At 71.8% G+C, this 56,057-nt stretch carries 52 protein-coding genes and 1 tRNA gene (1 of these 53 only partly in view); 32 read left to right on the forward strand and 21 right to left on the reverse strand.

What is annotated here, in order from left to right; all coding sequences use genetic code 11:
- The first annotated feature begins 284 nt into the window (after window positions 1-284).
- Together ACZ4TG_RS11175 and ACZ4TG_RS11180 are read left to right on the forward strand one after the other, a co-directional pair.
- Window positions 285-1,691, forward strand: a complete 1,407-nt coding sequence (locus ACZ4TG_RS11175; protein ID WP_468161580.1) for an NAD-dependent malic enzyme — start codon at window positions 285-287, stop codon at window positions 1,689-1,691.
- Window positions 1,692-2,033: 342 nt separating this feature from the next.
- Window positions 2,034-2,315, forward strand: a complete 282-nt coding sequence (locus ACZ4TG_RS11180; RefSeq protein ID WP_007264399.1) for an HU family DNA-binding protein — start codon at window positions 2,034-2,036, stop codon at window positions 2,313-2,315.
- A 144-nt stretch (window positions 2,316-2,459) separates the two neighbouring features.
- Here ACZ4TG_RS11180 and murA read toward each other — a convergent pair whose 3' ends face one another.
- Window positions 2,460-3,800: a UDP-N-acetylglucosamine 1-carboxyvinyltransferase gene (gene murA / locus ACZ4TG_RS11185; RefSeq protein WP_468161582.1), complete on the reverse strand. Its 1,341-nt coding sequence runs from the start codon at window positions 3,798-3,800 to the stop codon at window positions 2,460-2,462.
- Between the two features lie 263 nt (window positions 3,801-4,063).
- Between murA and ACZ4TG_RS11190 the strand changes: the two genes are divergently transcribed.
- From ACZ4TG_RS11190 to ACZ4TG_RS11235, 10 genes are all read left to right on the forward strand, one after another.
- Window positions 4,064-4,624: a YqgE/AlgH family protein gene (locus tag ACZ4TG_RS11190; protein ID WP_468161584.1), complete on the forward strand. Its 561-nt coding sequence runs from the start codon at window positions 4,064-4,066 to the stop codon at window positions 4,622-4,624.
- A 29-nt stretch (window positions 4,625-4,653) separates the two neighbouring features.
- On the forward strand, window positions 4,654-4,938 hold the full coding sequence (locus ACZ4TG_RS11195) for a DUF3039 domain-containing protein (RefSeq protein WP_053679372.1): 285 nt from the start codon (window positions 4,654-4,656) through the stop codon (window positions 4,936-4,938).
- A 155-nt stretch (window positions 4,939-5,093) separates the two neighbouring features.
- On the forward strand, window positions 5,094-6,734 hold the full coding sequence (locus tag ACZ4TG_RS11200; protein WP_468161587.1) for a beta-N-acetylhexosaminidase: 1,641 nt from the start codon (window positions 5,094-5,096) through the stop codon (window positions 6,732-6,734).
- Between the two features lie 235 nt (window positions 6,735-6,969).
- Complete coding sequence (locus tag ACZ4TG_RS11205; RefSeq protein WP_468161589.1) at window positions 6,970-7,899, forward strand: FAD binding domain-containing protein; 930 nt, start codon at window positions 6,970-6,972, stop codon at window positions 7,897-7,899.
- Window positions 7,896-9,851: a (2Fe-2S)-binding protein gene (locus ACZ4TG_RS11210; RefSeq protein WP_468161590.1), complete on the forward strand. Its 1,956-nt coding sequence runs from the start codon at window positions 7,896-7,898 to the stop codon at window positions 9,849-9,851. The genes ACZ4TG_RS11205 and ACZ4TG_RS11210 overlap by 4 nt, the downstream gene beginning before the upstream one ends.
- Window positions 9,848-12,187 (forward strand): xanthine dehydrogenase family protein molybdopterin-binding subunit, encoded by a 2,340-nt coding sequence (locus ACZ4TG_RS11215; RefSeq protein WP_468161591.1) that lies wholly within the window; start codon window positions 9,848-9,850, stop codon window positions 12,185-12,187. The genes ACZ4TG_RS11210 and ACZ4TG_RS11215 overlap by 4 nt, the downstream gene beginning before the upstream one ends.
- Window positions 12,188-12,390: 203 nt before the next feature.
- The gene (locus ACZ4TG_RS11220) at window positions 12,391-12,831 is read left to right on the forward strand and encodes a hypothetical protein (RefSeq protein WP_468161593.1); all 441 of its coding nucleotides are present in this window, start codon (window positions 12,391-12,393) and stop codon (window positions 12,829-12,831) included.
- The gene (locus ACZ4TG_RS11225; protein ID WP_468161595.1) at window positions 12,831-14,276 is read left to right on the forward strand and encodes a WXG100 family type VII secretion target; all 1,446 of its coding nucleotides are present in this window, start codon (window positions 12,831-12,833) and stop codon (window positions 14,274-14,276) included. The genes ACZ4TG_RS11220 and ACZ4TG_RS11225 overlap by 1 nt, the downstream gene beginning before the upstream one ends.
- A gap of 27 nt (window positions 14,277-14,303) precedes the next feature.
- Window positions 14,304-15,470, forward strand: coding sequence for a type VII secretion-associated serine protease mycosin (mycP, locus tag ACZ4TG_RS11230; RefSeq protein ID WP_468161597.1), 1,167 nt, complete (start codon window positions 14,304-14,306; stop codon window positions 15,468-15,470).
- A 269-nt stretch (window positions 15,471-15,739) separates the two neighbouring features.
- Window positions 15,740-16,795, forward strand: coding sequence for a pentapeptide repeat-containing protein (locus ACZ4TG_RS11235; RefSeq protein ID WP_468161599.1), 1,056 nt, complete (start codon window positions 15,740-15,742; stop codon window positions 16,793-16,795).
- Window positions 16,796-17,388: 593 nt separating this feature from the next.
- On the opposite strand, the gene ACZ4TG_RS11240 is transcribed toward ACZ4TG_RS11235, so the two are convergent.
- Window positions 17,389-17,460: transfer RNA gene (locus tag ACZ4TG_RS11240), tRNA-Cys, on the reverse strand.
- Window positions 17,461-17,632: 172 nt separating this feature from the next.
- Here ACZ4TG_RS11240 and ACZ4TG_RS11245 point away from each other — a divergent pair.
- The 4 genes from ACZ4TG_RS11245 to ACZ4TG_RS11260 all read left to right on the forward strand — a co-directional run bounded on the left by ACZ4TG_RS11245 (window position 17,633) and on the right by ACZ4TG_RS11260 (window position 22,102).
- On the forward strand, window positions 17,633-19,096 hold the full coding sequence (locus ACZ4TG_RS11245) for an MFS transporter (protein WP_468161601.1): 1,464 nt from the start codon (window positions 17,633-17,635) through the stop codon (window positions 19,094-19,096).
- A gap of 387 nt (window positions 19,097-19,483) precedes the next feature.
- A complete protein-coding gene (locus ACZ4TG_RS11250) occupies window positions 19,484-19,684 on the forward strand; it encodes a hypothetical protein (protein WP_468161603.1) in 201 nt (66 codons plus the stop codon).
- Window positions 19,685-19,818: 134 nt separating this feature from the next.
- Window positions 19,819-20,181 (forward strand): type II toxin-antitoxin system death-on-curing family toxin, encoded by a 363-nt coding sequence (locus ACZ4TG_RS11255; protein ID WP_468162098.1) that lies wholly within the window; start codon window positions 19,819-19,821, stop codon window positions 20,179-20,181.
- 136 nt (window positions 20,182-20,317) lie between these two features.
- Window positions 20,318-22,102, forward strand: coding sequence for a DEAD/DEAH box helicase (locus ACZ4TG_RS11260; protein WP_468161605.1), 1,785 nt, complete (start codon window positions 20,318-20,320; stop codon window positions 22,100-22,102).
- Between the two features lie 89 nt (window positions 22,103-22,191).
- On the opposite strand, the gene ACZ4TG_RS11265 is transcribed toward ACZ4TG_RS11260, so the two are convergent.
- Window positions 22,192-23,301 carry a hypothetical protein gene (locus ACZ4TG_RS11265; RefSeq protein ID WP_468161607.1) on the reverse strand — a complete coding sequence of 370 codons (1,110 nt, stop codon included), beginning with the start codon at window positions 23,299-23,301 and terminating at the stop codon, window positions 22,192-22,194.
- 367 nt (window positions 23,302-23,668) lie between these two features.
- Here ACZ4TG_RS11265 and ACZ4TG_RS11270 point away from each other — a divergent pair, with 367 nt between their 5' ends.
- Entirely contained in the window at window positions 23,669-24,310 is a 642-nt protein-coding gene (locus ACZ4TG_RS11270) for an IclR family transcriptional regulator (protein ID WP_007264382.1), read from the forward strand.
- Between the two features lie 156 nt (window positions 24,311-24,466).
- A complete protein-coding gene (locus ACZ4TG_RS11275; RefSeq protein ID WP_468161609.1) occupies window positions 24,467-25,264 on the forward strand; it encodes a S16 family serine protease in 798 nt (265 codons plus the stop codon).
- On the opposite strand, the gene ACZ4TG_RS11280 is transcribed toward ACZ4TG_RS11275, so the two are convergent.
- The 8 genes from ACZ4TG_RS11280 to ACZ4TG_RS11315 form a co-directional block, all read right to left on the reverse strand.
- Window positions 25,194-26,501, reverse strand: a complete 1,308-nt coding sequence (locus tag ACZ4TG_RS11280; RefSeq protein ID WP_468161611.1) for an MFS transporter — start codon at window positions 26,499-26,501, stop codon at window positions 25,194-25,196. The genes ACZ4TG_RS11275 and ACZ4TG_RS11280 overlap by 71 nt on opposite strands.
- Window positions 26,498-26,740: a hypothetical protein gene (locus ACZ4TG_RS11285; protein ID WP_468161613.1), complete on the reverse strand. Its 243-nt coding sequence runs from the start codon at window positions 26,738-26,740 to the stop codon at window positions 26,498-26,500. Before ACZ4TG_RS11285 ends, ACZ4TG_RS11280 begins: the two co-directional genes overlap by 4 nt.
- 58 nt (window positions 26,741-26,798) lie before the next feature.
- Complete coding sequence (locus ACZ4TG_RS11290; RefSeq protein ID WP_468161615.1) at window positions 26,799-27,395, reverse strand: ArsR/SmtB family transcription factor; 597 nt, start codon at window positions 27,393-27,395, stop codon at window positions 26,799-26,801.
- A gap of 96 nt (window positions 27,396-27,491) precedes the next feature.
- The gene (locus ACZ4TG_RS11295; protein WP_468161617.1) at window positions 27,492-28,478 is read right to left on the reverse strand and encodes a glycine betaine ABC transporter substrate-binding protein; all 987 of its coding nucleotides are present in this window, start codon (window positions 28,476-28,478) and stop codon (window positions 27,492-27,494) included.
- Window positions 28,479-29,342 (reverse strand): ABC transporter permease, encoded by an 864-nt coding sequence (locus ACZ4TG_RS11300; protein ID WP_468161619.1) that lies wholly within the window; start codon window positions 29,340-29,342, stop codon window positions 28,479-28,481.
- Window positions 29,339-30,598, reverse strand: a complete 1,260-nt coding sequence (locus ACZ4TG_RS11305) for a betaine/proline/choline family ABC transporter ATP-binding protein (protein WP_468161621.1) — start codon at window positions 30,596-30,598, stop codon at window positions 29,339-29,341. The genes ACZ4TG_RS11300 and ACZ4TG_RS11305 overlap by 4 nt, the downstream gene beginning before the upstream one ends.
- Window positions 30,591-31,238, reverse strand: a complete 648-nt coding sequence (locus ACZ4TG_RS11310; RefSeq protein ID WP_468161622.1) for an ABC transporter permease — start codon at window positions 31,236-31,238, stop codon at window positions 30,591-30,593. The genes ACZ4TG_RS11305 and ACZ4TG_RS11310 overlap by 8 nt, the downstream gene beginning before the upstream one ends.
- Before the next feature lie 32 nt (window positions 31,239-31,270).
- Window positions 31,271-31,741 (reverse strand): Lrp/AsnC family transcriptional regulator, encoded by a 471-nt coding sequence (locus ACZ4TG_RS11315; protein WP_468161624.1) that lies wholly within the window; start codon window positions 31,739-31,741, stop codon window positions 31,271-31,273.
- A 133-nt stretch (window positions 31,742-31,874) separates the two neighbouring features.
- On the opposite strand from ACZ4TG_RS11315, the gene hppD reads away from it, so the two are divergent.
- Window positions 31,875-33,029, forward strand: a complete 1,155-nt coding sequence (gene hppD, locus ACZ4TG_RS11320) for a 4-hydroxyphenylpyruvate dioxygenase (protein ID WP_468161626.1) — start codon at window positions 31,875-31,877, stop codon at window positions 33,027-33,029.
- Window positions 33,030-33,244: 215 nt separating this feature from the next.
- Here the strand turns inward: hppD and ACZ4TG_RS11325 are convergent, their stop codons facing one another.
- From ACZ4TG_RS11325 to ACZ4TG_RS11335, 3 genes are all read right to left on the reverse strand, one after another.
- On the reverse strand, window positions 33,245-34,378 hold the full coding sequence (locus ACZ4TG_RS11325; protein WP_468161628.1) for a sensor histidine kinase: 1,134 nt from the start codon (window positions 34,376-34,378) through the stop codon (window positions 33,245-33,247).
- Window positions 34,375-35,037 carry a response regulator gene (locus tag ACZ4TG_RS11330; RefSeq protein WP_468161630.1) on the reverse strand — a complete coding sequence of 221 codons (663 nt, stop codon included), beginning with the start codon at window positions 35,035-35,037 and terminating at the stop codon, window positions 34,375-34,377. Before ACZ4TG_RS11330 ends, ACZ4TG_RS11325 begins: the two co-directional genes overlap by 4 nt.
- A gap of 162 nt (window positions 35,038-35,199) precedes the next feature.
- A complete protein-coding gene (locus ACZ4TG_RS11335) occupies window positions 35,200-36,852 on the reverse strand; it encodes a tetratricopeptide repeat protein (protein ID WP_468161632.1) in 1,653 nt (550 codons plus the stop codon).
- 96 nt (window positions 36,853-36,948) lie between these two features.
- Here ACZ4TG_RS11335 and ACZ4TG_RS11340 point away from each other — a divergent pair, with 96 nt between their 5' ends.
- A complete protein-coding gene (locus ACZ4TG_RS11340; RefSeq protein WP_468161634.1) occupies window positions 36,949-38,331 on the forward strand; it encodes an FAD-binding oxidoreductase in 1,383 nt (460 codons plus the stop codon).
- Between the two features lie 35 nt (window positions 38,332-38,366).
- On the opposite strand, the gene ACZ4TG_RS11345 is transcribed toward ACZ4TG_RS11340, so the two are convergent.
- The gene (locus ACZ4TG_RS11345) at window positions 38,367-38,846 is read right to left on the reverse strand and encodes an SsgA family sporulation/cell division regulator (protein ID WP_468161636.1); all 480 of its coding nucleotides are present in this window, start codon (window positions 38,844-38,846) and stop codon (window positions 38,367-38,369) included.
- Between the two features lie 281 nt (window positions 38,847-39,127).
- On the opposite strand from ACZ4TG_RS11345, the gene ACZ4TG_RS11350 reads away from it, so the two are divergent.
- Both ACZ4TG_RS11350 and ACZ4TG_RS11355 read left to right on the forward strand, forming a co-directional pair.
- Window positions 39,128-40,477 (forward strand): RDD family protein, encoded by a 1,350-nt coding sequence (locus ACZ4TG_RS11350; protein ID WP_468161637.1) that lies wholly within the window; start codon window positions 39,128-39,130, stop codon window positions 40,475-40,477.
- Window positions 40,478-40,555: 78 nt separating this feature from the next.
- Window positions 40,556-41,281 carry an RDD family protein gene (locus tag ACZ4TG_RS11355; RefSeq protein ID WP_468161639.1) on the forward strand — a complete coding sequence of 242 codons (726 nt, stop codon included), beginning with the start codon at window positions 40,556-40,558 and terminating at the stop codon, window positions 41,279-41,281.
- An 87-nt stretch (window positions 41,282-41,368) separates the two neighbouring features.
- On the opposite strand, the gene ACZ4TG_RS11360 is transcribed toward ACZ4TG_RS11355, so the two are convergent.
- Window positions 41,369-41,662, reverse strand: coding sequence for a hypothetical protein (locus tag ACZ4TG_RS11360; protein ID WP_468161641.1), 294 nt, complete (start codon window positions 41,660-41,662; stop codon window positions 41,369-41,371).
- Between the two features lie 413 nt (window positions 41,663-42,075).
- Here ACZ4TG_RS11360 and ACZ4TG_RS11365 point away from each other — a divergent pair, with 413 nt between their 5' ends.
- Entirely contained in the window at window positions 42,076-44,454 is a 2,379-nt protein-coding gene (locus tag ACZ4TG_RS11365; RefSeq protein ID WP_468161643.1) for an immune inhibitor A domain-containing protein, read from the forward strand.
- 112 nt (window positions 44,455-44,566) lie between these two features.
- Window positions 44,567-44,881, forward strand: a complete 315-nt coding sequence (locus ACZ4TG_RS11370) for a hypothetical protein (RefSeq protein ID WP_468161645.1) — start codon at window positions 44,567-44,569, stop codon at window positions 44,879-44,881.
- Between the two features lie 66 nt (window positions 44,882-44,947).
- Here ACZ4TG_RS11370 and ACZ4TG_RS11375 read toward each other — a convergent pair whose 3' ends face one another.
- The gene (locus ACZ4TG_RS11375; RefSeq protein ID WP_468161647.1) at window positions 44,948-45,541 is read right to left on the reverse strand and encodes a nicotinamidase; all 594 of its coding nucleotides are present in this window, start codon (window positions 45,539-45,541) and stop codon (window positions 44,948-44,950) included.
- Between the two features lie 62 nt (window positions 45,542-45,603).
- Window positions 45,604-46,932 (reverse strand): nicotinate phosphoribosyltransferase, encoded by a 1,329-nt coding sequence (locus tag ACZ4TG_RS11380; RefSeq protein ID WP_468161649.1) that lies wholly within the window; start codon window positions 46,930-46,932, stop codon window positions 45,604-45,606.
- Window positions 46,933-47,013: 81 nt separating this feature from the next.
- On the opposite strand from ACZ4TG_RS11380, the gene clpS reads away from it, so the two are divergent.
- From clpS to ACZ4TG_RS11415, 7 genes are all read left to right on the forward strand, one after another.
- Window positions 47,014-47,328 (forward strand): ATP-dependent Clp protease adapter ClpS, encoded by a 315-nt coding sequence (gene clpS, locus ACZ4TG_RS11385; protein WP_468161651.1) that lies wholly within the window; start codon window positions 47,014-47,016, stop codon window positions 47,326-47,328.
- Window positions 47,328-47,930 carry a DUF2017 domain-containing protein gene (locus tag ACZ4TG_RS11390; RefSeq protein WP_468161653.1) on the forward strand — a complete coding sequence of 201 codons (603 nt, stop codon included), beginning with the start codon at window positions 47,328-47,330 and terminating at the stop codon, window positions 47,928-47,930. Before clpS ends, ACZ4TG_RS11390 begins: the two co-directional genes overlap by 1 nt.
- A gap of 320 nt (window positions 47,931-48,250) precedes the next feature.
- Window positions 48,251-49,711, forward strand: a complete 1,461-nt coding sequence (locus ACZ4TG_RS11395) for an amino acid permease (RefSeq protein WP_468161655.1) — start codon at window positions 48,251-48,253, stop codon at window positions 49,709-49,711.
- A 93-nt stretch (window positions 49,712-49,804) separates the two neighbouring features.
- A complete protein-coding gene (locus tag ACZ4TG_RS11400; RefSeq protein ID WP_468161657.1) occupies window positions 49,805-50,227 on the forward strand; it encodes a M67 family metallopeptidase in 423 nt (140 codons plus the stop codon).
- A 77-nt stretch (window positions 50,228-50,304) separates the two neighbouring features.
- Window positions 50,305-50,412 (forward strand): putative leader peptide, encoded by a 108-nt coding sequence (locus ACZ4TG_RS11405; protein WP_311736929.1) that lies wholly within the window; start codon window positions 50,305-50,307, stop codon window positions 50,410-50,412.
- A gap of 77 nt (window positions 50,413-50,489) precedes the next feature.
- Window positions 50,490-50,777, forward strand: coding sequence for a MoaD/ThiS family protein (locus ACZ4TG_RS11410; RefSeq protein ID WP_468161659.1), 288 nt, complete (start codon window positions 50,490-50,492; stop codon window positions 50,775-50,777).
- On the forward strand, window positions 50,777-51,727 hold the full coding sequence (locus ACZ4TG_RS11415; RefSeq protein WP_468161661.1) for a PLP-dependent cysteine synthase family protein: 951 nt from the start codon (window positions 50,777-50,779) through the stop codon (window positions 51,725-51,727). The genes ACZ4TG_RS11410 and ACZ4TG_RS11415 overlap by 1 nt, the downstream gene beginning before the upstream one ends.
- A gap of 171 nt (window positions 51,728-51,898) precedes the next feature.
- On the opposite strand, the gene ACZ4TG_RS11420 is transcribed toward ACZ4TG_RS11415, so the two are convergent.
- Window positions 51,899-52,318, reverse strand: coding sequence for a hypothetical protein (locus ACZ4TG_RS11420; protein WP_468161663.1), 420 nt, complete (start codon window positions 52,316-52,318; stop codon window positions 51,899-51,901).
- Between the two features lie 204 nt (window positions 52,319-52,522).
- On the opposite strand from ACZ4TG_RS11420, the gene ACZ4TG_RS11425 reads away from it, so the two are divergent.
- The gene (locus ACZ4TG_RS11425; RefSeq protein WP_468161665.1) at window positions 52,523-53,275 is read left to right on the forward strand and encodes an MBL fold metallo-hydrolase; all 753 of its coding nucleotides are present in this window, start codon (window positions 52,523-52,525) and stop codon (window positions 53,273-53,275) included.
- Window positions 53,276-53,350: 75 nt separating this feature from the next.
- On the opposite strand, the gene ACZ4TG_RS11430 is transcribed toward ACZ4TG_RS11425, so the two are convergent.
- Both ACZ4TG_RS11430 and ACZ4TG_RS11435 read right to left on the reverse strand, forming a co-directional pair.
- Entirely contained in the window at window positions 53,351-54,607 is a 1,257-nt protein-coding gene (locus ACZ4TG_RS11430) for a PTS transporter subunit EIIC (RefSeq protein ID WP_468161667.1), read from the reverse strand.
- Between the two features lie 315 nt (window positions 54,608-54,922).
- Window positions 54,923-56,057, reverse strand: partial view of a PTS transporter subunit EIIC gene (locus ACZ4TG_RS11435; RefSeq protein ID WP_468161669.1) — the 3' portion only. It continues 167 nt past the right edge of the window; only the last 1,135 of its 1,302 coding nucleotides appear in the window; its start codon lies off the right edge, out of view — the gene reads right to left on this strand; its stop codon occupies window positions 54,923-54,925.

Raw genomic sequence — 56,057 nt, forward strand, 5'->3', positions numbered from 1 at the left:
CGACCACTTGCCGCGAGGCGAGCATGGCGGGTCGGTGTCGTAGACGTAGGCAAAACAGGTCTGCCCCGGCGCTTCGGCGTCGGGGCAGACCTGTTTTGCGTGGCCGGAAACCCTTCCGAGACCCCATCAAATCTCGTATGGTGGAAATGTCTTTCCGAAATTTGTAGCTGGTTACCTTGTACCGGCTGGTAGGTGGGACGATCAGACAACAGGTCCTGCCGCACCTGCCGTGTAGCGGGGCCCTGTGCGTACAGAAAAACCAGGGACAGAAGAGGAACACGGCCATGGCAACGGCGCCCAGCGTCTCGTACTCGATGACGGTCCGCCTGGAAGTGCCCGCGAGCGGAACCGCGGTCTCCCAGCTCACCACCGCGGTGGAGTCCTCCGGAGGCTCGGTCACCGGCCTCGACGTGACCGCGTCGGGTCACGAGAAGCTCCGCATCGACGTCACCATCGCCGCGACCTCCACCGCGCACGCCGACGAGATCGTCGAGAAGCTGCGCGGCATCGAGGGCGTCAGTCTTGGCAAGGTCTCCGACCGAACCTTCCTGATGCACCTCGGCGGAAAGATCGAGATGGCGTCCAAGCACCCCATCCGCAACCGTGACGACCTCTCGATGATCTACACCCCGGGCGTGGCCCGCGTGTGCATGGCGATCGCCGAGAACCCCGAGGACGCGCGCCGCCTCACCATCAAGCGCAACTCCGTCGCAGTCGTGACGGACGGCTCCGCCGTGCTGGGTCTCGGCAACATCGGCCCGATGGCCGCGCTGCCCGTCATGGAGGGCAAGGCGGCCCTCTTCAAGCGCTTCGCGGGCATCGACGCGTGGCCGATCTGCCTCGACACCCAGGACTCCGACGAGATCGTCGCGATCGTCAAGGCGATCGCCCCGGGCTTCGCCGGCATCAACCTGGAGGACATCTCCGCGCCGCGCTGCTTCGAGATCGAGGCCCGCCTGCGCGAGGCCCTCGACATCCCCGTCTTCCACGACGACCAGCACGGCACCGCCATCGTCGTCCTCGCCGCCCTCACCAACGCACTGCGCGTGGTGGGCAAGGCAGTTGGCGATGTGAAGGTCGTCATGTCGGGCGCCGGCGCGGCCGGTACGGCCATCCTCAAGCTGCTCCTCGCGGCGGGCGTGAAGAACGCCGTCAGCGCCGACATCCACGGCGTCGTGCACGCGGGCCGCCCCGACCTCGTCGACGCGGCGCCGGACTCCCCGCTGCGCTGGATCGCCGACAACACCAACCCCGAGGGCTATACGGGCACCCTCAAGGAGGCCGTGGTCGGCGCCGACGTCTTCATCGGCGTCTCGGCCCCGAACGTGCTGTCCGGCGAGGACGTGGCCGCCATGGCCGAGGGCGCCATCGTGTTCGCGCTCGCGAACCCGGACCCCGAGGTGGACCCGGCCGTGGCCCGTCAGACGGCCGCCGTCGTGGCCACGGGCCGCTCGGACTTCCCGAACCAGATCAACAACGTGCTGGTCTTCCCGGGCGTCTTCCGCGGCCTGCTGGACGCCCAGTCCCGCACCGTGAACACCGACATGATGCTGGCCGCCGCGAGCGCGCTGGCGGACGTCGTCGGCGAGGACGAGCTGAACGCGAACTACATCATCCCGTCCGTCTTCAACGACAAGGTCGCCGGCGCGGTCGCCGGAGCCGTCCGCAAGGCCGCCTCCAGCGCCGTGTAGGGCGCTGTGACCGCCCTCACGGCCCCGTGATTCCGGCGCGTCGCGAGATGCGGGCCCGCCCGGCCGCCTCTAGGGTTGCGGGGATGCCCGCGTGGCCCGCGGTCCGCATCCACCGGAACGGAACCACAGGTGCGGACGGAGCGTCACCGCGGCGTGACTGTGGCGCTTTTCGTGTGACCCTGGCGGGTGCCGGATTGGCTTTCCCGCCGCTGGTGGGGGCAGGATGCGTAACCGGGCGAGAGGGTCTGACGTTCAGACCCGGGTCCGGGGACTGTCCGAGGGCCCTGGCAGCATCGGCTTCGATCTCACGCCTCTAAGGCAAGTTGAACACGGGAGTACAACATGAACCGCAGTGAGCTGGTGGCCGCTCTGTCCGAGCGCGCCGAGGTGACCCGCAAGGACGCCGACGCCGTTCTGGCCGCGCTCGCCGAGACCGTCGGCGAGATCGTCGCCAAGGGCGACGAGAAGGTCACCATCCCCGGCTTCCTGACCTTCGAGCGCACCCACCGTGCCGCTCGCACCGCGCGCAACCCGCAGACCGGCGACCCCATCCAGATCCCGGCCGGCTACAGCGTGAAGGTCTCCGCGGGCTCCAAGCTCAAGGAAGCCGCCAAGGGCAAGTAGTCCGCCCTTGTGCCGAGGGCCGCACAGGCCCCCGGGACGGCAGCAGTACGTTGCAGTGACACAAGCCGAAGGGCGGCCACCCCGCAGTGGGGTGGCCGCCCTTCGGGCTGTCCAGGGGCCCCTGAGGGCCCCTGGGGCGCGTTGCTAGACGAGATCGCCGTTCGGGAGCTCGACCTTGGCGCCGAGCTCCACGAGCTTCTCCATGAAGTTCTCGTAGCCGCGGTTGATCAGGTCGATGCCGTGCACGCGCGAGGTGCCCTCGGCGGCCAGCGCCGCGATGAGGTACGAGAACCCGCCGCGCAGGTCGGGGATGACCAGGTCGGCGCCCTGCAGCTTGGTGGGGCCGGAGACGACCGCCGAGTGCAGGAAGTTGCGCTGGCCGAACCGGCACGCCGAGCCGCCCAGGCACTCCCGGTACAGCTGGATGTGTGCGCCCATCTGGTTGAGCGCGGAGGTGAATCCCAGCCGGGACTCGTAGACCGTCTCGTGGACGATCGACAGGCCCGAGGCCTGCGTCAGCGCGACGACCAGCGGCTGCTGCCAGTCGGTCTGGAAGCCGGGGTGCACGTCCGTCTCCAGCGCGATGGCCTTCAGCGGGCCGCCCGGGTGCCAGAAGCGGATGCCCTCGTCGTCGATCTCGAAGGCACCGCCGACCCGCCGGAAGGTGTTCAGGAAGGTCATCATCGAGCGCTGCTGCGCCCCGCGGACGTAGATGTTGCCGCCGGTCGCCAGGGCCGCGGAAGCCCACGAGGCGGCCTCCAGGCGGTCCGGGAGCGCCTTGTGGTTGTAGCCGGTGAGCTCGTCCACACCGGTAATCCGGATGGTCCGGTCGGTGTCGACGGAGATGATCGCGCCCATCTTCTGCAGTACGCAGATGAGGTCCTCGATCTCGGGCTCCACGGCGGCGTTGCTGAGCTCGGTGACGCCCTCGGCCAGGACGGCCGTCAGCAGCACCTGCTCGGTCGAGCCGACGGACGGGTACGGCAGGCGGATCTTGCAGCCGCGCAGGCGCTGCGGGGCTTCCAGGTACTGGCCGCCTTCGCGCTTCTCGATGGTCGCGCCGAACTGGCGGAGCACGTCGAAGTGGAAGTCGATCGGACGGCCGCCGATGTCGCATCCGCCGAGGCCGGGGATGAAGGCGTGGCCGAGGCGGTGCAGCAGGGGGCCGCAGAAGAGGATCGGGATCCGGGAGGAACCCGCGTGGGCATCGATGTCGGCGACGTTCGCGCTCTCGACGTACGTGGGGTCGAGGACCAGTTCGCCCGGCTCCTCGCCGGGGCGGACGGTCACCCCGTGGAGCTGGAGCAGACCGCGGACGACCCGGACGTCACGGATGTCGGGAACATTGCGCAGCCGGCTGGGCGCGCTGCCGAGCAGAGCGGCCACCATGGCCTTCGGCACGAGGTTCTTCGCGCCGCGGACACGGATCTCGCCCTCGAGCGGGGTACCGCCGTGGACAAGCAGGACATCGTCTGAGCCGGTCATGGATCTCGCGTTCCGGAGAGGGGTGGGCGGGGGGCCAGTGAAAAGGGTAAGGGTCACCACCCCCTTGTTTGTATGGCTGACGCGGCCGTAGGACTGTCATGAATTCGGTACAGCACCCTGAGTGCCCGGGCCATTGCGGAGTGTCGCATTCCGGGCGCTCCGCGGGCGCGCGCTCCTTCCTGCCGCGGTGCGCCCTGAGCTGCGGACGATCCGATCGCGCCGCCCGCTCCCCCCGAAGGGCGAATGTGCGAGATCATGTCGGCATGACCGAGGTGTCCTCCCTCACAGGGCGGTTGCTCGTGGCCACCCCCGCCCTCGCGGACCCGAATTTCGACCGCGCGGTGGTGCTGCTGCTCGACCACGACGAGCAGGGCTCGCTGGGCGTCGTCCTCAACCGGCCCACGCCGGTGGGCGTCGTCGACATCCTGCTGCCCTGGGCTCCGCTGGCCGGCGACCCGGGGGTGGTGTTCCAGGGCGGGCCGGTCGGGCTGGACTCGGCTCTCGGGGTGGCGGTGATCCCGGGCGAGGAGGGGCCGTTGGGCTGGCGCCGGGTGCACGGCGCGATCGGGCTGGTCGACCTGGAGACCCCGCCCGAGCTGCTGGCCGCCGCGCTGGGCGGCCTGCGGATCTTCGCCGGCTACTCCGGATGGGGGCCGGGCCAGCTGGAGATCGAGCTGGGCGACGGGGCCTGGTACGTCGTGGATTCCGAACCGGGTGACATCTCCTTCCCGGACCCCGAACGGCTCTGGAGGGCGGTGCTCCGCCGTCAGCGCAACGAGCTCGCGATGGTCGCCACCTATCCCGACGACCCGTCGCTGAACTGACCCGCGCGCGGGTCGGTACCCTGGCTTTTATGAGCACTCTTGAGCCCGAGCGCGGGACTGGTACGGGGACCCTCGTAGAGCCGACGCCGCAGGTGTCCCACGGCGACGGCGACCACGAGCGCTTCGCCCACTACGTCCAGAAGGACAAGATCATGGAGAGCGCGCTCGGCGGGACCCCCGTCGTCGCGCTCTGCGGCAAGGTCTGGGTCCCGGGACGGGACCCGAAGAAGTACCCCGTCTGCCCCATGTGCAAGGAGATCTACGAATCCATGGGCGCCGGCGGCGACAAGGACAAGGGCGGCAAGGACAAGTAGTCCGGGCCGTCCGTCCCGAACAGGCGGTACGAAGGCCCCCGGTCCGCACATTCGTGCGCTCCGGGGGCCTTCGGCGTACTAGGGTCGACGCGACGAGCACTCCGCGGAACGGGCGTTGCGCAGGGTGCAACGAGCCGTTGCGAAGGGCCTGACGCATGGACCTGATCCCCGCTCCCCGAGCCTTCGTCCCGACCCAGGGCGTACGCCCGTACGAGTTCGGGCCCGCGCCGGCCCTCGACGCCGGCCCGGGCACCGGCGCCACCGCGCGCTGGCTGCGCCGCGAGCTCGGCGCGGCCACCGGCTGGGACCTGCCGGACGCGGCGCCCGGCAGCCCGGGGGACATCCGGCTGCGCCTCGACGGCGCCGTCGCCGAGGAGCTGGGTCCCGAGGGGTACCGGATCACGGTCGGCGCGAACGGCGTGGACCTGGCGGGCGCGGCCGCCGCCGGGCTCTTCTGGGGCGCCCAGACGCTGCGTCAGATGCTCGGCGCCGACGCCTGCCGCAGGGCGCCGCTGCCCGGCCGGACGGGCTGGAGCCTGCCGCAGGGCCGCGTCCTCGACGCCCCCCGCTTCGCCTGGCGCGGCATGATGCTCGACGTGGCCCGGCACTTCATGCCCAAGGACGGGGTGCTGCGGTACATCGACCTGCTCGCCGCGCACAAGCTGAACGTGCTGCACCTGCACCTGACGGACGACCAGGGCTGGCGCGTCGAGATCAAGCGCCACCCCAGGCTCACGGAGGTCGGCGCGTGGCGGCCGCGCAGCCGGCGGGGGCACCGTGCCTCGCCGCTGTGGGACGAGACCCCGCACGGCGGCTTCTACACCCAGGACGACATCCGCGAGATCGTCGCCTACGCCGCCGAACGGCACGTGCGGGTGGTGCCCGAGATCGACGTGCCGGGCCATTCGCAGGCCGCGATCGCCGCGTACCCCGAGCTCGGCAACACCGATGTGGTGGACACGTCGGCGCTGGGGGTGTGGGACGACTGGGGCGTCAACGAGAACGTGCTGGCGCCCACCGAGGCCGTACTGCGCTTCTACGAGGGCGTCTTCGAGGAGCTGCTGGAGCTGTTCCCGGCGGAGGTCTCGCCGTTCGTGCACGTGGGCGGCGACGAGTGCCCCAAGACGCAGTGGCGCCGCTCCGGGGCCGCGCAGGCGCGGATCCGGGAGCTGGGCGTGGCGGGCGAGGACGGCCTCCAGTCCTGGTTCATCCGGCACTTCGACAGCTGGCTCGCGGCGCGCGGGCGGCGGCTGATCGGCTGGGACGAGATCCTGGAGGGCGGTCTGGCCCCCGGTGCGGCGGTGTCCTCGTGGCGCGGGTACGCGGGCGGGATCGCCGCCGCGGAGGCGGGCCACGACGTGGTGATGTGCCCCGAGCAGCAGGTGTACCTGGACCACCGTCAGGCGCCGGGCCCCGACGAGCCGGTGCCGATCGGGTACGTGCGCACGCTCGCGGACGTGTACCGCTTCGAGCCGGTGCCGCCGAAGCTGTCGGCCGAGGCCGCCGGTCACGTGCTGGGCGCCCAGGCCAACGTGTGGACCGAGGTGATGGAGGACCAGGGCCGCGTGGACTACCAGGTGTTCCCCCGGCTGGCGGCCTTCGCCGAGGTGGTGTGGTCGTCGCTGCCGGAGCCCGCGGAGCGGGACTGGGCGGGCTTCGAGGCGCGGATGACGGGGCACTACGCGCGGCTGGACGCCCTGGGGGTCGACTACCGGCGGCCGGGCGGGCCGTTGCCGTGGCAGAAGCGGCCCGGGGTGCTCGGACGTCCGGTCGACGGCAAGCCCCCGATCGTGTGACTCAGGCAACCGGTGAATCCTTTGGAGTCCTTTGGAACTCTTTCCCGATTTAGTCCGATTCGGGCAGAAGCGGGCGTTGAGTGACCGTCGGACCGGTCAGGGGGGCGCCTGGCGGACCCTCGCGCCGGACGGTGCGGAAGATGTGCCAGAGTTGCCACGTCCCGGCGGTGAGCACGTACCGTACGGCGGACAGGCGTGAGCGCCGGGACCGGGACATCGGGAAGGGGCAGCTGGGTTGACCACGCACGCACCGCACGCACCGCATTCATCTCAGGGGCCTCAGGGTCCGCAGGCGGCGCAGTCCGTGACGCTGCCGGCCTCGCTCGACGAGGCCGTGGCGGCGCTCACCGCCATGCCCGCGGCCGTGCCCGTGGCCGGCGGCACCGACCTCATGGCGGCCGTCAACGCGGGGCTGCTGCGGCCCGCCGCACTGGTCGGCCTCGGCCGGATCAACGAGATCCGCGGCTGGCAGTACCAGGACGGCCACGCGCTGCTCGGCGCCGGTCTCACCCACGCCCGGATGGGGCGCCCGGACTTCGCCGCCCTGATCCCCGCCCTGGCCGCCGCCGCGCGGGCCGCCGGACCGCCGCAGATCCGCAACGCGGGCACCCTCGGCGGGAACATCGCCACCGCCGCGCCGACGGGCGACGCCCTGCCCGTGCTGGCGGCCCTGGAGGCGGTGCTGGTCATCGTCGGTCCGCCCGCGCTCGGCGACTCCGGCGTCTCGCGGCGGGAGATCCCGGTCTCCCACCTGCTGGCCGGGCGCGAGATGCTGCGGCCGGGCGAGCTGATCGGATTCGTACGGGTTCCCCTGCTGCACGCGCCGCAGGTGTTCCTGAAGGCCACGGGGCGCACGGGACCGGGGCGTGCTGTGGCGTCCGTGGGGCTCGTGCTGGACCCCGCGCGCCGGGGCGTGCGCTGTGCGATCGGCGCGGTCGCCCCGATGCCGCTGCGGCCGCTGGAGGCCGAACAGTGGGTGGCCTCGTTGATCGACTGGGACGGGGACCGCAGCCTGGCCCCCGAGGCGCTGGAGGCCTTCGGCGAGTACGTCGCGGCCGCCTGCGTCCCCGATCAGGGGGAACCGGTGGCTTCCGGTGTACTGCATCTGCGGCGGACGGTGGCCGTACTGGCACGGAGGGCCCTGGGGAGGGCGCTGACCTCATGAGTGAGAACGAGAACGTGAGCGGGACGACCGGGGGAACCGGGCACGCGGGCGCCGGCTGGGGCTGGGAGCCGGTGCCGCACGGCGGCGAGTACGACTCCGAGGCCACGGCCTTCGTGAAGCTGCCGCAGGACATGCTGGACGCGCTCGACTCGGGGGAGCCGCTGGCCGCCCCCGGGCACGGGTACGTGCCGCCGCCGATGATCGTGCCGCTGGGCTCCGGTTCGGCCGATCCGTCGGCCACCGGCACCTGGACGATGCCGGTGCAGTGGCCCGAGGCGGGGTCGGCGGCCCCGGACGGCGGGGCGGCCGCGCAGGCCCCCGCCCGGGGCCCGATCCCGGCGTCGATCCCGCTGCCGGCTTCGGTGGCCGCGGTGTTCGGCGAGGCCGAGCCGGCCGGCGGCGAGAGCGCGGGCGAGCCGGGCGGCGGGGAGTACGCCGGCGGGGATTCCGCCGTGGCGGGGTTCTCCGTTTCGGGCTTCGCCGCCCCGGGCTTCCCCGCCGCCCAGGACTTCCCCGCCGCGGCGGCGGACCCGGATCCGGGGGCGACCGCCGAGTGGCGCTTCCCCGAGGCCGGACGGCAGTCCGACGAGGGTCAGGGCACCGGCCAGTGGACGCTGGAGCCCCGCGCGTTCGACGCCGACTGGAGCCAGGCCCCGGCGACCCTGCCCGGCGGCGCGGCGGCCCCGTGGGCGACGCCCGGGTACGACACCTCGCTGAGCTCGGGCGTGCTGCCGGGCGACGGCGCCGGGCAGCGGGCCGGTGGCCCCGCGGGCGGTGCACCGGGGCGCGGGCCGAGGGTGCTGGGCGGGCCCGGTGTGGGCACCCCGCTCCCGGAGCCGGAGCCGGTGATGCACGCGGCCCCGGACATCGAGGCCGCCCACGGCCCGGCGCAGACGCCGGTCGAGGGTGAGCGGCCGCGTCCGGTGGGCATGGGGGCGGGCCCGGGTGACGGGCACGGATTCACGGAAGCGGAGCCGGAGCCGGAACCGGTGGCGGATGCGGAGCCGGTGGCTGCGTCGCAGCCGGAGGCCGGGGAGCCGTACGCCGAGCTCGGGGAGCCGTATGCCGAGCTCGGGGAGGGGCGCGCGTTCGCCCCGACCGGGCCGGGTTCCACGCTGGGGCACGGGCAGGTCTTCGTCACGGCCGAGGGGGACCCCGGCGACGGGCCCGCCGAAGCCGCCGCGCCGCCCGTCCCGGCCGAGGACACCGCCGACAGCGACCAGGCACTCCCGGACGCGGGCGACGCCGCCGGTTTCCCGGGCCAGGAGGCGACGTACGAAGAAGAGACGGCGGGGGCCGTCGCCCATCACGAGCACCCGCTGGCTTCCTACGTGCTGCGCGTCAACGGGGCCGACCGGCCCGTCACCGGCGCCTGGATCGGCGAGTCCCTGCTGTACGTGCTGCGCGAGCGCCTCGGCCTGGCCGGCGCCAAGGACGGCTGCTCGCAGGGCGAGTGCGGGGCCTGCGCCGTGCAGGTCGACGGCCGGCTCGTCGCGTCCTGCCTGGTCCCGGCCGCGACGGCCGCGTCCAGCGAGGTGCGGACGGTCGAGGGGCTCGCGACGGACGGGGAACTCTCGGACGTGCAGCAGGCGTTGTGCGGGTCGGGTGCGGTGCAGTGCGGGTTCTGCGTCCCCGGCATGGCCATGACCATCCATGACCTGCTGGAGGGCAACCACGCGCCGAGCGAGCTGGAGACCCGGCAGGCGCTCTGCGGCAACCTCTGCCGCTGCTCGGGCTACAAGGGCGTCATCGAGGCCGTCCGCGAAGTCGTGTCGGGGCGCGAGGCGGCGTCGGCGGCATCGGCCGAGTCGGCGGCCGCAGCGGCAGCCGCATCGGCATCGGCGCCCGCAGCGGCGTCGGCGTCGGCCGGCGAGGCCGCCGCCGAGCCGTGGATCCCGCACCAGGCCCCGCCCGGCGAGGGCGGCATCCACCACAACGGAGGCATGGCGTGAGCGGGCAGGACGCGGCTACGGCGACGACCACCACGGCCACCGTGACGACGACGTTGGGCCCCGGCGGGGAGGGGGAGCCGGAAGTGCTGCGCGGAATCGGAGCCTCCATCCCCTCCGCGGACGCCCGCGCCAAGACCGAGGGCACCTTCCCCTACGCCGCCGACCTCTGGGCCGAAGGCCTGCTGTGGGCCGCCGTGCTGCGCTCGCCGCACGCCCACGCCCGCATCCTCTCCGTCGACACCACGGCCGCCGCCGCCATGCCCGGCGTCCGCGCCGTCGTCACCCACGCCGACGTCCCGGGCGCCACCACGCACGGCCGGCGCATCGCCGACCGGCCCGTCTTCGCCCACGACGTGGTCCGCCACCACGGCGAGCCCATCGCAGCCGTGGCCGCGGACCACCCGGACACCGCCCGCCTCGCCGCCGCCGCGATCGCCGTCGAGTACGAGCTGCTGGACGCGGTGACCGACCCCGAGCAGTCCTTCGGCGCACCCGCCCTGCACCCCGACGGGAACCTGATCCGGCACATCCCGCTGCGCTACGGCGACCCCGAGGCCACCGGGGAGGTCGTCGTCGAGGGCCTGTACCGGATCGGCCGCCAGGACCCCGCGCCCATCGGCGCCGAGGCCGGGCTGGCCGTGCCGCGGCCCGACGGCGGCGTGGAGATCTACACCGCCTCCACCGACCCGCACACCGACCGCGACCTGGCCGCCGCCTGCTTCGGGCTGGAGCCGGACCGGGTACGGGTCGTGGTCACCGGAGTCCCGGGCGCCACGGCCGACCGCGAGGACCCCGCCTTCCAGCTGCCGCTCGGCCTGCTGGCGCTGCGCACGGGCTGCCCGGTCAAGCTGGCCGCCACCCGCGAGGAGTCCTTCCTGGGCCACGCCCACCGCCACCCGACCCTCCTGCGCTACCGCCACCACGCGGACGCGGAGGGGCGGCTGGTCAAGGTCGAGGCCCAGATCCTGATGGACGCCGGCGCCTACGCCGACGCGTCCTCGGAATCCCTGGCGGCCGCGGTGGCCTTCGCGTGCGGCCCGTACGTCGTCCCGCACGCCTTCGTCGAGGGCTGGGCGGTCCGTACGAACAACCCGCCGTCCGGACACGTGCGGGGCGAGGGCGCCATGCAGGTCTGCGCGGCGTACGAGGGCCAGATGGACAAGCTCGCGGCGGCGCTCGGCATCGACGGCGCGGAGCTGCGCATGCGCAACGTGCTGGCCACCGGGGACCTCCTGCCGACGGGCCAGACGGTGACCTGCCCGGCGCCGGTGGCCGAACTCCTGCGCTCGGTACGCGACTACCCGCTGCCCGCCCTCCCGAAGGACACCCCGGAGGACGAGTGGCTGCTGCCCGGCGGCGCGGAGGGCGCGGGCGAACCGGGCGCGGTGCGGCGCGGGGTCGGCTACGGCGTCGGCATGGTCCACATGCTCGGCGCGGAGGGCACGGACGAGGTCTCGACCGCCACCGTGAAGGTGGTCAACGGCGCGGCGACGGTCATCTGCGCCGCCGTCGACACCGGACAGGGCTTCTCGACGCTCGCCCGCCAGATCGTCCAGGAGGTCCTGGGCGTGGACGAGGTCGTGACGGCCCCCGTCGACACCGACCAGCCGCCGGCCGGCCCGGCAGCGCACGGCCGCCACACGTGGGTGTCCGGCGGGGCGGTGGAGCGGGCCGCGAAGATGGTCCGTACGCAGCTCCTCCAGCCGATGGCCCACAAGCTGGGCATGAGCACCGAGCTCCTGCAGATCACGGACGGCCGGATCACCTCGTACGACGGCGCGTTCTCCACCACCGTCGCGGAGGCGATACAGGGCAAGGAACTCTGGGCCACGGCCCAGTGCCGCCCCCACCCCACCGAACCGCTGGACGCGGACGGGCAGGGCGACGCCTTCGTCGGCCTCGCCTTCTGCGCGATCCGGGCGGTGGTGGACGTGGACATCGAGCTCGGCTCCGTACGCGTCGTCGAGCTGGCGGTGGCCCAGGACGTCGGCCGCATCCTCAACCCCCGGCAGCTGGAGGCCCGTATCGAAGCGGGCGTCACCCAGGGCGTGGGCGCGGCCCTGACGGAGAACCTCCGCTCGGTGTCGGGCGTCATCCGCCACCCGGACCTCACCGGGTACGCCCTCCCGACCTCGCTGGACGCCCCGGCCGTACGCATCGTCAAACTGGTCGAGGAGCGGGACGTGGTGGCCCCGTTCGGCGCGAAGGCGGCGAGCGCGGTCCCCGTGGTGACGACCCCGGCGGCGGTGGCCTCGGCGGTCCGCGCGGCCACGGGACGCCCGGTGAACAGGCTCCCGATCCGGCCCTCGGCGGCGGTCGCCGCGCCCAACTCTTGACCGTGTGACGTGCATTGCACGTGCAACCCGCGCTTGGGGCTGTCGGTACCGGTCGCTAGAGTGATCGGTAGGACTACGCACGCGCGCGTGCGAACGGGTGCGAACGGGGACGGGGCGCGGCGCCGGCGCTGCCGCGCCCACGGGGATTACGGGGAGTCGGGGAGGCCGTCGTGGCAGTGAATTTCGGGCCGGGTGCCATTGGCATGTACTCGGTACAGCAGGTGGCGGCGCTGAGGGTCGAGTACGAGACCCTGGGCGGCTACAAGAAGCTGGTGGACGACCTCCTCGACAAGCTCGACGGCTCGGCCGCCGCCGACAAGAAGCTCGCCGACGGGACCCTGGAGAAGGCGGCGTTGGGGCACGGCTTCGACGAGGCGGAGAAGCTCTACAAGGCGTACTCGACGGTGCACGAGCAGCTGGTGAACCTGTCGAAGGGACTGGCGGGCCAGATCGAGGGCCTGGGCATCGCGATCCGCACGGCGGGCAAGGGCTTCGAGGGCATCGACGACGAGACTAGGCGGCGGATGCTGGCCATCGCCCAGAAGGCGAAGCATGACTACGTCCCGGAGCGCGACCCGCTCCACAAGGCCAACGCAACGGGCCCGAATGCCCCGGCCGAACCGACCGCGGAGGGAACGGTCTGATGACGGAGTTCGACGGCCTCACGCTCGAGCAGTTGATGGCGATGACCGCCGCCTTCAACCCGGCCACGGTGGAGGCGCGGGGCACGCAGCTGACCGACGCCGCGACGGAGATCGAGAAGATCGGCAACATCCTCAAGTCGCACAAGGTGTCCGACTGGGAGGGCGAAGCCGCGACCGCCTTCCAGGACTGGGTGGGCCAGGCGGGCAGCGCGACGCTGCGGCTGGCCAAGTACAGCGCCGCGGGCGGCACCTGGATGGCGCATGCGGCCCAGACCATGGTCGAGGTCCGCGACGCGATGCCGAAGGCGCACGAGGTCGCGTCGGCGACGTCGAACGTCGCGGCGGCCACGAAGTACCACAACGACCCGGACGCGCAGTCGATCGGCGTGCAGTCCAGGGGCGAGCTGCACGACTACCAGGTGCGGGCGGCGCAGCAGATGAAGAAGCTGGCCGGCTCGTACAGCCAGTCGGCGGACCAGATGAACATGGCGGAAATCCCGACGTTCCCGCCACCGCCGGCGGCGTTCGTTCCGCAGAGTTACGGCGGATCCGAAGATTTCGCGCGTGCGGGGAGCGGGTCTGGGACAGCAGTTGGCTCGGGTGGTTCGTCATACGCTTCGAATGGCCATGGGGTGTCTGTGCCCTCACCTGGCTCAACGTCGGGGGACAACCCGCAGGTGAGCAACACGTTGCCGTCGGGCACGGGCCCAGCGCCGGTGACCCCGCCGGGAGTCCCGGACCGGAACGTGAACGTGGACCTCAACACCGTCGGAACGCTGCCGGACAAGGTGGTTCCCCCAACCACGGGCCTTCCTGTCGGCCCAGTCACTGGGGGCCCCAACCCCGTGCCACTTCCGCCTGTGTCGCTTCCGCCGAGCGCAACCGGACTGGTGAAGCCGGTTGCCGGACCCGGTCCGGTCGGCGGCGGTACCTTCCCTGGTAAGGGCGGTCCTGCCGGCAAGATCGTCGGCATGCCCGGCCTGTCCGCGCGTGACACGGGCATCATGGGCGGTCGGCAGCTGCCCACCGGCGGCCCCAGCACGAGCATTCCGCGTGGCACGGTCATCGGCGCCGAGGGCCCGCAGGGCGGTCGCGGCATGATGGGCGGCGGTATGGGTGGGGGCGCTGGCGGCTCCCATGGGATGTCGGGCGGTTCCGCCGTCGGCCGTCGGCTTGCCACTGAGCCGGGCGGTGTCGTCGGGGGGCGTCAGCCCGGTGGCCGCTCGGCCACGGGCGGCCAGCCGTTCACGCAGGGCGGCTCGGGACTCGTGCGCAATCCCTCGGGTACCGGACCGGTCGGCGGTGCGATGGGACACGGTGGCGTGGGCGCCCAGAACCCGGGCAGGCGGCGTGACGGACAGGGGGGCGAGCGCGCCGATTACCTGGCCGAGGACGAAGAGACCTGGCAGGCCAACCGACGTATTGTCCCGCCAGTGATCGACTGAGCAGAACGGACGTTGTACGGGATGCACATGCGCAAGGCGACCTCGGTCTTCGTGGGTCTGTTGTTGGCCGGGGTTGCCGCGACCCCGGCCCACGCGGCGACCATTCGCGAGCAGCAATGGCATCTCAACGCCATGAAGGCTGACGACATCTGGAAGATCAGCACAGGTAAGGGCGTCACGGTAGCCGTCATCGACACTGGCGTGGCTCGTATTCCTGAACTGGAGGGACAGGTGCTTCCAGGCAAGAACTTTGCATCGAACAAGGTTGAGGGCGATGAGCGGACCGACTACGGGAATCATGGGACGTCCATGGCCGCGCTCATCGCCGCTTCCGGGAAACACCCCAGTGGTGACGGCTCGTTCGGGCTAGCGCCCGGAGCAAAGATCCTTCCGATTCGCGTTCCGCATGAGGACGACTTGAAGGCGCCCTCTTTCACTGCCGCGATCCGGTATGCCGCAGACTCAGATGCCAAGATCATCAGCATCTCCATGGGTACGCCTAAAGAGGACCCCGATCGGCTTGCGGCCGTCGAGTACGCGCTTTCCAAGGGGAAGCTGATCTTCGCTGCTGTAGGCAATGACGGGGATACGACAAACGAGGTCAACTACCCAGCTGCGACACCCGGGGTGGTAGGTATCGGTGCTGTTGAAGCGGATGGCGCCGCGACCAAGGAATCTCAACGTGGTCCCCAGGTGGATATGTCTGCCCCTGGTATCGACATCGTCATCGCTTGTGCCAGCAAGAGCGGTGTGTGCAAGAACCACGGCACGAGCGACGCCACCGCCCTCACCTCCGCCTCCGCCGCGCTGCTCTGGTCCGCGCATCCCGACTGGACCAACAACCAGGTGCTCCGGGTCCTCCTGAACACCGCCGGCAAGCCCGTCGACGGCGCGATGCGCAACGACGGCGTCGGGTACGGCGTGGTGCGTCCGCGGGTCGCCGTGCCCACGCCCGGTGACCCCGGGCCCGCCGACGTGTACCCGTTGCCGGATCTCGCGGCCGCCGCCGCGGCCAAGTCGCCCTCCGGGTCCCCCGACGCCAAGGCCCCGGAGTCCGGCAGCCCCGCGCCCGCTCCTCAGGCCGAGGAGAAGGAGTCCGGGAGCAGCGTCACCTGGATCGCCCTCGGGGTGGCGGCCTGCCTGCTCATCGGCGGGGCCGTTACCGCCGTGGCCGTGCGCCGTTCGAGGCGCTGACGCCCCCGGCATACGTACGAAGGGCCGTCCGGGGGAGTCCCGGACGGCCCTTCGGCGTCGAAGCCGTGACCGGAATCGAACCGGGATGAACGAGACGGAAACTGAGACCGGCGGGCATACGCCCGCCGGTGCCGACAGGGCGACTGCAGGCCGAAATGCTTGGCAGCTCCTGGTCTGCCTACGCCGCTGCGTCCGGACAAGTGCACGATTCACCTGACCTCAGCTACTCGGATGCGGTGAGATGACTCATCGTGAGGTATTACGAACGTGTGAGGACCCGCACGCAGAGCTGGGTTCGCTGGATTCAACGTCATCGCATCGCGGTGGGACTGGCCGCGGGTGTGCCGAGCTTCCTCGGGATCATCCTCCTGGTGTTGGGGCCATTCACTTGGCTGGTAGCCGGTGATGCTGTCCGAGGCCTCCACGGCAAGGAACAGGTGGACGCCCTGAACGCGGTGCGGCAGACCGTGCTGGCGGCGACGGGGGGCGCCACCGTAGCGCTCGGGCTGGCCTACACAGCGCGCACGTACCACTTGTCCCGAAGAGGGCAAGTCACCCAGCGGTTCAGTAGCGCAGTCGGACTAATGGCCTCCACCAAGCTTGAAGAGCGGCTAGGAGGCATCTACGCCCTGGAGCACGTCATGGCGGAGTCGCCTCAGGAGCATCGGACGATTGTGGCGGTGCTTGCCGCCTTCGTTCGCGAGCACGCTCCGCGTGGCACCCCTCCGAGTCCTGGCCCTATTGACGATCAGGGAGATGACTGGGAGCTGTCCCTCCCGCCCTGGGGCACAGAGCCGGCCGCGGACATCATTGCGGCCGTGTACGTACTTGCCCGCCGGCCTGAGCGTGCCGAGCCACGCCGTGTGGATCTTCGCTCCACCAACCTTGTGGGGCTAGGGGTTCGCAGCTTCGAGTTCGATGCCCCTCCACGTCTGACCCGAATGTTCCTGACCGCAGCGAACCTCTGCCGAGCTGACCTTCGCGGTGTCGACCTGCGCGGCACGATTCTTAACAGCGCAGATCTGAGTCTGTCGACCCTCAGCAGCGTGCGGCTCGACGGAGTAGGCCTCGTCAGTGCCAACCTGCGTGGCGCCTCCCTGACCGGCGCCGTGTTGACAGGCACGGATCTCAGTGGTGCGGACCTCAGGGACGTCGCGTACTTGACTGCCCAGCAACTGTCGGATGCCGTGATCGATGAAACGACAAAACTCCCCTTATTCCTTGAAAATGATCCGTGGGTAACGGCCCGTATCGCTGCCTGTCGCGCGTGGCGGGATCGATACGGGCCGTACTCGGCGCCCCCGCCGACACCACCAACCGTGTGATGGGGTTCGCCATACCGCTTGCTCGGCTCGTGACCACGCTCCTGGGGGTGAGGAATGGGGCTCTGGAGTAGCTCCACCCCTAAGCCGCCCTCGGTTGGGTGGATCCGGGACTTCTGCGCGGCCTGCGGGCTCCCTCCCAGCAGGGAACGCCTGCTCGGAGATGCGCTCCGTGTGGGGGCCTACCCAGCACACTTCGAGCGGTCCGGGCTCCACTCGGCCTGGCTGACTGGGCTGACTCCCTGCGGAGTGACTATGCCGTCGGGAAGGCTACCCACACGGAGCCTCCCGTGCCTGCGGGGAGCCCTCGCCCGGATGCGGGCCGCTGGATGGACGCTCGGAGTGGTCACAAACGGGGGGCTCATGGGCTGGTCGACCGCCGCCATGGCCGGGCTATTAGCACAGGGTCGACGCGGTGCGGACGGATGTGGCGCGGCAGGTCGACGGGCTGATCTGAAAAGCCGCGGAGGACCGCTCGGATGGCGACGACGATGGCGCCGTCGGCTTGCTCGTACCGGCCAACTGAGACGAACGAACGGATGGGCGGCACCCCGTGCGGGGTGCCGCCCATCCGTTTTGCCTGGTGGGGCATCTAGAAGCCGTGACCGGAATCGAACCGGCGTAACTCGCTTTGCAGGCGAGTCCCTCAACCACTCGGGCACACGGCTCTGTGGTGGTGACGAGTACGACCGTACGAGGGCGGGTGCGGGCGGGGGAAGGGGAACGGCCGGCCCGCAACGTGACTGCCATACCGCGTTCACAGTCCTAGGGCGCAGGACCGAGGTCAGATCCGCCGAATTGACAGGGACGAGGCAGAGGTATGGACCTTACGCTGGGGCGATGAGCGCCCTGGAACCCCGCGTGCCACAGAGAGCCGCCACACCCGTCCCGCCCCAGCCGCAGGGCGGGATTCTCGGCTCCGCGTACCGGACGCTCAGCATCGGGATCATCTCTGTCGTCTTCCTCATAGCCTTCGAGGCGACCGCCGTCGGCACCGCGATGCCGGTCGCCGCGCGCGAGCTGGACGGGGTCGGGCTCTACGCCTTCGCCTTCTCCGCCTACTTCACGACGAGCCTCTTCGGCATGGTCCTGTCCGGCCAGTGGGCCGACCGGCAGGGGCCGTTGCGGCCGCTCACCGTCGGGATCGGGGCCTTCGCCGCCGGGCTGGTGCTGTCGGGGACGGCGGGTGGGATGTGGGTGTTCCTGCTGGGGAGGGCGGTGCAGGGGTTCGGGGGCGGGCTGGTGATCGTCGCCCTGTACGTGGTCGTCAGCCGGGCCTACGAGGAGCGGTTGCGGCCCGCGATCATGGCCGCCTTCGCCGCGGGTTGGGTGGTGCCGTCGATCGTCGGCCCGCTGGCCGCCGGGACGGTGACCGAGCACCTCGGGTGGCGCTGGGTGTTCCTCGCGATACCCGTGCTGGTCGTCGTACCGCTGCTGGTGGCGATACCGGCGATACGCAGGACCGCGTCCGGCCCGGTGGACACGGACGGCGGGCCCGAGCCGTTCGACCGGCGGCGGATCCGGCTGGCCCTGGGGATCTCGGCGGGTGCGGGGCTGCTCCAGTACGCGGCCCAGGACCTGCGGTGGCTGTCGTTGGTACCGGCCGCCGCGGGCGCGGCCCTGCTGGTGCCGGCGGCGCTGGGGCTGTTGCCGCGCGGGACGTACCGGGCCCGGCGGGGGCTGCCGTCGGTGGTGCTGCTGCGGGGGCTGGCGGCGGGGGCGTTCATCGCCGCGGAGAGCTTCGTACCGCTGATGCTGGTCACCCAGCGGGGGCTGAGCCCGACCCTGGCCGGGTTCTCGCTCGCGCTCGGCGGGCTCACCTGGGCGGGCGGCTCGTGGCTTCAGTCGAAGGGGCGGATGACGCCGTACCGGGAACGGCTGATGGTCGTCGGGATGGGGCTGGTGGCGTTCGCCGTCGCGGCGGCGCCGGCGGTACTGATCGCGTGGGTGCCGGTGTGGACGCTGGCGCTGGCCTGGGGGGTGGGGTGCCTGGGGATGGGGCTGGTGATCGGCTCGACCAGTGTGCTGCTGCTGAAGCTGTCGGCGCCGGAGGAGGCCGGGGCCAATTCCGCCGCGCTGCAGATCTCGGACGCGCTGGCGAACGTGGTCCTGCTGGCGGCGGGCGGGGCGGCGTTCGCCGCGCTGGGCGGTGGCGCGGTGGGGGCGGCGGCGCACGGGGTGGCCTCCGGGGGCGGGTCCTCGCATCCGGCCGCGTTCGTGGTGGTGTTCCTGCCGATGGCCTGCGTGGCTTTGGTGGGGGTGTGGGTGGCGACGCGGCTGAACGCGCCGCCGGACGGGTCCTGACCTGGCCCCTGGCCGGGGGTGGAGGGGGCGGACGGGGGCGGCGTGCCGGGTCGGTTCCCGGTCCCGGGAACCCTGCGTGGGCTTCCCGGGGGCTCTGACCCCGGACCCCTGCGTCTTGGGCGTCGGTGAGCTGGAGGCCCGGCGCCGTGGCTTGCGCGGCGGCGGGGTCGAGGTGGTGTGCCGGTCCACTGCCAAGGGCGCCGGCCGGGCGGGCTGTAGTGGAGCGTCCCGCCCCGAGTGGCCAGCGCCGACGTAGCCGAAGGGGGCTTTCGGCTACGGCCTTGCGCGTCGGCCGGGCCCTAAGCGTGTCGGCCGGGGTGCCGGGGTGCTGGCCGCCCGGGCCGAAATGCAGGGGGATCCCTGGCGGGGTTCGGCTACGGTCCGGGCATGAACGAGTTGATGCTGCGGCTCTCCGACGCCGAGCGCGCGGAGCTGGACGACCTTGCCGACGCCACCGGGACGAGCCCCGAGGGGCTGGCACTGGAGGCGGTGCGGAGCCACCTGGCGGGCGAGCGGGCCCGGGTCTCGGCCGAGGCCCGGCGGCTGGCCTCGCGGCACGCCGCGCTGCTGAAGCGGCTCGGCGAATGAGCACGGCCGAGGCGACCGGTCTGCCCGACACATCCGCATCGGCCAAGCCGCCCGCGCCCGCCGAGCTGCCCGCACCCGCCGAGCCGCCCGCACCCGCCGCGCCCCCCGCGCCCGCGCCGGCCCCGCTCGCCGGGGTGCGGTATCTCAGCCTGCGCGAGGTGCTCGACCTGGCCCGGCTCGCGTGTCCCGGCGAGGTGCGTGCGGCCGGGCTGCTGGAGTCGGCGGTGCACCGGCCGCGGGCGCGGATGTTCGGGACTCCGGCGTACGTGGACCCGTACGAGCAGGCGGCCGCGCTGCTGCACGGGATCGCCGTGAACCACCCCCTGGTCGACGGCAACAAGCGCACCGCCTGGCTGTCCGCCGCGACCTTCCTCGCCCTGAACGGCGTGGATCTCGCGGGAGTTGACCAGGACACGGCGTACGAGCTGGTGATCGACGTGGCCTCCGGCAGCGAGGGGGACGTCCGCCGGATCGCGGAGCGGCTGCGGCGGATGTGACGCTCGCCGCACCCGCCGAGGTCACGGGCCTGTCCCTCCGCGAGGGGCGGTCCGGGGCCGGTAGGGTGGCCCGGTTGTCCTACGTACGACCGCTGCCTGCCCGTACCAGATACACCGAGAGCACGAACCGGAGACCGTGACTACTACCGCCTCCCACCATCTCTCACCCGCCTTCCCCGGCCGCGCGCCGTGGGGTACCGCCAGCAAGCTGCGTGCCTGGCAGGAGGGTGCGCTGAACCGGTACCTGGAGACCCAGCCGCGCGATTTCCTCGCGGTCGCGACCCCGGGGGCCGGCAAGACCACCTTCGCGCTGACCCTCGCCTCCTGGCTGCTGCACCACCACGTGGTCCAGCAGGTGACCGTGGTCGCGCCGACCGAGCACCTGAAGAAGCAGTGGGCCGAGGCCGCCGCCCGGATAGGCATCCGGCTCGACCCCGAGTACTCGGCCGGGCCGCTGAGCAAGGACTACCACGGCATCGCCGTGACCTACGCGGGCGTCGGCGTCCGCCCGATGCTGCACCGCAACCGCTGCGAGCAGCGCAAGACCCTGGTGATCCTGGACGAGATCCACCACGCCGGTGACTCGAAGTCCTGGGGCGAGGCCTGCCTGGAGGCCTTCGATCCGGCGACCCGCCGCCTCGCGCTGACCGGTACGCCCTTCCGGTCCGACACCAACCCGATCCCCTTCGTGACGTACGAGGAGGGGAACGACGGGATCCGCAGGTCGTCCGCCGACTACACGTACGGCTACGGCAACGCGCTCGGCGACGGCGTGGTCCGGCCCGTGATCTTCCTGTCCTACAGCGGCAACATGCGCTGGCGCACCAAGGCGGGCGACGAGATCGCCGCCCGGCTCGGCGAGCCGATGACCAAGGACGCCATCTCCCAGGCCTGGCGTACGGCGCTCGACGCGCGCGGCGACTGGATGCCGAACGTGCTGCGCGCCGCCGACCAGCGGCTGACCGAGGTCCGCAAGGGCATCCCGGACGCGGGCGGTCTGGTCATCGCCTCCGATCAGGACTCGGCGCGTGCGTACGCCAAGCTGATCAGGGAGATCACCGGGACGAAGGCGACCGTCGTCCTGTCCGACGACACGGGCGCGTCGAAGCGGATCGACGACTTCAGCGCGAACGAGGACCGCTGGATGGTCGCGGTCAGGATGGTGTCCGAGGGCGTCGACGTGCCGCGCCTCGCGGTGGGGGTTTATGCCACCACCATTTCGACGCCTTTGTTCTTTGCGCAGGCCGTCGGGCGATTTGTGCGTTCCCGCAGGCGCGGCGAGACCGCTTCCGTGTTTCTTCCGACAATTCCGTATCTGCTCGGTTTTGCCAATGAGATGGAAGTCGAGCGGGACCACGTCCTCGACAAGCCGAAAAAGCAGGGCGAGGAAGACCCGTACGCCGAGTCCGAGAAGGAAATGGACGAGGCGAACAAGCTGGAGGACGAGGACACCGGCGAGGACGAGCAGATGTCCTTCGAGGCGCTGGAGTCCGACGCCGTCTTCGACCGGGTGCTGTACGACGGCGCCGAGTTCGGGATGCAGGCGCACCCGGGCAGCGAGGAGGAGCAGGACTACCTCGGCATCCCGGGGCTGCTGGAGCCTGACCAGGTGCAGATGCTGCTCCAGAAGCGGCAGTCGCGGCAGATCGCGCACAGCCGCCGCAAGCCGGACTCGGAGGCGGACCTGCTGGAGCTGCCGGCCGAGCGGCGTCCTGTGGTTTCGCACAAGGAGTTGCTGGAGCTGCGGAAGTCGCTGAACACGATGGTGGGCGCGTACGTCCACCAGAGCGGCAAGCCGCACGGGGTGATCCACACGGAGCTGCGCCGCGTGTGCGGCGGGCCGCCGAGCGCCGAGGCGACGGCGGGGCAGCTGCGGGAGCGCATCAAGAAGGTCCAGGAGTGGGCCACGCGCATGCGGTGACGCCGTCGTCCGTTCCGGGATCCGCCGGGAGAGAGGGAAGGGGTCCGTGCGCCGGTGCGCACGGACCCCTTTCCGTTCTGCCCTACTGGTTACGCGGTGGTGCGACGACGACGGCCCGTGCCGGCGACCAGGGCCGCACCCATGGCGAGGGCCACACCGCCGGCGCCGAGCGCCCAGGTGGTGGCGGCGTCGGTGCCGGTCTCGGCGAGCTGGCCACCGGTGTTGGTGTTCGCGTCGGTGTTGCCGGTGCTGCCGCCACCGGTGGTGTGGTCGACGATCGGCGTGGTGGTGGTGCCACCATCCGGCTTCGGGTTGTTGCCGTTGCCGCCGTTGCCGTTGCCGTTGCCGGTGTCGGCGTTCGCGGCCTTCAGCTGGAGGCGGTACGTGACGGTCTCGGACCAGACGTCCTCGTCACCGTTGCCGGACCAGCCGACCGTGGCGATGCCGACACGGGTGGCGGGGGCGTCCTTGGCGAACTTGAGCCGCAGCTGGATGTCGAAGGAGTCGCCCGCCTGGATCGAGCCGTGACCGATGTAGAGGCCCCACATCTCCTCGGAGCCCTCGGCCTCGACCGGCCACCACTGCCACTTGCCGGACTCGTCCGGGAGGTAGACCTCGAGCTTGGTCGTGTCGCCGCGGAACTTCATCGTGTCCACGGTGCCGAGGTTGAGACCGAGGTGGTAGTCCTCGAGGTCCTTGCCCGTCGAGTTGTCGACGTGCATGTCGAAGTACTGCCAGCCGCCACCGGCCGTGATGGTCGTCGGCAGGCCGACGAGGGTGACCTTCGGGCCGGTCGCGACCTCGACCTTGTCCTCGCTCTCCTGACCCTTGTCGGCCTCCTTGGAGGCCGGCTTCGCGGCCGGTGCCTCGGGGGCCGCCGGCGTGGCGGCCTTGCCGTCCGCGACCGGCGGGACCGCCGCCGGCGTCTGCGCGGCCGGGGTCTCCTCGGCCGGGGTCTGAGCCGCCGGGGTCTCCTCGGCGGCGGTCCCGGCCGCCGGCTTCTCGGCCGCCGGGGTCTCCTTGACCGGGGCCTCCTTGACCGGGGTCTGCGCGACCGGCGCGGCGTCCTCCTGCGGCGAGACGTCCGGCGTGGTCACGGCCGGCTTCTGGCCCTCGTCCGCCATCGCGGGCGTGGCCATGAGGACCGTCGGGCCCACCACTGCGGCAGCGGCGACGACGGCCATACGCTTCAGCTTCACTTTTACTTCTTTCCCCTTGATGAGCGCCGGGCACTGCGCCCGGCCCACCCCCAGCAACATCTTTTTGAACGTGCTCAGAGTAAGCCGCCGATAAAGCGGAAAAGGGCCGAAGAAGATTACGAAATGGCACAGCCGCTCGAACAAAACGGTACAAGCGGGTAGTAGGCGCCCGGATTCTGGACGAGGCCTTCCGCTCAGCGAACCTGCTCGCTACTGTCCCCGCATCGAACGCCCCGTGGCAGCGCCGCCGCGGGAGCGCAGCCGGTGCCATGGCCGCTACCGGCGGCCTCTCCGTGCGTCGCCGAGGGACCGGCAGCGCTCCACCCCGTGAGAGTCACCGCCGCCCACCGAAAGAGGGAGAGGCGTCGTGACCGCGGAAACCTCCCAGACTCTCGACCGAGGGCTCAGGGTCCTCAAGCTGCTCGCCGACACCGACCACGGTCTGACTGTCACCGAGCTCTCCAACCGCCTCGGTGTCAACCGCACCGTGGTCTACCGCCTCCTCGCCACGCTGGAACAGCACGCCCTGGTCCGCCGCGACCTCGGCGGCCGGGCCCGCGTCGGGCTCGGCGTGCTGCGGCTGGGACGTCAGGTCCACCCGCTGGTGCGCGAGGCGGCACTGCCGGCGCTGCGGTCCCTCGCCGAGGACATCGGTGCCACCGCGCACCTGACCCTCGTCGACGGCACCGAAGCGCTCGCCGTGGCCGTCGTCGAGCCGACCTGGACCGACTACCACGTGGCCTACCGGGCCGGCTTCCGCCACCCGCTGGACCGCGGGGCGGCCGGCCGGGCCATCCTGGCCGCCCGTCAGGGCTCGCTCATCGAGCCCGGATACACGCTGACCCACGGCGAGCTCGAAGCGGGCGCCAGCGGCGCCGCGGCGCCGCTGGTCGGCATCACCGGCCTGGAGGGCAGCGTCGGCGTCGTCATGCTGGCCGACGCCGTGCCCGAGCGGGTCGGCCCGCGCGTGGTGGACGCCGCCCGCGAGGTCGCCGACGCCCTGCGCTGAGTCCCGGGCCACCGCGCGAAGCGCCGTACGGAGTCTCGTACGAGACCTCGTGCGGCTCCCGCAGGGCCGCGCGCCCGCGGCCGCGTCCCGGTCCGCCGGGGCGCGGCAGCGGTGTGCGCACGACGGCCCTGCGCCCGGGCCCGATAGATTGACCGGGTGCTCTCTCGCCTCACACGTCTGCCGCGTCCCACCGCCCTGGCGCTCTGCGCCCTGCCCGTGGCCGGTCTGTTCGCCGCGGCGGCCTTCGCGCCGCTGCCCTTCGTGATCGCCCAGCCGGGCCTCACGGCCGACGTGCTCGGCGTCCGCGACGGCAAGCCCGTCATCGCCGTGACCGGCGCTCCGAGCCGGGAGACCAAGGGCCAGCTGCGGATGACCACCATCCAGGCGACCGGACCCTCCACGACGGTGAAGCTGCCCGAGCTCCTCGACCACTGGTTCGACAGCACCCGGGCGGTCATGCCCAAGGGGGCCGTCTACCAGTCGGGCGGGAGCGACAAGGAGATCGAAGAGCACAATCTGGAGGAAATGACCAAGTCCCAGTCGACCGCGTCGGCGGCCGCCCTCGGCTACCTCCACAAGGACCCGAAGGACGTGAAGGTCGAACTCAACCTCGCCGACGTCGGCGGTCCGAGCGCGGGGCTGCTCTTCTCCCTGGGCATCGTCGACAAGCTCGACGGCGACGGCAGCGGCGGAGACCTCACCGGCGGCCGGACGATCGCCGGCACGGGCACCATCACCCCGAGCGGCGAGGTCGGCGCGGTCGGCGGGGTGGCCCTGAAGACCCAGGCCGCCAAGCGGGACGGGGCGAGCGTGTTCCTCGTACCGAAGGCGGAGTGCTCCGACGCCAAGTCCGAGCTCCCCGAGGGGCTTCAGCTGATCCCGGTCACTTCGCTGACGGATGCGGTGAACGCTCTGCGCGCGCTGAACCGGGGCCAGTCGGTTCCGGCCTGCTGACCACCGCGCTGCGGCCGGCCCGGTCGTCCAGGCCGCGCCAGGAGGGGAAGGCCAGCGGGCTGAGGGTGACGAGCAGGTAGACCCCGGCGAAGGCCAGCAGGGCGCGGCCGGCGCCGAAGCCGTCGACCAGCAGACCGGCGGCGAGCCCGCCCAGCGGCATCGTCAGCTCGCAGCCGGCCGTCGTCACCCCGGCCACCCGGCTGCGCAGCGCGTCGGGGATCTTCTCCAGCATCACGGTGGTCAGGATCGGGTTCAGCACCCCCGCGCCCAGCCCGGACAGCGCCATGGTCACCGCGAGCGGCAGCGCCGTGTCGGTGCACGCGGCCATCACGTACCGGGGCGCGCCGCACAGCAGGAAGGCCGCCGCGAACAGGGCCCTGCGCGGGAACCGCTCGCCCCACGCCCCGTAGAGCAGGGCGCCCAGCAGCGCGAACCCGCCGTAGAGGGAGATCATCAGGCCGAGCGCGGCGGCCCCGCCGAGCGCTTCCCGGCCGTGCACGGGCAGCAGGACCGACGACCAGCCCTGGTCCAGGCCGTTGGTCATCATGACCATCAAGGTGATGCCCGTCAGCAGCCGGGAGCGCGTCAGGAAGGCCCAGCCCTCGGCGAGTTCGGCCCGGTAGGCCCCGAACGAGGGCTTCTGTGCGGTCCGTTGCGGCTCGGCCGCCGGGACCCCGCGCAGGAAGAGGGCGACCAGCAGCGCCGAGGCGGCGAAGGTGGCCGCGTCCAGCAGCAGCACGGCCTCGGCGCCGAAGGCGGCGATGAGTACGCCGGCCAGTGCGGCCCCGATCATCCGGGCCCCGCGCGAGACCGCGTCGTAGAGGCTCGCCGCCCGGGTGACGGTGGTCCCGGCGTGCTCGGCGAGATGGGGGAGCAGGACGTACCGGGAGGTCAGCCCGGGGGTGTGGACGAGTCCGCCGACGGCCATCAGCGCGCACAGCATCCAGAACTCCAGCAGCCCCGCGTAGTGCAGCAGCGGGATCGCGCCGACCGACAGCGCGCAGATGAGGTCGGAGGCCGCCGAGACCCGGCGGCGCCCGATCCGGTCGATGACCGGGCCGCCGGCGAGCGCGGCGACGACCACGGGCAGGGTGGCGCAGAAGGCCACGATCCCGGCCCGGCCGGCGCTGCCCGTGGTCTGGAGCACGAACCACGGGACGCCGATGAGGGTGAGCGAACTTCCGGCTATGGAGATGGTGTTGGCGGCCAGGACCGCGGTGAAGGGGCGCCTGCTCACGCCGCGCTGCCGTGGGCGGCGCGGCCCTGGGCGTGGGCGGGCTGCATCAGCCGGTTCCCGGCGACGACCAGCGCCTCCCCGAGCCGGTTGCGCAGGGCGGGCAGGGCGGGCAGCGCGGCCCCGGCGGTGGCCGGAGCGGCCTCCCGGGCGAGGTGCCAGGCGGCGGCCTCGGCGGCCAGCTCGGCGGTGCGGGCGGCGTGGGCGGCGGTGTGCAGGTCGGCAGGGGTGAAGGCGTGCATGGCAGGACTCCTTCTGTGAGGTGTGAAAGGCGGGGCGGCAAGTCCCGCAGGTGAGCGTCTAGTTGGCGGTGCGCCGGGGGAGGGCGTGCGTGTGGAAGCGGACCGTTTCGGCGCCCTCCGCCGGCGGCAGGTCGTGGTAGCTGTTGAGCACGTCGTGCAGCTTGTGGATCACTTCGAGGCTCTGCTCGGCGGTGAGGCGCAGGGTGAAGTCGCTGATGTCCGAGCCGTGACGCCACTCCGGGGACCAGTCGTGGGCCGTGCCGAGCCAGGTGCTCACTTCCTGCGTGTGGATCGTCGCGATCTCGTGGCGGAAGAGGTCCGCGGCGCCGCGGGTGGCCGGGTCGTCGTCGGCGAGCAGCGATTCGTCGAGCGCCGTGCCTTCGTGGGCGGCCTTCCACCACCGCTCGCGGCCCTTGCCGCGCTCGGGGGCGTCCTCGACGAACCCGTGCGCGGCGAGCTGGCGCAGGTGGTAGCTGGTGGATCCGCTGGACTCTCCGAGCCGTTCGGCCAGTTGGGAGGCGGTGGCGGCTCCGTCGTGACGCAGGGTCGCCAGGATCCGGATGCGCAGCGGGTGGGCCAGGCCGCGCAGGGAGCGCGCGTCGAGCGTGCGGACCTGTGGCTCGTTCGGCCGGGACTCGGCGTTCTTCTCGGGCATGCCTCAACAGTAGAGTTGCAAAGACTCCTCTGCAAGGGTTTCTTTGCAGAGACTTCTTTGGAACTCCGCTCCCCGCTCCCCGCTCCCCGCTCCCGCTCACCCCTCCCTGATGAACCCCTCCTTCAGGAGCCAGTCCTTCGCCACCTCGTGCGGGTCCTGCCCGTCCACGTCCACCTTCGCGTTCAGCTCCCGCGCGACCGCGGTCGTCAGCTTCTTCGTCACCGGATCCAGCAGCTTCGCGATCACCGGGTACTCGGCCAGGGTCCTGGCGTTGATCTCCGGCGCCGCGTTGTAGTTGGGGAAGAACCGCTTGTCGTCCGCGAGGGTGTCCAGGTCCATGGCCTTGATCCGGCCGTCCGTGGTGTAGGCCTCGCCCAGCAGGCAGGAGTCGGACTTGGAGACCTGCGTGTAGATGATCCCGGCGTCCATCTTCTGGATGTTGGCCGTCGGGATCTTCATCCCGTACGCCTTCTCCATGCCGGGCAGTCCGTCCTCGCGGGAGGCGAACTCGTTCTCCACGCACAGCGTCACCGCCGACGGGTCCTTGCGAGCCAGTTCCGCCACGTCCGAGAGAGTCTTCAGCCCGTACTTCGCGTTGTTCTTCTTGCTGATGGCGAGGGTGTAGGTGTTGTTGAGGGAGGACTGCGGCAGCCATACGACGCCGTTCTTCACGTCCGCGTCCCGCAGTGCCTTCCACTGCTCGTACGGGTCGTCGATGGGCTCGGTGTTGCCGAGGTAGGTGATCCAGGCGGTGCCGGTGTACTCGTACATGGCGTCCGCGTCGCCCTGGCGGACGGCCTCGCGCGCGCTGATCGAGCCGGGCAGGTTGGTGCGGTCCAGGACCTCCGCGCCGGCCGCCTTGAAGACGAGGCCGATGATCTGGCCGAGCACGATGTTCTCGCTGAAGTTCTTCGAGGTGACCGTGAGGGAGGCGCCCTTGAGGGGTTCGCCCTGGCCGACCGAGCCCGGCAGGACCTCGTCCACCATCGGGGACCCGCTCTTGAGCCCGCAGCCGCCCAGCGCCAGCGCCAGCAGCGCGGCCGCCGCCGCGCCCGCTGCCGTCCGGACGGGGGAGGTACGCATCTACGCCTCCAGCCCGCGCGGGGTCAGGGCCGTCTCCGCCAGCCAGGCCAGCCAGTCCACGAAGAGGGCCAGCACCACCGTCAGTACCGACCCCACCACCAGCACCGGCATCCGCTGCGTCTGGATGCCGGAGGTGATCAGGTCGCCCAGGCCCCCGCCGCCGCCGAAGGTGGCCAGGGTCGCGGTGCCGACGTTGAGCACCAGGGCCGTCCGTACGCCCGCCAGGATCAGCGGGACCGCCAGCGGCAGTTCCACCTTCCGCAGGGTGCCCACGGCGGACATGCCGATCCCGCGCGCCGCCTCCACCAGCTGCGGGTCGATCGCGCGGAGCCCGGCGACGGTGTTGGACAGCACGGGCAGCACGGCGTAGGCGACCATCCCGATGACGGCGGTCGAGGGGCCGATGCCGAGCCAGATGACCAGCAGGGCCAGCAGGCCGATGGCCGGCGTGGCCTGGCCGATGTTCGCGAGGGCGGTGACGAAGGGGGCGGCCCGGCGCAGGCCGCCGCGGGTCAGGGCGATCCCGAGCGGGATCGCGATGATCAGCACCCAGAAGGTGGAGACGGCGGTGAGCTCGATGTGCTGCCGCAGCCGCAGCCGGACGTTCCCGCCGCCGAGGGAGTTCTTCTCGATGGCGTCGAGCGGGATGTTGGTGATCCACAGGTACAGGACCAGCAGGACGAGGGCCAGTACGGCCGGCGGGATCACCAGCATGCGCCAGGTGATCCGGCGACGCGGAGCGGGCGGCGGGGCCGGCGGCTCGTCGAGCTCCTCGGCGAGTTCGTCGCGGAAGGGCAGACCCTTGACCTCGTGCTCGCCGGGCGGACGGCCGCCCGGCGGGCGCTGCGGGGAGGCGGTGTTCATGGGCCCGCACCGCCCTCCAGCTCCTGTCCGACCCGGTGGTGGCGCAGTTCCTCCAGGTCGTGCGCGTGCTCGGCGGCGGTCAGCCGGTCCGCCTCCAGCATCTCGTGCACCGAGTTCATCAGGGTCTCCATGTCGACGACCCCGATGTACTCGCCGCGCCGCCCGGTGACGGCGACGCGCCCGCCGCTGTCGGTGAGCACGGCCTCCAGGGCGTCGTGCAGGGTCGCGTCCCGGGTGACGGTGTCGTGCACCAGCTGGCCGGCCCGGGCCAGCGAGCCCTTGGCGCGCATCAGGTCGCCGCGGCGCAGCCATTTGTACGGCCGGCCGCGCCGGTCCAGCATCAGCAGCTCGTTGTGGGCGCCGCCGCGCAGGGTGTTGAAGATCTGCTGGAGCGGGTCGTCCACCGACACGGTGGGGAAGTCGGCGATCTCCACGTCCCGCACGCGGGTGAGGTTGAGGCGCTTGAGGGCCGCGCCCGCGCCGACGAACCCGGAGACGAAATCGTCGGTGGGGTTGGTGAGGATGGCTTCCGGGGTGTCGAACTGGGCGATGTGCGAGCGCTCGCGCAGGACCGCGATCCGGTCACCGAGCTTGATGGCCTCGTCGAAGTCGTGGGTGACGAACACGATCGTCTTGTGCAGCTCGTGCTGGAGCCGGATCAGTTCGTCCTGGAGGTGGTCGCGGGTGATCGGGTCGACGGCGCCGAACGGCTCGTCCATCAGCAGCACGGGCGGGTCGGCCGCCAGCGCCCGGGCCACGCCGACGCGCTGCTGCTGGCCGCCGGAGAGCTGGCGCGGGTAGCGGCCGTGGAACTCGCGGGGGTCCAGGCCCACCAGGTCGAGCATCTCCTCGACCCGGTCCTTGACCCCGGACTTGGACCAGCCGGTCATCTTCGGTACGAGGGCGATGTTCTCCGCGACCGTCATGTGCGGGAACAGCCCGGAGGACTGGATGGCGTACCCGATCTTGCGGCGCAGCTTGACCGGGTCCATGTCGGTCACGTCCTCGTCGCCGATCCTGATCCGGCCGGAGGTGGGCTCGATCAGCCGGTTGATCATCTTGAGGGTGGTGGACTTCCCGCATCCGGAGGGGCCGACGAAGACGACGGTCTCGCCCGCCCTGATCTCCATCGACACCTCGTCGACGGAGGGGTTCGGGTTGCCCGGATAGCGCTTGGTGAGGTTCTCCAGCCGGATGGGCGCACCCGAGGCCGGGGCCTTCGGGCTCGCGGCCGGCTCGGGCGTCGGCTCAGGCACGGATCCCCTCCGGGATGGTCAGACGGCCGAGCAGGACGTACGCGGCGTCGAAGAGCAGGGCGAGGACGACGATGCCGAGGGTGCCCGCCAGGACCTGGTTGAGGGCGTTGGCGCTGCCCAGCGAGGCGATCCCGCGGAAGATCTCGTTGCCGAGCCCGGGGCCCGAGGCGTACGCGGCGATCGCGGCGATGCCCATCAGCATCTGGGTGGAGACCCGGATCCCGGTCAGGATCGGCGGCCAGGCCAGCGGCAGCTCCACCTTCATGAGCCGGGCGGTGCGGGACATGCCGATGCCCTTGGCCGCGTCGACGAGCGCGGGGTCCACCCCGCGCAGCCCGACGATCGAGTTCCGGACGATCGGCAGCAGCCCGTACAGGGTCAGCGAGATCACGGTGGGTGGGACCCCGAGGCCGACCAGCGGGATCAGCAGGCCGATCAGGGCCAGGGAGGGGATCGTCAGGATGGTGGCGGTGGAGGTGATGGCGAGGTTGCCGCCCCAGGCGCTGCGGTAGGTGAGCAGCCCGATCGCGATGCCGAGCACGGTCGCGATCACCATGCACTGGAAGACGGCGCTGGCGTGCTGGAAGGCGTCGGTGAGGAGCTGCTGGTGGCGGTTGGACAGGTAGCTCCAGAAGCTCACCCCGTGTCACCTCGCCCGTCGTCTGAGGGGGATCAGTCGTCGTCGGCCGCCTGTTCGACCAGCGGGATGATCCGCAAGGGAACGGGATTCTCCATGACGATCGCCGTCGAAGCCCGCACGATCCCATCAAAAGCGACAACCCGGTCGATCACCCGCTGAAGGTCGGCGTTGGAGCGGGCCACGAGCCGGCACAGCATGTCCCCGTGGCCGGTGGTCGTGTGCAGTTCCAGCACCTCGGGAACGCCGGTCAAGTGGGCTCGTACGTCGGCCCCTTGGCCCTGTTTGATCTCCAGCGTGGCGAAGGCGGTGACCGGGTACCCCAGGGCCGTCGGGTCGACCTGCGGGCCGAACCCGCGGATGACTCCGTTCGACTGAAGCCGGTCGAGGCGCGCCTGCACCGTGCCGCGCGCCACGCCGAGCCGGCGGGAGGCCTCCAGGACCCCGATCCGCGGTTCGCGGGCGAGCAGGACGATCAGGCGCCCGTCGAGTTCGTCGATTCCCATGACTGCCTCCAGGGTGCCCGGTGAGTGGTCATACTGCACAGATCTCTCAGTCATCCTGCGACTCTCTTGGGCAGTCTGTACAGCAGAAATGGAAACTATTGCGCAGCTTGTGGATCGGCGGGACTCTGCGCTCATGACTGAGTCTCTGGCGAACCTCGAAACCGTCCCGCAGACCGCGCGTGAGGCCGACCCCTTCCCGGTGAAGGGAATGGACGCGGTCGTCTTCGCCGTGGGCAATGCCAAGCAGGCCGCGCACTACTACTCCACCGCGTTCGGCATGAAGCTCGTGGCCTACTCCGGACCGGAGAACGGCACCCGCGAGACGGCCAGCTACGTCCTCACCAACGGGGGCGCCCGCTTCGTCCTGACCTCGGTCATCAAGCCGACCACGGACCACGGCCGCTTCCTCGCCGAGCACGTCGCCGACCACGGCGACGGTGTGATCGACCTCGCGATCGAGGTCCCGGACGCGCGCGCCGCCTACGCGTACGCCGTCGAGAACGGCGCCCGCGGGCTGGACGAGCCGTACGAGGTCACGGACGAGAACGGCACCGTGGTGCTGGCGGCGATCGCCACGTACGGCCAGACCCGGCACACGCTCGTGGAGCGCAAGGACTACTCCGGCCCCTACCTGCCGGGCTTCGTGGCCGTCGCCCCGATGGTCGAGCCCCCGGCCAAGCGGACCTTCCAGGCCATCGACCACTGCGTGGGCAACGTCGAGCTCGGCCGGATGAACGAGTGGGTCGCGTTCTACAACAAGGTCATGGGCTTCACGAACATGAAGGAGTTCGTGGGCGACGACATCGCGACCGAGTACTCGGCGCTCATGTCGAAGGTGGTCGCGGACGGCACCCTCAAGGTGAAGTTCCCGATCAACGAGCCGGCGATCGCGAAGAAGAAGTCGCAGATCGACGAGTACCTGGAGTTCTACGGCGGCGCCGGCGTCCAGCACATCGCGCTCGCCTCGAACGACATCGTGGCGACCGTACGGTCGATGCGCGCCGCGGGCGTCCAGTTCCTCGACACCCCGGACTCCTACTACGACACCCTCGGCGACTGGGCGGGCGAGACCCGGGTGCCCGTGGAGACCCTGCGCGAGCTGAAGATCCTGGTCGACCGCGACGAGGACGGCTACCTGCTGCAGATCTTCACCAAGCCGGTCCAGGACAAGCCGACCGTCTTCTTCGAGATCATCGAGCGGCACGGCTCGATGGGCTTCGGCAAGGGCAACTTCAAGGCCCTCTTCGAGGCGATCGAGCGCGAGCAGGAGAAGCGCGGCAACCTCTAGCCACTCCCGCGGCGGCCCCGGCCGCCCCCGCGGCGCCGCTCGGTGCCGCCCCCTGGCGCGGTGCCCTGACGAGCGCTGCACCGGTACGGCCCGCCGGTCCCTCCGGCGGGCCGTACCCGCATGCCCGGAGCCGCGCCGCGGCGGGCCCGCTGCCGGTGTACGGGCCGTCCACCCCGGCCCCCGGCGCCGCGGGAGCCCGGGCGTACCGGGCGCGACTAAGGAGTGCCGCCCGCCGGGCACGGCAGCGTCGCGCGGACCAGGAAGCCGCCGTCCTGCGTCGGGCCGGCCTCCAGGGTGCCGCCGAGCGACCGGGCCCGTTCGCGCAGCCCGGTCAGCCCGTACCCGCCGCCGGGCAGCGGCGCCGGCGGGTGCGGTGCCCGGCGGGGGCCCGGCGCCGGCGCCAGGCTGCGGATCTCGACGAGCATCCCGCCCGGCTCCGCGCCCGGCGCGGGGGCCAGCGCCACCGCCGCGGCCGAACCGGGCGCGTGTTTGCGTACGTTGGTCAGTGCCTCCTGCACGATCCGGTACGCCGCCTCCTGGACCGCCGGCGGCCACTCCCGCCCCAGCACGCCGCCCAGGTCCGCGGAGACCCCGGGACCGCTGTCCTCGATCAGCGTGGGCACCTCCCGCAGCCCCGGCCGGCCCCCGTCCGCCCCGGCCCCGTCCTTCAGCAGCCCCACCATGCGCCGCAGTTCGGTCATCGCCGCGGCGCCCAGCTGCCGGATGGCGGCCGCCGCCTCCCGGCTCTCGGGCTCCCGCGCCGTCCGCTCCAGGGCGCCGGCCCGGACCGTGATCAGGCTGACGTGGTACGAGACCGAGTCGTGCATGTCCCGGGCGAGCCGCGCGCGTTCCCCGGCCACCGCGGTGCGGGCCAGCAGCAGCCGCTCGCGTTCCTGCGCGGCGACCAGGCCGGCGATGTGCGTGGACAGCTCCCGCCTGGCCCGCGCGAGCGAGCCCAGCGCGGTCGGTCCGGCGCTGCCCAGCGCGGCGGACACCAGCCCCATCAGGCCGTACTCCATCGTCCAGTCCGGCAGGTCCGCCGGGTGCCAGCAGGCGAGGGTGGCCAGGAACAGCAGGGCCGAGCAGGTCAGCACGAGCGCGCGGGACCGGGCGGTGACCGCCACCTGGTACATCGCGAACATCGGCGCGAGCACCAGATAGCCGGTGTACGCGACGGGCAGCGTGGCCAGCAGCGCCGCCACCGGGTAGCGCGTGCACAGCGCGACCGCCGCGAGGGTGAACCCGTACAGCGCCAGGTCCCACGGGCCGCTCTCGCTCCACACCGTGGCGATCTCGGCGCCCGAGACCCCGAGGACGACCGCGCTCTGCGCGGCCGGCGGGAACCTCATGCGGCCGGCCGGGGGGCTGTCCCGGCCAGCCCCGCCCGATGGGCGAAGACGGCGGCCTGCACCCGGTTCGCCAGCCCCAGCTTGCCGAGGATCGCACTGACGTGGTCCTTGGCGGTGGCCGTGCTCAGCCCGAGCCGCCGGCCGATCTCGGCATTGGCCAGCCCGTCGGCCAGCAGCGCCAGCACCTCGCACTCGCGGCCGGTCAGCGAGTCCGGCCGCACGCCCTGCGGGGCGGCCGGGCCCTGCCTCAGGTAGCCCCGTACGACGGAACGCGCGACCGGCGCCGACAGTACGGTCCCCCCGGCCGCGAGCAGCCGCACCGAGTGGATCAGCTCGTCGGGGGCGGTGTCCTTGAGCAGGAAACCCGAGGCCCCGGCGCTCAGCGCGCCCGCGACGTCCTCCTCGGCGGAGAAGGTCGTCAGCACGGCCACGGCGGGCGGCGCCGCCTCGGCGCGCAGGGCTTCGAGCACCGTCAGACCGTCGGTGCCCGGCATCCGCAGGTCGAGCAGGACCACGTCGGGCCGGTGGGCGGCGACGGCGGCGACGGCCTCCGGGCCGTCGCAGGTCGCGGGGACCCGGATGTCGGGTTCCGACTCCAGGATCTGCTGCATGCAGGTGCGCAGCAGCCTTTCGTCGTCGACGATCAGAACCCGGATCACTGAACGATCCCCCCTTGGCCGGCCCATCCGGTCGAACATAACAACCACCGGCGCTCCCGGGCCACCACGACGTCCCGGCCACCACGGCGTCCCGGCCACCACCCGTGGACGGGATCCGCCGGCCGAGACCTTGCGCCGGGTGGCCGGGCGGCCTGACCAGCGCTAGGGCGCCGCCGACTGCGAACCCGACTCCGGCTGTTCCGGCTGGCCCGGCGCCTCCGGTGCCGGGTCGGGCTTCGGCTCGGACTGCTCCTCGGGCTTGGTCTCAGGTTTGGTGTCGGGCTTGGTGTCAGGCTTGGCCTCGGGCTTGCCCTCGGGCTTGCCCTCGGGCTTCGGCTTGGCCGCCGGCTTCGGCTTCGGCTTGTTCGGCTTCGGCAGCTCCGGCTCCACCCACGGAGTGCGGGGCTGCATGTTCTCCGGGCCGCCCGGCGCCGGCTGGCCCACCGCCGCCAGGGCCTGCTTCGCCAGCGGCGAGCGCACCGGCGAGAACGCCGGATTGGTCCGCATCACCTCCTGGAGGTGCCGCCGCGCCCCGGCCTCGTCGCCCAGACCCCGCTCGATCATCGCCCGGTGGAAGGCGAACTCCGCGCTGCGCAGCCCCAGCTCCGTGGCCTTCTTCGCGTACTCCAGCGCCGACGCGTCATCGCCCGCCTTGTGCAGGGACCAGCCCAGCGCGTCGGCCACCTGCACGCTCTTGTGCCGCGACCACTCCTCCGACAGCCGCCGCACCGCCGCCGACGGGTCGCCGTGGTCCGCCTCGTACAGCCCCAACACCACCGACTCGTTCACCCCGTGCGTGAGCCCCCGGGCCGTGGCCGTGGCCAGCGCGTCGTACAGCAGCCGCGCCTCGTCCGCCCGGCCCAGCGAATCCAGCAGCTCGCCCAGCTCCAGCGTCAGCTGCGGCGCCGGGGTCCGGCCCAGCGCCATCCGGTAGTCCCGTACCGCCTCCCCGCTGCGCCCCAGCGCCGCCAGCGCCCGCGCCCGGCCGCCCAGCGCCTCCGCCCGCGCCGGGTCCGTCCGCAGCGCCGCCTCGTACTGCCCGAGGGCCTGCGCCGCGTCGCCCCGCTCCCAGGCCAGCTCCCCGAGCCGGAACAGCACGTACGCCTTCTCCGCCGGGGCCTTCGCCTCGCCCGCCGCCTGCTCCAGCGCGACCACGGCGTCCTCCCGCCAGCCCCGGTCCCGGTACACCTGCGAGGCCCTCAGGTGCGCCGCCAGGCCCGAGTGGAGCTCCTCCAGCCGCTCCAGCGCCTTCTGCGCGGCCTTGTAGTCGCCCAGCCCCGTGTACGCGTCCACCAGCACCGGGTACGCCGCCCACCGCTGCTGCGCCTGGGCCCGGACCAGCTCGCCCCACTTCTTCCCCGTCCCGAAGTCCCGCCGGGCGTTGGCCAGCGCGCCCATGCCCGTCATCGCGTCGAAGTTGCCCTTCTCGGCGGGCCGCAGCTCCAGCGAGCGCTTGAGCGCCTCCTCCGCCTTCGGGTACCAGGCCGTGTCGGCCGTGCGCCGGCCCTGCTCCAGGTACGCCGACCCGAGCACAGCCCACGAGGCCTCGTCCTCCGGGTGCTCCGCCAGCCACCCCTCCCGGTCCGCGACCAGCGCCGTCAGGTCCACGGCGGCGGCCGGGGCGCCCATGCCGACCGCCGAGGCGGCCCGTTCGCTGGGCCCCGGCGGGCGGGCGTCGTCACCCGTGCGGGCGGGCCTGATCAGCAGGGCCCCCGCGATCAGGACCACCGCGACCGCGGCCGCCACGAGCGTCTTGCGGCCGGTGAAGGTCACGGGCGGCGCGGGCTGCTGCGATTCCTCGTCGATACGGTCCATGTGCTCACTGTGCGTCAATATGAAGAGCTCGCCGAGGTGTCCGAAGAGGGTCGCGGGCGTGTTCACACCGATGGCCCCGGCTGCCACGCTGACCCCATGGATGATGATCTCTCCGGCCGCCTCCGCGCCCGCCTCCGCGAAGGCCTCCCCGACGAAGCCCTCCTCACCGACCCCCGGGTGACCGCCTCCTACGCCACCGACATGGCGAGCTTCTGCGCGGCCGGCACCCCGGCCGCCGTCGTCCTGCCCCGCACCGTGGAGCAGGTCCGGCACGTCCTGCGCACCGCCACCGCCCTACGGGTCCCGGTCGTCCCCCAGGGCGCCCGCACGGGCCTGTCGGGCGCCGCCAACGCCTCCGACGGCTGCATCGTGCTCTCCCTCGTCAAGATGGACCGGATCCTGGAGATCTCCACCGTCGACCGGATCGCCGTCGTCGAGCCGGGCGTGGTCAACGCCGTCCTCTCCCGGGCCGTCGCCGAACAGGGCCTGTACTACCCGCCCGACCCCTCCAGCTGGGAGCAGTGCACCATCGGCGGCAACATCGGCACCGCCTCCGGCGGCCTGTGCTGCGTCAAGTACGGGGTCACCGCCGAGTACGTGCTGGGCCTCGACGTCGTACTGGCCGACGGCCGGCTGCTGCGCACGGGCCGCCGTACCGCCAAGGGCGTCGCCGGCTACGACCTCACCCGGCTCTTCGTCGGCTCCGAGGGCAGCCTCGGCGTCGTCGTCCGGGCGGTCCTCGCGCTGCGCCCCGCCCCGCCCCGGCAGCTCGCGCTCGCCGCCGAGTTCCCCTCGGCCGCCGCCGCGTGCGAGGCGGTGTGCGCCGTCATGGAGGCCGGACTGACGCCCTCGCTGCTGGAGCTGATGGACCGTACGACCGTCCGCGCCGTCAACGCGCTCGGCAGGATGGGCCTGCCCGAGACCACCGAGGCGCTGCTGCTCGCCGCCTTCGACACCCCGCACGCGCCCGAGGAACTCGCCGCCGTGGGCGAGCTGTGCACCGCCGCCGGGGCCACCGCCGTCGTGCCCGCCGAGGACGAGGCGGAATCGGAGCTCCTCCTCCAGGCCCGCCGGATGTCCCTGACGGCCCTGGAGGCCCTGCGCCCCGCCACGATGATCGACGACGTGTGCGTCCCCCGCTCGCGGCTCGCGGAGATGCTGGACGGCACCGCCGCGATCGCCCGTACGCACGACCTGCTCATCGGGGTCTGCGCGCACGCGGGCGACGGGAACACCCACCCGGTGGTCTGCTTCGACCCCGCCGACGAGGACGAGGCGCGGCGGGCCCGCAGGTCCTTCGACGAGATCATGGAGCTCGGGCTGTCGCTGGGCGGGACCATCACCGGCGAGCACGGGGTCGGCGTCCTGAAGAAGGAGTGGCTGGCCCGCGAACTCGGACCGGTGGGGCTGGAGATGCAGCGGGGCGTCAAGAAGGCCTTCGACCCGCTGGGTCTGCTCAACCCCGGCAAGCTCTTCTGACCGGAGCGGCGGGACTCCCGCCCGGGTCAGGGGCGTCACAGCTCGCCCTCCGCCGACTCGTCCGAGGGCCACGGGTCCCGCAGCCACAGCTCGTCCGCCGGTGTCGGGGTGAGCAGCTCGGCCAGCGCCGCGTCCAGGCCGAGCCGCTCGGCCTCGGTGCCGGGCGGGACCGTGCGCAGGGTCCGCTCCAGCCAGGCCGACACGGAACCGGCGGGGGCCTCCAGCAGTGCGTCGCCGTCGGGGGAGCTCAGCGCCATGCACAGCACGGCCTTGTTGTCGATTTTCGTGGGCCAGATCCGGACGTCTCCGTGGCCGCACGGGCGGAACACCCCCTCGACGAGCAGCTCGCGGGCGAAGGTCCAGTTGACCGGAGCGCTGGAGCCGGTGTGGAAGGTGATGTGCACGGCGTACGGGTCGTCCGTCAGGTACAGCAGCCGGGCCGGGACGGGGATGCTGCGCTCGGGGGACAGGACCAGCTTCAGTTCCAGCTCACGCTCGATGACGGGGTGGTGCATGACGGCCTCACTTCGCTGCGGTTCGGTGCGTTCCGTGTCTTCGCGGGGCGGGGACCGGGCGGTCCCCACACCCCGAGAGAGCTCCGGTGTGCCCGGGTATGACGCGACTTCCGGGAGCGAACGGCAGATTGGCCGAATTCTGTCGACTGACCGAAAACAGTCGGGTGGAGTGAGGTTCGCCCGAAGGCTTGGATTCTCCCGTTACCGGACCGGTCGGGCCGGGGTTCTTGGCTATGGTCCTGCCCTGCACAAGCCTCAAGCCACGATCGGAGTTGGGGACATTGACGGCCTCCCCTGGTGACGGCGAGCACGCGGCCCGCGAGGGCTACTACCCCGATCCGTCCATCCCCGGGTACGTCCGGTACTGGAACGGCTCCTCCTGGGTGCCCGGTACGAGCCGCCCCGCCGCGCCCGCGGACGAGACGGGGCCGGTGTTCCTGGACGAGACCTCCGTGACCGAGGCGCTGCCCGAGCCCGAGCCCCAACCGGTGCCCGCGCCGGCGGTGGAGGCGGCGGCGTGGCAGGCCGACCCCGTGCACCAGGCCGGCTTCGGCGGGCCGCGCGACGTACGGGTCTCCTGGGGCAACCGGGAGGAGGCGCAGCCCGCGCGCGGATCCGGGGTGTCGCTGGCCCGCAGCCCGGCCGCCGCCGCAGCGGACCGGTACCCCGCGCAGGCCGCGGCGGAGGGGATCGGCATCCTGTCGGCCCGCTCCCCGGCGGCGGCCCCCGTCGCGCCGGCCCCCGCGCCCGCCCCCGCACCGGCCCCGGTGGCCGTGGCCCCGGCGGCGGCTCCGGTCGCCACGCCCGCCTGGCCCGCCGCTCCCGGGGGCGGGAGCGGCAGCGGCGGCAGGTCCGGGGTCACCTCCTCCTGGCCCGAGGCGGCCCCCCGGCCGGCCCCCACCCGCCCCGAGGCCGCGGTGGCGGCGCCCCGGCGGGCCCCCGCGGCCCCGCGCCCCCCGGCGGCCGCCGAGCCCCCGGCCCGCGCCGACGAGGCCCCCGCCCGGGCCGCTCAGCCCCGCGCCCGGGCCGCCGAGGCCGCCCCGAGCGCTGCCCCGACCCCCGCCGCAGCTCCCGCCCCCGCTTCCGCCCCCGCCTCCGCCCCCGGCGCCCCCGGCGCCCCCCGCCCCACCGAGCGCGCCGTCTTCGAGCGCATGGCGGAACGTGCCGTCCGCCCCGCCGGGTTCGGCCGCCGCCTGCTGGCCCGCGTCCTCGACTCGGCGGTGCTCGCCGCCGTCGCGGCCGGGGCCGCCCTGCCGCTCGTACCGGACGCCACGGCCCACATCCAGGCCAAGGTGGACGCCGCCAAGGCCGGCGGCCGGGCCACCACCGTCTGGCTGGTCGACGGCACCGTCGTCGGCTACCTGGGCCTCGTCCTGGCCGCCGTCCTCCTCTTCGGGGTCTTCTACGAGGCCCTGCCCACCGCCCGCTGGGGCCGTACCCCCGGCAAGAAGCTGTGCGGGGTCCGCGTCCTGGCCGTCGCCACCCTCCGCCCGCCGCGTTTCGGGGCGGCGCTGCGGCGCTGGCTGGTGTACGCGTTCCTCGGCCTGCCGGGGAGCCTGTGGTGCCTGGTCGACCGGCCCCGCCGACAGGCCTGGCACGACAAGGCGGCGAAGACGTACGTAGCCCGCTAGGGGGTGGCCTGAGGGGCCGTTCCCCCGATCGGCCGCCGTCCCGTTGCGGGGTCCGCGAACCCGGGTTCGACTCGGGCCATGAGTACCGACCAGCCGCCGCCGGGCCCGCCGCCCGAGGACGATCCGTTCCTCAAGAAGCCCCAGGAACCGACGCCTCCGTCGGGCGGTTCACCGTACGGTCCGCCGCCACCCGCCGGTGGCGGGTATCCGCCGCCCCCGCCCCCGGGAGGCCCCGGCGCCGGCGGGTACCCGCCCCCGCCGCCGCCCCCGTACGGCGGAGGCCCCGGCGGCGGCGACCCCTACGGCATGCCGGACCCGCTCGCCGGAATGCCCCCGCTGGCCGACTTCGGCAAGCGGCTCGCCGCCCGCGTCATCGACGTGCTCATCGTCACGGTGCCGCTGTTCCTGATCCAGCTGCCGTTCGGCAACCGCCGCTACATGGTGGACACGGACAAGGGCGAGGACGTCACGGAGGTCATCACCAAGTCGTACGGCGGCACCGGCCTGCTCTGGACGCTGGTCTCGATCGTCGCGTACGTCGGCTACGACTGGTGGTTCACCAAGAAGAACGGCCAGACCGTCGGCAAGAAGTCGATGGGCCTGCGCGTGGCGATGCTCAACGACGGCAGCGTGCCCCCCTCGAACGCCTCCCTCGGCCGCGCGGCCATGCTCTGGGTGCCGACGCTGGTCTGCTGCTTCTGCCTCTGGCCGCTCGCGCTGATCGTCTCGATGCTCGTCGACAAGCCGTACAAGCAGGCCTGGCACGACAAGGTGGCCAAGACGGTGGTGGTCCGTTCGGCCTGAGTCCGCATCAGGCCCAGGGGCCTCGCGTACGAGCACCAGCCGCGCGGGCGGCCGTCCCCCAGGGGGTGGCCGCCCGCGGCGCTGCGGTCAGTGGTGCACGGGGTGTTCGGCAGCGGCCGCCCGGGGTTCAGGCACCCGGGCGGCCGCAGTCGTGTCCGCGGTGGCGGCCGCGGCCCCGGCCCCGGAGCGTGCGGCGTGGCGGCCGCGGCGGCGGGGGATGGGCACGGTGAGCGCGACGAGCAGCCCGAGTGCGAGGGCGGCCGCCGAGATGACCGCGACTCCGAGCCCCGTGCTCGTCTGCGAGAGCAGCAGCATGGCGATCGTCGACACGATGACGGTGGCGGACCCGTAGGCGAGCTGTGCGGCAGTCGGACGCGGCATGGCGATATCCGTCCTCAAGGCGGGGAGGGGGAGTCGGCTCAACTAGGTCGCGCGTCAAGAGACTCTACGACGGGGCATGCCCGAGCGGAACTGCTGGTAAGCGTGACCTAACCCACGGTGTCGGTGCACGGGGGGCGCACGGGCTCATTCTCCGGTCGTCCTCAAGGGGCGGGAAGCGCCCTTCGCCCCGTATGGCAGGGGAACGTCCGAATAGCGGAACTCGCTGACCGCATAGTGCAGTTGTAAGGAACAAGTCAAGGTCTGTCTTTTCTTTCGACTCTCCGGTCAAATGTCGTCACTTGAGACGCGCGCCGCGCGGAACCCCCCGCTCCTATGGAGACGTTCCGACCTACGTTGCGGCCGCGGGAGGGGAACGACATCAAGTGACCAGCAACTCCGCCAGAAGGCGCGCCATGCGTGCCGTCGCCATCGCCGTGACGATGGGGGCCACCGCGGCCACCGGCGCCATCTTCACCGCCGCCCAGGCGAACCCGTCTCCCGTGGGCGCGCCCGCGGTCGACCGCCAGGACCCGTCGGCTCCCGCCCGGGAGCAGGTGAAGCACGACCTCGAAGGACCGTTCAGCAAGCAGCAGGCGCAGGCGCGCGAGGCTGCCCTTGACCAGGTGCTGTCCGGTAAGAAGAACGTCGAGCAGCGCGGCGCCTCGAAGGTCGTCAAGCTCGACGACAAGAAGTACGTCGAGCTCGGCCGCGAGAAGACCGACAAGATCTTCACGATCCTCGTGGAGTTCGGCGACCAGGTCGACAGCACGACCATGTTCGACCCGGACGGCCCGGGCGGCCCCAAGCCCCCCGCGCCCAAGTACGGCGGCACCCCCGGTCCGCTGCACAACCAGATCGCCCAGCCCGACCGCAAGCTGGACAACAGCACGGCCTGGCAGAAGGACTACAGCCGCCAGCACTTCCAGGACCTGTACTTCGGTACCGGCCAGGGCAAGAACTCGCTGAAGACCTACTACGAGAAGACCTCCTCGGGCCGCTACTCGGTCGACGGCCAGGTCGCCGACTGGGTCAAGATCCCGTACAACGAGGCCCGTTACGGCTCGAACTACTGCGGTCAGACCAACTGCTCCAACGTCTGGGACACCGTCAAGGACGGCGTGACCGCCTGGGCCGACGCGCAGAAGAAGGCCGGCCAGACCGACGAGCAGATCAAGGCCCAGCTGGCGCAGTACGACCAGTGGGACCGCAACGACTTCGACGGCGACGGCAACTTCAACGAGCCCGACGGCTACATCGACCACTTCCAGATCGTCCACGCGGGCGAGGACGAGTCGGCCGGCGGCGGCGTGCAGGGCACCAGCGCGCTGTGGGCCCACCGCTGGTACGCGTACGGCACGGACGCGGGCAAGACCGGCCCGGCGAACAACAAGGCCGGCGGTACCCAGATCGGCAACACCGGCATCTGGGTCGGCGACTACACGATGCAGCCCGAGAACGGCGGCCTCGGCGTCTTCGCGCACGAGTACGGCCACGACCTGGGCCTGCCGGACCTCTACGACACCTCCGGTGGCGGCGAGAACGGCGTCGGCTTCTGGTCCCTGATGTCGGCGGGCTCCTGGCTCGGCTCCGGCAAGGAGTCCATAGGCGACCTCCCGGGCGACATGACGGCCTGGGACAAGCTCCAGCTGGGCTGGCTGAACTACGACAAGGCCAAGGCCGCGACGAAGTCCACCCACAAGCTGGGCGTCTCCGCGTACAACACCGCGGACAAGCAGGCGCTGGTCGTCGAGCTGCCGAAGAAGCAGGTCAAGACCGACATCGTCGCTCCCGCCGAGGGCTCCTCGCAGTGGTGGAGCAACATGGGTGACGACCTCAAGAACACCCTCACCCGCTCGGTCGACCTGACCGGCAAGTCCTCCGCGGCCCTGTCCCTCAAGGGCTGGTGGGACATCGAGGCGGAGTACGACTTCCTGTACACCGAGGTCTCCACGGACGGCGGCGCCAACTGGACCGCCCTCGCCGGCACCGCCAACGGCACGGCCATCCCGGTCGACGCCGGCGGCAACCCGTCGCTGACCGGTGCCTCGGGCGCCTGGCAGAACCTCAACTACCCGCTGGACGCCTACGCGGGCAAGAAGGTCGACATCCGCTTCCGCTACCAGACGGACGGCGGCGCGGGCGGCAAGGGCTTCACCGCCGACGCCCTCAGCATCACCGCGGACGGCGCCACGCTGTTCACCGACGGCGCCGAGAACGGCGACAACGGCTGGACCGGCAAGGGCTTCTCGCGGGTGGGCTCCGGCTTCACCAAGGAGTACGCGCAGTACTACCTGGCGGAGAACCGTCGCTACGTGTCCTCCGACGCCACCCTCAAGGTCGGCCCGTACAACTTCGGTTCGGCCGTCCGTCCCAAGTGGGTCGAGCACTACCCGTACCAGGACGGTCTGCTGATCTGGCAGTGGGACACCTCCCAGAAGGACAACAACACCAGCCAGCACCCGGGCCAGGGCCTGATCCTTCCGATCGACGCCAACGCCAAGCCGATGAAGTGGTCGGACGGCACCCTGCTGCGGAACAAGATCCAGCCGTACGACGCTCCGTTCAGCGCCTACTCGACGGACGCGTTCACGCTGCACAAGGCCGACCAGGAGCTGTTCGTCAAGCCGAAGCCCGCGAACCTCGTCTTCGACGACCACAAGGGCAAGTACTACTACGACGAGAACCCGACCGGCTCGGTGAAGGTCACTGACACCAACACCAAGATCAAGATCGCCAAGGAGACCTACGACGGTCTCGTCATGACGGTCGAGGTCGGCCCCGCCGCCAAGTAATTCGGTAAAGCCGCAGGTCAAAGCATGATCGGCCGTCGCCCTCTAGCGGGCGGCGGCCGATCGCGTTTAGATGCGGGGGCTGAGTTTCTTATTGACGGGGGAGCTGAAGATCATGCCCGGTGGAGGTTTCGTCAGATTGCCAGGCGGCAGCGTGGTGGTCGCGCTCACGCTGCCGAGGCCGTCGCCCGGCAAGGGCGGGGACGACGGCCATGTCCGCGTGCTGGTGCACGCCGCGAACCGGGCCCGGGCCCTGACCAGGCTGCGGAACCTCGGGATGCGGGCCGTCTACCTGCGGGGCAACGACCAGGCCCCGACCCCGGACGAGGTCACGGCCGTCCTGCACCACCCCGACGGCCTCCTCTGGCGCTGCGCCCCCGACCGGGCGGAAGAGCTCTGGCACCCCATCCGGGCCCTCCTGGGGCGCTGACCGGCCCTCGGGGCCGCCCGGGGCCCCTCCGGGCCGCACGAGGCCGCCTCAGGCCCCGGGGCCCCGCTAGGCGGCCCGGCCGCCCACCAGGGTCACCCCGGCCGCGCGGAGCTCCTCCAGGGCCCGCGCGGCCGTCTGCGGGGACACCGCGGCCGTCAGGTCCAGGAGCACCCGGGTGGTGAAGCCCGCCCGGGCGGCGTCCAGGGCGGTGGCCCGGACGCAGTGGTCGGTGGCGATCCCGACCACGTCGACCTCGGTGACCTGCCGCTCGCGCAGCCACCCGGCCAGGCCCGCGCCGTTCTCGTCCTGCCCCTCGAACCCGCTGTACGCGGCCTCGTACGCCCCCTTGTCGAAGACGGCGGCGACGGCGCCGGACGCCACGGCCGGGGCGAAGTTCGGATGGAACCCGACGCCCTCGGTCCCGGCGACGCAGTGGACGGGCCAGGAGGTCTCGTAGTCCGGCTCGGCCGGGGGGTGCGCGAAGTGCGCCCCGGGGTCGATGTGGTGGTCGCGGGTGGCGACGACGTGCCGGTAGCCGGCCGTGGCCTGGCCGATCAGCTCGGTGACGGCGGCGGCGACATCGGCCCCGCCGGTGACCGCGAGGCTGCCGCCTTCGCAGAAGTCGTTCTGTACGTCGACGACGATCAGTGCGCGGTGCATGTCGCGTGTCCTTAGGTTGTCGTAGTGCCGATGCGCGGGCTCTTCCCCCGCCCCGCCCCCCGCTACGCGTACTCGGTCGGGATCACGGCCTCGCCGCGCGACAGCTGCGTCGCCGACAGCGGCAGTCCCGACAGCGCCGCCCGGTGCCGCTTGCGCGCGGCCTCCAGCGGCTCGCGGGCCACCACCTCGCCACCCTTGACCAGCTGGACCAGCAGCTGGTCGTCGGCGAGGGCGGACGGCACCGGCCCGGTGCCCACGACCTCGGCCTCCGCGATCCCGTCGGAGTCCCTGCGGCGGGCCGCCCACTTGCGGCCGCCGACCGAGGTCTTCCCGCCCGAGGACTTCTTCGCGACCGCCACCAGCGGGGCCTTCGGGTCCGCCGAGGCCGCCCGCGCCACCAGCTTGTAGACCATGGAGCACGTCGGGTGCCCGCTGCCGGTCACCAGCTGGGTCCCGACCCCGTACGTGTCCACCGGAGCGGCGGCCAGCGAGGCGATCGCGTACTCGTCCAGGTCCGAGGTGACCACGATCTTCGTCGCGGTCGCCCCCAGCTCGTCGAGCTGCTGGCGCACCCGGTGCGCGACCAGCAGCAGGTCGCCGGAGTCGATGCGCACCGCCCCGAGCCCGGTTCCGGCGACCTCCACGGCCGTCCGTACCGCCTCGGCGACGTCGTAGGTGTCCACCAGCAGGGTGGTGGAGCCGCCCAGGGAGGCCACCTGCGCCGTGAACGCGTCGCGCTCGTTGTCGTGCACCAGCGTGAAGGCGTGCGCGCTCGTGCCGACCGTCGGGATCCCGTACCGGAAGCCGGCCGCCAGGTCCGAGGTGGAGGCGAAGCCGCCCACGTAGGCGGCCCGCGCGGCGGCGACCGCCGCCAGTTCGTGGGTGCGCCGGGCGCCCATCTCGATCAGGGGCCGGCCGCCCGCCGCCGAGGACATCCGGGACGCGGCGGCCGCGATCGCCGAATCGTGGTTGAGGATCGACAGGATCACGGTCTCCAGCAGCACGCACTCCGCGAAGCTGCCCTCGACCCGCAGCACCGGCGAGCCGGGGAAGTAGACCTCGCCCTCCGGGTAGCCCCAGATGTCACCGGAGAAGCGGTACGAGGCCAGCCAGTCCAGCGTCCGCATGTCGACGACGGCCCGCTCGCGCAGGAACTCCAGCACCGCGCCGTCGAAGCGGAAGTTCTCGACCGCGTCCAGCACCCGCCCGGTGCCCGCCACGACTCCGTAGCGCCGCCCCTCGGGCAGCCGCCGGGTGAAGACCTCGAAGACCGAGCGCCGGTCGGCGGCGCCGTTGGCCAGGGCGGCCTGCAGCATCGTGAGCTCGTAATGGTCCGTGAAGAGCGCTGTCGACGGCACGTCCACCGGCAGGCCCAGGTCCGCAGGGTTCATGTCACGGATGCTAGCGCACATCTCGTCAAAGTGACGAGATGTAGAGGCCCGTTTGTGCGACGGGCCGGTCGCAGTGGCAGCATGGGACAAGTGAGTGTTGCTCCTGTTGAGATCGAACGCACCGAATCGGCCGAAGAGACCTTCGCGGTCCCCGAACCCGACGTCCCCTGGGTGACCCTGGTGCACAACGACCCGGTCAACCTCATGAGCTACGTGACGTACGTGTTCCAGGCGTACTTCGGCTACCCGAAGGACAAGGCCACCAAGCTGATGATGGACGTCCACCACAAGGGCCGGGCGGTCGTCTCCAGCGGCACCCGCGAGGAGATGGAGCGCGACGTGCAGGCCATGCACGGCTACGGCCTGTGGGCGACCCTCTCCCAGGACCGCTACTGATGAGCGGGACGTTCGAGCCGCTGAAGGGCGGCGGCGCCGCCGTGGCCCTGGAGGAGATCGAGATCTCCATCCTGCGCTCCCTGGCCGTGCAGCTCCTGGAGCTGATCGGTCCGGGCGAGCCGGAACCCGCCGAGGACGCCGACCCACTGGCCGTGCTGTTCGCCTCGGACGGCCCCACCGAGCCCCCGTCCGACCCGGCGCTGGCCCGGCTGTTCCCCGACGCGTACGGGGGCCCGGGCGCGCCGGAGCAGGGCGTGGACCCCGCCGAGCTGACGGCCCGGTCCGCGGAGTTCCGCCGCTTCACCGAGAAGGACCTGCGCACCCGCAAGCGGGAGGACGCGCTGGCCGTCGTACGCAGCCTGGACGGGCTCACCGCGGCCGGCGACGGCGCGGCGGTGCTGGAGCTGACCGGCGAGCTGCCGCTGCGGTGGCTCGGCGCGCTCAACGACCTGCGGCTGACGATCGCGGCGCGGCTGGACATCACCGAGGACGACGAGAGCGCGATGCTGTTCCGGCTGCCGGACGACGATCCGCGCAAGCCGATGGTGATGGCGTACCTCTGGCTGGGCGGCCTCCAGGAGACCCTCATCGAGACCCTCTGAGAGGGCGCGGGTGAGAGCGGCGTTCGCTCAGCGGACGCTCAAATCCGGATAACGATCAGATCACCGCGATGCGGTGATCTGATCCGCCCTGGGAGCCTTTGGCCCGATTTTTTTATGCCCCGCGTCACATTTCTCCCCCTCGCGCACCGGTAGGCCCGTGATAAATCTTCACGACTGCCGAAGGGACGCCACCCATGTCCCCAGGCCCGCTTGGACCGGCTGACCGCCGGCGTGCAACTCCATCCGTATCCGGGGGGATCGAGGACCCGATCCGCAGCCTTGAGAAGGCGCGGGTCGGCGTGGAGAAAGGCGCACCAGACATGACCTCTGTGCAGGTCGAGCAGCACGACAAGACGCCCGGCGAGGGCGGCGGGCCCGAGGGTGGCGGCGAGGGCTACCACCGCGCACTCGGCGCCCGCCAGATCCAGATGATCGCGATCGGCGGCGCCATCGGCACCGGCCTGTTCCTGGGGGCGGGCAAGGCCATCTCCAAGGCCGGCCCGAGCCTGATCCTGGCCTACGCCATCGCGGGCCTGGTCATCTTCTTCATCATGCGGGCCCTGGGCGAGCTGCTCATGTACCGCCCCGTGTCCGGGTCGTTCTCGGACTACGCCCGCGAGTTCCTCGGCCCCTTCTGGGGGTACGTGACCGGCTGGACCTACTGGCTCTTCTGGGTGGTCACCGGCATCACCGAGGTCACCGCGGCCGCGCAGTACATGTCGTACTGGACCCACGACAGCTTCCCGCAGTGGGCCTACGCGCTGATCTTCACCGTGATCCTCTACGGCGCCAACCTGATCTCCGTGAAGCTCTTCGGTGAGCTGGAGTTCTGGTTCTCCATGGTCAAGGTCACCGCCATCGTCGGCATGATCCTGATCTGCGCCGGCATCCTCACCATCGGCTTCTCCGACGCCGCCGACACGGCGACCGTCTCGAACCTGTGGAACGACGGCGGCTTCTTCCCCAAGGGCATCGGCGGCACGCTGATGACCCTGCAGATCGTGATGTTCGCCTTCCTCGCGGTCGAGCTGGTCGGCGTCACCGCCGGCGAGTCCAAGGACCCCGAGAAGACCCTGCCCAAGGCCATCAACACCGTGCCGTGGCGCATCGCCGTCTTCTACGTCGGCGCGCTGATCATGATCCTGTCGGTCGTCCCGTGGCACGAGTTCCAGCCCGGCGTCAGCCCCTTCGTCGCCGCCTTCGAGAAGATGGGCCTCGGCGTCGGCGCCGCCATCGTCAACTTCGTGGTGCTGACCGCAGCCCTGTCCTCCTGCAACTCGGGCATGTACTCCACCGGCCGCATGCTGCGCGACCTCGCGCTCAACGGCCAGGGGCCGAAGTTCTTCACCAAGCTGACCAAGAGCGGCACCCCGCTGGTCGGCACCACCTTCTCCGCCGCGCTGATGCTGGTGGGCGTCTGGATCAACTACGTCGCCCCGGGCAAGGCCTTCGACTACGTCGTCTCCTTCGCCACCATCTCCGGCATGTGGGCCTGGATCATGATCCTGGTCTGCCAGATCCGCTACCGCGCCAAGGCGGACCGCGGCGACCTCCCGCAGTCCCCGTTCCGGGCGCCCGGAGCCCCGTACACGAGCTGGTTCGCGCTGCTCTTCATCGGCATGGTCATCGTGATGATGGGCATGGACAAGGACGCGCGCGTCTCGCTGTACTGCGCCCCGCTGTGGGGTCTGATCCTGGGCGTCTCGTACTGGGTGATGAAGTCCCGCAACCCGTCGGGCGCCGCCTTCAACCAGGCCGACGAGACCGCGAAGATCTCGTAGCGCCGGGCGGCCGCCACGGCCGCGTGTCCAGCATCCGGGCCCTCCCGTACCACTCCTCGGTACGGGAGGGCCCGTCTGCTTATCCTGTCGCTCATGCTGACCCTCACCCAGGCGCTGTACGACCGGATCGTCGAGCACGCCCGCAAGGACCACCCCGACGAGGCGTGCGGGGTCGTGGCCGGCCCGGCGGGCACCGGCCGGCCGGAGCGGTTCATCCCGATGCTGAACGCGGCCCGCTCGCCCACGTTCTACGAGTTCGACTCCAAGGACCTCCTCAAGCTCTACCGCGAGCTGGACGACCGCGACGAGGAGCCGGTGATCGTCTACCACTCGCACACCGCGACCGAGGCCTACCCCTCGCGCACGGACGTGACGTACGCGAACGAGCCCGAAGCGCACTACGTGCTCGTCTCGACGGCCGACCAGGACGGCCTCGGGGAGTTCCAGTTCCGCTCGTACCGGATCGTCGAAGGCGTGATCACGGAGGAAGAAGTGCAGGTCGTCGAGGCCTACTGACCAGTATGTGAGCGATTGCGGTCCGTCATGTGGGATCACACTCCAAACCGGGGACCGGGAATCGTTAACATGACCGCATGGTTTCCCACGACGTGAGCATCGAGACGCCCGGCAGGCTGCTGCTCGTGGCGCGGCTGCACGTCGACCTGTGCCGCCTCGCCAGCGCCATCTGTCCTGCTGCCTGAGCACCACAGCCCTGCCGCGCGGGGCCCCCAAGCGCGCACCCCTACTCCTTCACGCTTAGACGACACTGGAGCCTGCCATGGCCATCGAGGTCCGCATCCCCACCATCCTCCGCACCTACACCGACGGCGAGAAGGCCGTGTCGGGCGAGGGCGCCACCCTGGCCGAGCTCTTCTCCGACCTGGAGACCCGTCACAAGGGCATCCAGGAGCGCATCGTCGACGAGGCCAAGGGCGGCGAGCTGCGCCGCTTCGTGAACGTCTACCTCAACGACGAGGACGTCCGCTTCCTCGACGGCATCTCCACCGCGCTCAAGGACGGCGACAACGTCACCATCCTCCCGGCCGTGGCCGGCGGATCGAAGTAATGCGCTACGACTCCCCGCTCGCCGCGGTCGGCAACACGCCGCTGGTCCGGCTGCCCCGGCTCTCGCCCTCCGACGACGTACGGATCTGGGCGAAGCTGGAGGACCGCAACCCGACCGGCTCGATCAAGGACCGCCCCGCGCTCCACATGGTCGAGCAGGCGGAGAAGGACGGCCGCCTCTTCCCCGGCTGCACCATCTTGGAACCCACCTCCGGCAACACGGGCATCTCGCTCGCCATGGCCGCGAAGCTCAAGGGCTACCGGATCGTCTGCGTCATGCCGGAGAACACCTCCCAGGAGCGCCGCGACCTCCTTCGGATGTGGGGAGCCGAGATCATCCCGTCCCCGGCGGCCGGGGGGTCGAACACCGCGGTCCGGGTGGCCAAGGAACTGGCCGCCGAGCACCCCGACTGGGTGATGCTCTACCAGTACGGCAACCCGGACAACGCGGGCGCCCACTACGCCACGACCGGCCCGGAGATCCTCGCCGACCTCCCCTCGGTCACCCACTTCGTGGCGGGCCTGGGCACCACCGGCACCCTGATGGGCGTCGGCCGCTACCTGCGCGAGCACGTCCCCGGAGTCAAGATCGTGGCCGCCGAACCGCGCTACGACGACCTGGTCTACGGCCTGCGCAACCTCGACGAGGGCTTCGTCCCCGAGCTGTACGACGCCTCGGTGCTCACCACCCGCTTCTCGGTCGGCTCGGCCGACGCGGTCACCCGCACCCGGGAGCTGCTGCGCGAGGAGGGCATCTTCGCGGGCGTCTCCACGGGCGCGGCCCTGCACGCGGCGATCGGTGTCGGCCGCAAGGCGGTGGCGGCCGGGGAGTCGGCGGACATCGTCTTCGTCGTGGCCGACGGCGGCTGGAAGTACCTGTCGACGGGCGTCTACACGGCGGCGACGACGGAGGAGGCCATCGAGGTCCTCCAGGGCCAGCTCTGGGCGTAGGCGGTCCCGGTCCCCGGGGCGCCGGGGGCCGCGGGGCGGGGCTTCAGGCCGGGCCGGCCGGCAGCTCCGCGGGGGGTGCGGCACGGCTCGACCCCGGGTCCTTCACCGCGGTCGGCAGCGTCACCGGCCCCGCCGCCGCTACCGCACCACCGCCCCGCACCACCGCCCCGCTCACCCGGCACCTCCGCCCAGCCCCCGGACCTCGTCCCACACCGTCGGGTCCAGCATCCCCAGCCGCCGCCCGAACTCCCACAGCGACACCTCCGCCGGCCGGTCCCCCTCCAGGAAGCTGCCGCGCCCCTGCGCCCCCACCACTCCCGGCGGCAACGGGATCACCCCGGCCCGCCGGTCGTCGTACTTGCCGGTGATCCACGCGACCCGGGCCTGCGCCCGGTGGGGCCGTACGGCCAGCACCAGACAGGGCCGCCCGTCCGCCAGGCACCACAGTTCACCCGGCCGCACCCTCGGCGGCGCCCCCGGACCGTGCGGCGGGACCGTACCCCGCCCGGCCCGCCCGACCCGCCCCTGGACCAGCACCAAGGCCACCACGGCGACCGCCGCGGCCACGGCGGGCCACCAAGACGTGTCCATATTCCGACCGTAGCCGCGCCGCCGCCCCCCGGCGCGGCAGCCGGGGCAACGTCCGTGCCCCCCGTCGCTCCCCCGGGTGACAGCACAGGTGATTCCCCCCACAACGGCCCGCCGCGGAGGAGCGACCGGGCGTTTCGCGCCTTACGCTCGACCCACGCACGGCCCGCATTCCGTCCACGGACCGTCCACGGAGGTTCACGCTCCATGAAGCTCACCGTCGTCGGCTGCTCGGGGTCGTTCCCGTCCGCGGAATCGGCCTGTTCGAGCTACCTCGTCGAGGCCGACGGCTTCCGGCTGCTCCTCGACATGGGCAACGGCGCCCTCGGCGCGCTCCAGCGCCACTGCGGTCTCTACGACCTCGACGCGATCTTCCTGAGCCATCTGCACGCCGATCACTGCATCGACATGTGCGCGTACTTCGTCGCCCGCTACTACCGGCACGAGGGCGGGCGCTGCGGCACGATCCCCGTGTACGGCCCCGAGGGCACCGAGCAGCGGCTGACCGCGGCCTACGAGGACGTCCCCGACGAGCGCTCGATGAGCGAGGTCTTCGACTTCCGCACCCTGAAGTCCGGCAGCTTCGAGATCGGCCCGTTCCAGGTCCGCACCGAGAAGGTCTGCCACCCCGTCGAGTCGTACGGCATCCGCGTCGAGCACAACGGGCGCTCGCTCGCGTACTCCGGGGACACCGGCCCCTGCGCCGAGCTCGGACAGCTGGCCGAGGGCGCCGACCTGTTCCTGTGCGAGGCCTCCTTCACGCACGGCAAGGAGAGCATCCCTGACCTCCACCTCAACGGCCGCGAGGCCGGCGAGTACGCGCGCGGCGGCACGGTCGGCCGGCTCGTCCTGACCCACGTACCGCCGTGGACGGACGCCGGGCAGAATCTGGCCGACGCCCGCGAGGCCTACGGCGGCCCGGCCGAGCTCGCGCTCCCGGGCGCCGTCTACGAGGTCTGACGGCCCGCCGCACACGACGAAGCCCCCGCCCTCCCTTCCGGGAGAGCGGGGGCTTCTGCGCGTCGTGCGCGGGGCTTACTTCGCCTCGGCCTTCTGGAGCTCGACGAGCTCCTCGTCGGACTCGCGGCCCGGCGTCGGCAGGTTGAACTTCGTGATCGCGAAGCGGAAGACGAAGTAGTAGACCACCGCGAAGCAGAGGCCGACGGCCGCCAGGCCCAGCGGGTTGGTGGCCTTGCCCAGGTTCAGCAGGTAGTCGATGGCGCCGGCGGAGAAGCCGAAGCCGTCCTTCATGCCGAGCGCCCAGGTCAGGGCCATCGAGACGCCGGTCAGCACCGCGTGGAGCGCGTACAGCACCGGGGCGATGAACATGAAGGTGAACTCGATCGGCTCGGTGACACCGGTGACGAAGGAGGTCAGTGCGAGGGAGAACATCATGCCGCCGACGACCTTGCGGCGCTCCGGGCGGGCGCAGTGGACGATCGCCAGGCAGGCCGCCGGGAGGGCGAACATCATGATCGGGAAGAAGCCGGTCATGAACTGTCCGGCGCTCGGGTCGCCGGCCAGGAAGCGGGAGATGTCGCCGCTCTTGCCGTTGTACTCGCCGGCCTGGAACCACGGGAAGGAGTTCAGCAGGTGGTGCATGCCGACCGGGATCAGACCGCGGTTGGCGACGCCGAAGATGCCCGCGCCGACGGCGCCGGAGCCGACCAGCCACTCACCGAAGTTGTGCAGACCCGTGCCGAGCACCGGCCAGATCAGGCCGAAGAGGATGCCGATCAGCAGGCCCGCGAAGGCGGAGAGGATCGGGACCAGGCGGCGGCCGCCGAAGAAGCCCGCCCACTCGGGCAGCTTGGTCCGGTAGAACTTCTGGTAGATCAGGGCGACCACGATGCCCATGACCACGCCGCCGAGCACCTTGGCGTCGACCGGGGCGTCGAGCATGACGATCTTGCCGTCGACGGCCTTGGCCACCTTCGGCAGGTTGGAGTCGGTGAACGTGGCGAGCACGTTCTTGAAGACCAGGTAGCCGGTCACCGCGGCCAGGGCGGTGGAGCCGTCCGACTTCTTGGCGAAGCCGATCGCGATGCCGACGGCGAACAGCAGCGCCATGTTGTCGAGGATCGCGCCGCCGCCGGCGGACATGTAACTGGCGATCTTGGTGAGGAAGCCCGGCAGCGAGGGGTCGCCGAGCATGTCCTTGTCGCCGAGGCGGACGAGCAGCGCGGCCGCCGGGAGCACCGCGACGGGGAGCATGAGGCTCCGGCCGATGCGCTGCATGACGGCCATCACGCCAGCGCCCTTCTTCTTCTCCGCAGCGGTGGCTGTGGACATGGTCTTCCTCCAGTGGGCAAGGCGCCGCCCGGGGACAAGGAAAAGGGGGATGGCGGCGTCTCGGAATGGGGGACCGGGGGCCGGAAAAGCCCTCATGGTCTACACCACTAAGTGGTGTAGACCAGTTGTAGCACGGTGAGGTCGGCGTAAGGAACCCATGGTTTTCGCGGGGGAGGACACGATTGGACAACAGAGACAAGACCTCCGGACCGCGTGGGTCCGAAGGCCTTGAATCCGGGACTTAAGTCCGGAGCATGATGATATGCGCTGGTTGGAGCGCGGAGTTCCGCGGGGTTTCGAGGAGCCCGGCCCCTGTTACGCCTTGGTGGTCTCCGACTCCATCGCCGCGATCTCCTCGTCCGACTCCCGCCCGGGAGTCGGAATGTTGAACTTCGTGATCGCGAACCGGAAGACGACGTAGTAGACGGCGGCGAAACACAACCCGATCGGGATGATCAGCCACGGCTTGGTCGCCTGCTTCCAGTTGATGAGGTAGTCGATCAGGCCCGCCGAGAAGCTGAAGCCGTCGTGCACGCCCAGCGCCCACGTCACCGCCATCGATGCGCCCGTCAGCACCGCGTGCACCGCGTACAGGGCCGGCGCCACGAAGAGGAACGAGTACTCCAGGGGCTCGGTGATCCCGGTGACGAAGGAGGTCAGGGCGACCGACAACATCAGGCCGCCGACCTCCGGGCGCCGCTGCGGCTTGGCGCAGTGCGTGATCGCCAGCGCGGCCGCGGGCAGCGCGAACATCATGATCGGGAAGAAGCCGGACAGGAACAGGCCCGCGTCCGGGTCCCCGTTCAGGAACATGTTGATGTCGCCGTGGTACGTCTTCCCGTCCTTCGCGGTGAACGAGCCGAACTGGAACCAGATCGGCACGTTGAGGAACTGGTGCAGCCCGATCACCAGCAGCGCGCGGTTGGCCACGCCGAAGATGCCCGCACCCCACGAGCCCAGTCCGATCAGCCAGTCGGAGAAGCTCTCCAGCGCGTCGCCGACCGGCGGCCAGATCCACAGGCAGAGCCCGGCGAAGGCGATCGCAATGAAGGACATGATGATCGGCACCAGGCGGCGGCCGTTGAAGAAGCCCAGCCAGTCGACCAGCTTCACCCGGTGGTAGCGCTGCCAGAACCAGGCCGCCAGCAGGCCCATGATGATGCCGCCGAAGACCCCCGGGTTCTGGTACGTGAACCCGGTGAAGGTGTCGCCGGGCGCCAGACAGCCGCCCCCGATGTTCCGGCTCCCCGCCGGGCACGCCTTCGGGAACGCGTGCAGCACCCCCCGGTAGACGAGGAAGCCCGCCACGGCTGCGAGGGCGGTCGAGCCGTCCGCCTTCTTGGCCATCCCGATCGCGACGCCGATGCAGAAGAGGAGCGGCAGGCCGAGGTCGGGGTCCAGCAGTGCCTCGCCCGCGCCCGCCATCACCTTCGCGACGCCCGTCCAGTTC

Source organism: Streptomyces sp. NPDC028314, assembly GCF_055565795.1.

Coding starts and splice junctions, on each gene's coding strand:
- ACZ4TG_RS11430 (WP_468161667.1), bottom strand. CDS start 54,607: ATGTCCACAGCCACCGCTGCGGAGAAGAAGAAGGGCGCTGGCGTGATG.
- ACZ4TG_RS11300 (WP_468161619.1), bottom strand. CDS start 29,342: ATGAACACCGCCTCCCCGCAGCGCCCGCCGGGCGGCCGTCCGCCCGGC.
- ACZ4TG_RS11295 (WP_468161617.1), bottom strand. CDS start 28,478: ATGCGTACCTCCCCCGTCCGGACGGCAGCGGGCGCGGCGGCGGCCGCG.
- ACZ4TG_RS11290 (WP_468161615.1), bottom strand. CDS start 27,395: ATGCCCGAGAAGAACGCCGAGTCCCGGCCGAACGAGCCACAGGTCCGC.
- ACZ4TG_RS11415 (WP_468161661.1), top strand. CDS start 50,777: ATGCGCTACGACTCCCCGCTCGCCGCGGTCGGCAACACGCCGCTGGTC.
- clpS (WP_468161651.1), top strand. CDS start 47,014: ATGGGACAAGTGAGTGTTGCTCCTGTTGAGATCGAACGCACCGAATCG.
- ACZ4TG_RS11345 (WP_468161636.1), bottom strand. CDS start 38,846: ATGCACCACCCCGTCATCGAGCGTGAGCTGGAACTGAAGCTGGTCCTG.
- ACZ4TG_RS11405 (WP_311736929.1), top strand. CDS start 50,305: ATGGTTTCCCACGACGTGAGCATCGAGACGCCCGGCAGGCTGCTGCTC.
- ACZ4TG_RS11325 (WP_468161628.1), bottom strand. CDS start 34,378: ATGAGGTTCCCGCCGGCCGCGCAGAGCGCGGTCGTCCTCGGGGTCTCG.
- ACZ4TG_RS11360 (WP_468161641.1), bottom strand. CDS start 41,662: ATGCCGCGTCCGACTGCCGCACAGCTCGCCTACGGGTCCGCCACCGTC.
- hppD (WP_468161626.1), top strand. CDS start 31,875: ATGACTGAGTCTCTGGCGAACCTCGAAACCGTCCCGCAGACCGCGCGT.
- ACZ4TG_RS11410 (WP_468161659.1), top strand. CDS start 50,490: ATGGCCATCGAGGTCCGCATCCCCACCATCCTCCGCACCTACACCGAC.
- ACZ4TG_RS11285 (WP_468161613.1), bottom strand. CDS start 26,740: ATGCACGCCTTCACCCCTGCCGACCTGCACACCGCCGCCCACGCCGCC.
- ACZ4TG_RS11380 (WP_468161649.1), bottom strand. CDS start 46,932: ATGAACCCTGCGGACCTGGGCCTGCCGGTGGACGTGCCGTCGACAGCG.
- ACZ4TG_RS11250 (WP_468161603.1), top strand. CDS start 19,484: ATGAACGAGTTGATGCTGCGGCTCTCCGACGCCGAGCGCGCGGAGCTG.
- ACZ4TG_RS11420 (WP_468161663.1), bottom strand. CDS start 52,318: ATGGACACGTCTTGGTGGCCCGCCGTGGCCGCGGCGGTCGCCGTGGTG.
- ACZ4TG_RS11220 (WP_468161593.1), top strand. CDS start 12,391: ATGTACTCGGTACAGCAGGTGGCGGCGCTGAGGGTCGAGTACGAGACC.
- ACZ4TG_RS11210 (WP_468161590.1), top strand. CDS start 7,896: ATGAGTGAGAACGAGAACGTGAGCGGGACGACCGGGGGAACCGGGCAC.
- ACZ4TG_RS11400 (WP_468161657.1), top strand. CDS start 49,805: ATGCTGACCCTCACCCAGGCGCTGTACGACCGGATCGTCGAGCACGCC.
- ACZ4TG_RS11245 (WP_468161601.1), top strand. CDS start 17,633: ATGAGCGCCCTGGAACCCCGCGTGCCACAGAGAGCCGCCACACCCGTC.
- ACZ4TG_RS11335 (WP_468161632.1), bottom strand. CDS start 36,852: ATGGACCGTATCGACGAGGAATCGCAGCAGCCCGCGCCGCCCGTGACC.
- ACZ4TG_RS11200 (WP_468161587.1), top strand. CDS start 5,094: ATGGACCTGATCCCCGCTCCCCGAGCCTTCGTCCCGACCCAGGGCGTA.
- ACZ4TG_RS11315 (WP_468161624.1), bottom strand. CDS start 31,741: ATGGGAATCGACGAACTCGACGGGCGCCTGATCGTCCTGCTCGCCCGC.
- ACZ4TG_RS11365 (WP_468161643.1), top strand. CDS start 42,076: ATGCGTGCCGTCGCCATCGCCGTGACGATGGGGGCCACCGCGGCCACC.
- ACZ4TG_RS11190 (WP_468161584.1), top strand. CDS start 4,064: ATGACCGAGGTGTCCTCCCTCACAGGGCGGTTGCTCGTGGCCACCCCC.
- ACZ4TG_RS11340 (WP_468161634.1), top strand. CDS start 36,949: ATGGATGATGATCTCTCCGGCCGCCTCCGCGCCCGCCTCCGCGAAGGC.
- ACZ4TG_RS11180 (WP_007264399.1), top strand. CDS start 2,034: ATGAACCGCAGTGAGCTGGTGGCCGCTCTGTCCGAGCGCGCCGAGGTG.
- murA (WP_468161582.1), bottom strand. CDS start 3,800: ATGACCGGCTCAGACGATGTCCTGCTTGTCCACGGCGGTACCCCGCTC.
- ACZ4TG_RS11370 (WP_468161645.1), top strand. CDS start 44,567: ATGCCCGGTGGAGGTTTCGTCAGATTGCCAGGCGGCAGCGTGGTGGTC.
- mycP (WP_468161597.1), top strand. CDS start 14,304: ATGCGCAAGGCGACCTCGGTCTTCGTGGGTCTGTTGTTGGCCGGGGTT.
- ACZ4TG_RS11225 (WP_468161595.1), top strand. CDS start 12,831: ATGACGGAGTTCGACGGCCTCACGCTCGAGCAGTTGATGGCGATGACC.
- ACZ4TG_RS11425 (WP_468161665.1), top strand. CDS start 52,523: ATGAAGCTCACCGTCGTCGGCTGCTCGGGGTCGTTCCCGTCCGCGGAA.
- ACZ4TG_RS11395 (WP_468161655.1), top strand. CDS start 48,251: ATGACCTCTGTGCAGGTCGAGCAGCACGACAAGACGCCCGGCGAGGGC.
- ACZ4TG_RS11375 (WP_468161647.1), bottom strand. CDS start 45,541: ATGCACCGCGCACTGATCGTCGTCGACGTACAGAACGACTTCTGCGAA.
- ACZ4TG_RS11175 (WP_468161580.1), top strand. CDS start 285: ATGGCAACGGCGCCCAGCGTCTCGTACTCGATGACGGTCCGCCTGGAA.
- ACZ4TG_RS11390 (WP_468161653.1), top strand. CDS start 47,328: ATGAGCGGGACGTTCGAGCCGCTGAAGGGCGGCGGCGCCGCCGTGGCC.
- ACZ4TG_RS11195 (WP_053679372.1), top strand. CDS start 4,654: ATGAGCACTCTTGAGCCCGAGCGCGGGACTGGTACGGGGACCCTCGTA.
- ACZ4TG_RS11355 (WP_468161639.1), top strand. CDS start 40,556: ATGAGTACCGACCAGCCGCCGCCGGGCCCGCCGCCCGAGGACGATCCG.